The following is a 57179-nucleotide window of genomic DNA, read 5'->3' on the forward strand; positions in this document are numbered from 1 at the left end:
AGGTGGTAGGATAGGCATCAACTCAGTCCTTTGGGTGTGGCTTGTTTTGTTTAGCGACTAATCAGATCGCACAAACTGGACTGAGTTCCCTTCCTCCGGTGATCTACTATTCGGAACAGCTATTTAGATCAACAGGACATCCGCCATGACGAGCAAGGCCAACCAATCCCAGGGCATGTTGCTGTTCCACCTCTCTGCCAGACAATCCTTCGCCATCGGTACCCTCAAGGTGAAGGAGATCGTGCCCTACACCCAGCTCACCGCTCTACCACAATCCCATCCCACCGTGCTCGGTGCCGCCAGCATGCGCGGCACCACCATCCCGGTGATCGACATGGCAATGGCCGTGGGCTACCGCCCCATCACCCGGGAGGAGATGCCCCACTGCTTCATCATCATCACCGATTGCCGCCGCACCCTGGTGGGCTTTCTGGTGCGGGGCATCGACAAGATCACCGAGTGCAACTGGCGTGACATCGAGCCGCCCCCTCCCTCTTTGGGACAGAACGTCTTCGTCACCGGCGTGACCCGGGTGGGAGATCAGTTGATCCAGTTGCTGGATGTGGAACTCATCCTGTCGCGGGTCTATCCGGACGATCCCAGCCATCTCTACCCCGTGCTGACCGACGTGCAGCGCGAGCGGCTCAAGCCGATGCGGATCCTGCTGGTGGACGACTCCTCTGTCGCCCGTCGCCAGCTCATGGCGGCGCTCGATTACATCAACATCCCCTACGAGGTCTGCACCAACGGACGCGACGCCCTCACCCTGATGCAGGCCCGGGTCTCCCAGGGCAAGCGGATCGACATCCTGGTGAGCGATATAGAGATGCCGGGACTGGATGGTTACGAGCTGGCCTTCGAGGTGCAGAGCGATGCCAAGCTGGCGGGAGCCTACATCATCCTGCACACCTCCCTCTCCAGCGAGATCAGCGTGGAGCGGGCCCATCAGGTCGGCGCCCACGAGGCGCTCACCAAGTTTGAAGCCAACGAACTGATCCAGGCCATGCTGCGCGGCGCCGAGCACCACGATCGTCTGATGGCCTGATGTCGCGGCGAGCCAAGGGCTCGCCGCCCCCTTTTCCTCCCTGCTCTTCCGAGTCGTTGCATGTTGACAGAAAGCCACTTCCACGCCCCCTGGTGGGCGCGCAACCCCCATCTGCAAACCATTTTGCCCAAGTGGCTGCGCCGCTCGCCTGCCCGCTTCATCCAGGAGCGCTTCGAACTCCCGGACGGCGATTTCGTCGATCTGGCCTGGAGCGGCGAACCCGGCCAGGATGAACAACCCCTGGTGGTGGTGTTCCACGGACTGGAGGGAAGCATTCACTCCCACTATGCCAAGGGTCTCTTTGCCCACCTGCAGCGGCAAGGGAACGAGGCGGTGCTGATGCACTTTCGGGGGTGCAGTGGCGAGCCGAACCGGCTGCTGCAGGCCTATCACTCCGGCGCTATCGAGGACGCCCAGGCGGTGATTGCCGAGCTGGGGCGGCGTTTTCCAGGCCGGCCCCTGGTCGCCATCGGCTATTCCCTGGGGGGCAACATGCTGGTCAATCTGCTGGCGCGGGCCTGCCCGGCACAATTGAAAGCGGCGGTGGTAGTGTCGGCCCCGCTGCAACTGGCAAGCTGTGCCGATCGGGTCAATCAGGGCTTCTCACGGGTCTATCAGAACTACCTGCTGCGCACCATGCGAACCAACCTGCAAAGCAAGATCCGGCGCCAGAGCGCGGCACGGGCGCGCTGGCAGCCGGCCCAGATCACCCGCATTGCCACACTGAGGGAGTTCGACGAGCTGGTGACGGCACCGCTCCATGGTTTCGAGAGCGCCGATCACTACTACCAGACCTGCTCCGGCCTGAGCCTGCTGGCCCGCATTCCCATCCCGACCCTCGTCATTCACGCCGCCGACGATCCCTTCATGACCGATGCCGTCATTCCGGCGGCAGAGCAGCTCTCCCCTCTGGTGCGCTACGAGCTGAGCAGCCAGGGCGGCCACGTGGGCTTCCTGCACGGCTCTCCCTGGCGCCCCCGCTTCTGGCTGGATGAGCGCATCAGCCAGTGGTTGCGGGAGCAGACTCAAGGTGCGAGCCGATAACCGTTGCGCCCCTCTTCCTTGGCCTGATAGAGGGCGCCATCGACCCGCTCGAGCAGCATGACGAGGCTCTCCCCGGTTCGCCACTGGGCTATCCCCTGGCTCAGGGTGAGGTGGGGGGAAACGTCGGAATCCTCATGGGGCAGAGCCCTGGCCGCCAGAGTGGTGCGAATGCGCTCCGCCACCTCCTGGCCACCGGCCAGCGTCGTCTCCTGCAGCAGCACCACGAACTCCTCTCCCCCGTAGCGCGCCACCAGATCACCGGGTTCCCGCACACTCTCCTCCAGGCACTCGGCCACCAGGATCAGGCACTCATCCCCCGCCTGATGACCATAGCGATCGTTGTAGCGCTTGAAGAAATCCACATCGAGCAGGATTACGGTGAGCGGCACATCCAGGGTCGTGCCTTGCGCAATGGCACGCTTGCACGCCTGATCGAAGTGGCGACGGTTGGCTATGCCGGTCAGGGGATCCCGGTGAGCCATGGCATTCATCTTGTTTGCCAGCATCAGGTTGTCGTGCTCCCTTGACACCGCAAGCTCGAACCAGCCGTTGAGCATGCGCCGCCCCGTCTCCAGCACCACCAGCAAGACCCCGACCACAATGGTGTTGACCAGAACAAAAGGATCAGGGCTCCAGGAGGCTCTCATCAGCAAGAACAGCAGGGGGACCGACACCAGGGCGTAAAACAGCCGCACATCGCAATACGCGGCGACGAGACCGGTCAGCAGCAGGCTGACCATGTTGAAAATGAAGCTGAAGCCCCCCTTCAAGTCGACGATCGAGATGGTGTAACCCACCATGGCCCAGGCCAATCCCCAGGAAAGGACGCAGACGTACAGGGAGCCCTGCCAGATGACATGGGGTTGACGGGAGAGCCAGCCCCACCCGAACGGCAGCAACAGGCCGACTCCTATCATGGTGATCAGCTGCCATTTGTAAGACCAGGGCAGGTTGTCGACCAGTACCAGGTGTGCATCCCGATAGATGTAAAAGCGGGTCAGCAGAAATACGAGGGCGATGAGATTGATGACCCAGTACCAGCGCAAACCGGCGCTCAGGGCGCGGCGGCGGGCATCGAACAGGTGCTGTTCGAATTGACTGGAGGGTCGGCGTGCGTCAATGGATTGCATGGCACCCCTCGTCCAAAACGAGACAAATCCCTTGCGCTTGCCGACCAGACACCGACAATATCCGCAACCCACTGAGTGAAGATGAAATCATGATTATCCCCTGGCAAGAACTGGAGCCGGACACCCTCACCAACCTGCTCGAACACTTTGTGCTGCAAGAAGGCACCGAATACGGTGAACAGGATGTCAGCCTGACCGACAAGGTCGAAGCAGTCAGGCAACAATTGCTACAAGGTAGCGCCGTGCTTGTCTATAGCGAGCTGCACGAAAGTGTCAATGTCGTCCCAAAGACTCATTTAAGCAAGTCACCCACTGACGACTTCCCCCAAGCGTAACGCGGTCACGGCTTATCGGGCGGCTCACCCCGCCCTCCCCCTATCCAACTCGCACCATCAGGCCGCATGGCCAGCTCGCCACCCAGCAGCGCCTATTCCGGCGTCCCCAGCGCACAGGGCAGCCCTCGTTCACCGCTATTGTCGGGAAGCGTGGGGGCAGCGGGAGGATGACGGCGCACTTGACCGCACTTTGGGCCACCCCTTATAACGGAACTCCCAAGGAAGAGAGAATTCTATGTCGGCCAAGCATCCCATCATCGCGGTCACCGGTTCGTCCGGTGCCGGTACTTCCACCTCCACCAACGCCTTCCGCTCCATGTTCCACCAGCTTGGATACAAGGCGGCCGTGGTCGAGGGGGACAGTTTTCACCGCTACACCAGGCCCGAGATGGACGTGGCGATCCGCAAGGCCCGGGAGCAGGGGCGGCATATCAGCTACTTCGGCCCGGAGGCCAACGATTTCGGTCTGCTGGAGTCCTTTTTCCAGGAGTATGGCCAGAGCGGCACCGGCCAGTATCGGCGCTATCTGCACAGCTTCGACGAGGCGGTGCCTTTCAACCAGATGCCGGGCACCTTCACGCCCTGGCAGGATCTGCCCGGCGAGACGGATCTGCTGTTCTACGAAGGACTGCATGGCGGCGTGGTCACAGGGGAGCACAACGTGGCGCGGCACGTGGACTTTCTCATCGGCGTGGTGCCCATCGTCAACCTGGAGTGGATCCAGAAGCTCATTCGCGACACCTCGGAACGCGGCCACTCCCGCGAGGCGGTGACCGACTCCATCGTGCGTTCCATGGACGACTACATCAACTTCATCACGCCGCAGTTCTCCCGCACCCACATCAACTTCCAGCGGGTGCCGACCGTCGATACTTCCAACCCCTTCAGCGCCAAGGTGATACCCAGCCTGGACGAGAGTATGCTGGTGATCAGGTTTCGGGGCATCAAGCAGGTGGACTTCCCCTACCTGCTGTCGATGATAGACGGCGCCTTCATGTCCAGGATGAACACCATCGTCGTGCCGGGTGGCAAGATGGGCTTCGCAATGGAACTGATCCTGCGCCCCCTGATCCAGCAACTGATCGAAACGGGCAAGATCACCTGAGCCAAGGAGCTTAATGATGCGCGCTGCACTTCTCTCATTCACGCTGGCAACCCTGCTGGGGGGTTGCAGCTCCGGCCCCGCCGCACCCACGGTCGAAACGGGCACCATGGTGGTTCGCCCGGCGGAGCATTGGACCTACGGGGCGACACCACGCTATGCGCTGGCCGAACAATTCCAGTATGCGGGCAACAGCGCCGCGCCCTGGCTCGAGCCGGTACAGCAGGCCGTCATCCGGCAGCTGGACGGCAAAGGCTGGCGCAGCGTTCCCCTAGATGAGGCCGACGTCTGGGTCGCCATCGGGGTAGCTGGCAGCCAGGACATGAGCGATGGCGAGATCTTCTCCCGCCTCGGCATGACACCGGGCCTGAACGCCGCCGCCAATGCCCGCAAGGGAACCCTGGCCGTCGTGCTGCTCGACGGGCATAGCCAGAAAACGGTGTGGAGCAGCGCCATCCAGCTCGCCAGCGACGTGCCTGTCGCAGAGGAAGCCCGTGGCCAGCTTAGCCAGCAACTGGCCGCCCAGCTGCTGGGCTCGCTACCGTCAGACTGATGTCTCTTTCAACAAAAACGGCCTGCTTCACGCAGGCCGTTTTCCATGCACGCCGTGACGGCATCAGGGTCACTTCAACTCGCAGGTCAGCTGGGTCACACCGCTCTTGACCAGGGTGGCCTGCTTGTCCTGACGGGAGAAGGTAGTCACCCCGTCGGAATAGCTGGCAGTCTCTTTGGGCGACTCGATGCGCCCCAGCTTGTGATAGACACCGGCATAAGGGAACTGCACCATGTCGGCCTGGGCATCATAGGTGATGGCCAGCAACTCTTCCCCGCACTGATACTGGCTGTATTGATACTGGGTCGGCTGCGGCATGCTGCAGGCGGCCAGACCGAACAGGGGAAGCAACATCATCATTTTTTTCATCGCACTTTCCTTATGTCATGGCGTTATCGACGGGACAAACTATAGCGGTCAACCCTCAAGAATTTGATAACTATGGGTAATTTCTACCGCTTTTTCCAACATCAGGGAAACTGAACAATATTTTTCCATGGACAGATCCACCGCACGGGCGACCTGCTTCTCCGCCAGCCCCTTGCCGGTCACCACGAACTTGAGGTGGATCTGCTCAAATACCCGGGGAACGGTATCGGCGCGGGTCCCTTCCAGTTCGACATGGCAGGCGGTCACGGACTGACGGGCCTTCTCCAGAATGGAGACCACATCGATGGAGCTGCAACCGCCGACAGCCAGCAGGATCATCTCCATCGGGCTGGCACCTTCACCCGGGTTGGCGCCATCCAGGGTCACCTGATGACCGGACTCGCTCTCCCCCACAAACTTCATGCCTTCCACCCAGCTGACCTTGGCTTTCATCTCTCACTTTCCTCTCAATGACGACGGTTCTAACGCCCATAGCATACCTCAAGCCGGGGTCGAGTGGCACATGCGCCAAGATCTTGCCCGTTCCCGACGATAAAGCCCCGTTTGTGGCGACAGCAGCCTCTCCTGCGAAACGGACGACGACCCAAAGGGAAATAGATCGAAATCAACATTCGACCTCCTCTTCTTGCCTAGAATGCCCCGGACGACGCAGCAGATGGCGGCTCACCGGTGGACGGCAAAACCCCAAAGCCTTGTCAGCACAGGCAAAGGCTCTTATTCTACTGCGACCAAAGAGTAAGGAATGGCAAGCTTGGCAACTTGCCTGGACGCACAGTCCATAAAAATGACACTACAGAGGAAGTCTCATGATCATTGGCAAACCGCAAAGCGATCCCACCCTTGAGTGGTTCTTGTCGCATTGCCACATTCATAAGTATCCCGCCAAGAGCACCCTGATCCACGCCGGTGAAAAAGCGGAAACCCTCTACTACATCGTCAAGGGCACCGTCGCCGTCCTGATCAAGGATGACGAAGGCAAGGAGATGATCCTCTCCTACCTGAATCAGGGGGATTTCCTGGGCGAGATGGGGATGTTCGAAGAGAACGAGAATCCGGAGCGTTCCGCCTGGGTACGTGCCAAAGGCGCCTGTGAAGTCGCCGAGATCTCCTACAAGAAGTTCCGCCAGCTGATCCAGGTCAACCCGGACATCCTGATGCGTCTATCCGGTCAAATGGCCAAGCGCCTGCAGCACACCAGCCAGAAGGTCGGCAACCTCGCCTTCCTGGACGTGACCGGCCGCATTGCCCAGACCCTGCTCAACCTGGCCAAACAGCCGGATGCCATGACCCACCCGGATGGCATGCAGATCAAGATCACCCGCCAGGAGATCGGCCAGATCGTCGGCTGCTCCCGTGAAACCGTCGGCCGCATCCTCAAGATGCTGGAAGAGCAGGAGCTCATCTCCGCCCACGGCAAGACCATAGTGGTGTTTGGTACCCGATGACCGGGTTCCGCCGACGGCGCCCGCACAGCGCCGTTGGATAAAAAGGCTGCCCATGGCAGCCTTTTCCGATCCTCTCCCCTATAATCCCGAACGCCCCGCCGTCATGGCCTTCGCCAAGAGAACTCCTATGCACCTTCAATGCCCCCTTTGCCGCAGCCCCCTGCACCTTCATGCCGCCTCCCGCGGGGTCTATTGCGACAACAAGCACCACTTCGATCCCGTACCGGAAGGCTATCTGGACCTCATCCCCGGCAAGAAGAACCCCAAGGACAGCGACAGCCGGGCCCTGCTGCGCGCCAAGCGCCGCTTCCTGGAACAAGGCCACCAGCTGCCTCTGGTAGACGCCATGGCGAACCTGCTCGCTCCTCTTGGCGAGCGCGAGCTTGTCCACCTCGGCTGTGGCGAGGGGTACTACTGCCGCGCCCTGGCTGAGCGGCTGCCCGGCTGGCAGGTCGGCGGTTTCGATCTGGCCAAGAATGCCATCTTCGCCGCCAACAAGGCGCAACCGGAAGGCCAGTTCGTCATCGCCGACCCGGCGCGCGCCCCGCTACTGCCTGGCACGGCCCAGGTGCTGCTGGTCAACGACCTCAAGGTCAAGACGGAACTCCTGGTCAGCTGGCTGGCGTCGGGCGGCTATCTGCTCCACGTGCAGCCAGGCCCTCGCCATCAGTGGCAATTGCGCGTCAGCCTCAATCCGGTGAGCATGGAACATCCCCTGAGCTGGCCCGCCCTCACCGGGCTTGTCAGTGTTGCTCAGCAACGCGCCCAGTTCAGTACGGCGCTGGATCAGGGCCTGCGCGAGCACATTCTGGAGACCAGTCGCCTCGGCTGGCGTGCCAGCGGCGAGCAGCGCCACGCCTTCACCCACCAGGGGCCCGACGCCCTCGAGCAGGATCTGCTGCTCAGCCTGTGGCAAAAACCGCTGTGAACCGGTGACAAACCATGAAAAAAGGCCCTGACGGGCCTTTTTGACAAAGCGAGTGCGCCTTTCCTCTGACAGGGAAGAGACACCCGACCACGCAGCAAGACAAAAATGGGGCCCTCGGCCCCATTTTTCATCACGGCAGATCAGTTGCAGCTCGCCGCGCCCTGATCGACCCAGACGGCGGCCTTGCCGGGCTCATCGCCCTTGGTCCAGTACTGGGCCTTCCACTTGCGGCCGTTGTGGCTGGTGACATCACCGCCGTTGTAGACCACTCCGGCATCCCAACCCAGTTGCACCTGGCTCACCAGTTTCCACTGATCGGCGGTGCGGCTCGGCTCGTTGCCCTGGGTCCAATACTTGGCCTGCCACACCAGTTGCTTGTGGCTCACCTTGTCATTGGTGTTGTAGACGGTACCTGCACTCCAGGCCGGATGGTTGGCCGCATCCGGATCGCTGGCCTCGCAGCCACCACCTGTACTGGCCGGCTTGACGGTCAGGCGGGTAACGGCTGTGGCATCCAGCGCCCCGTCGGTGACCACCAGGGTCAGATCGTAGGCCGTATCACTGGTCACGTTCGAACCCGTTACCACCAGGGTCGCGCTGTCCAGACCGGTGGCGCTGAGCCCGGCCGGCACTGTCCACTGATAGCTCAGGGCATCACCATTGGGATCGGAAGCGGTGGCCTTGATGCTCACCTGCTTGCCGGCCTCGACGGTCGCACTGGCCGGTACGCTGACCACGGGGGGCAGGTTCGGCTGCGGCGCCTTGTTGGTGACCACCACCTGATCCTTGGCCGAGAGCCCCTGATCGTCGGTCACGGTCAGCTCGAACACCAGATTGATGTCGCTGCTGACGGCATCCAGTACCACACGGGCCTTGGCCTGGGTGGCATCCAGCAGGCTGGCCTGGGGTCCGGAGACCTGTTTCCAGCTGTAGGTCAGCGCCCCGTTTTCCGGATCGTGGGAGGCACTGCCGTTGAGGGTCACCTCGGCCGGGCCGGTGGCACTCAGATCGCTGCCGGCATTGGCAACCGGCGGCTTGTTGACCGGCGGCAGCGTACCCTCGCCGTGGCCCAGCCCCTCGTGCATGGCGTTGAGGATGTCGCCGTTGTCCGCATCAATTTCCCAGGCGAACAGACCGCCGAGCTGGTTCGCCAGCACGTACTGCCCCTTGGCCTTGACCGAGCGGTCGTTGTCGAAGGTAATGAGGTCGCCACTGCTGGCCTTGAAGACATAGGGGGCCTCGGCCGACTCGTCATAGCCCTGCTCCCAGCCTGCGCCCATGCGGTTGTTGACGATGTCGCGGTAATCCACTACGCCATTTTCCCAGGTACCGCTCACCGGTCCGGTAGCGGTGCCGGTGAAGGGGTTGCCGGCCTGGTAGTTCTTCACTCCGGTCCAGCCACGGCCATACATGGCCGCCCCCACCACAATCTTGCCCGGTGTCACCCCCTGACCCAGCAGCGCCTTGACGCCCTTGTCGGTGGTGTACTTGGTGGCCGGATCCCAGCTGGAGGCAAAGAGGTTGGTCTGGTGGGCCAGATTCGTCAGGTCGAAGGCGCCGCTGAAGTCGTAGCTCATCAGGAAGATGTGGTCCATGTACTGCTGGGCCGCCTGATAATCCACCTTGGCAATCTTGTCACCGCCGGCGCTGATGGCCGAGGTCAGCTCATACTGGCGGCCGGTCTCGGCTTCCAGTTCATCGAGCATGGCTCGCAACTCCTTCATCAGCACCACATAGGTGGCACCGTCATTCGGGCCGCCCAGGCTGGGGTTGGCCCCCTGTCCGCCCGGGAACTCCCAGTCGATGTCCACGCCGTCGAAGAATTTCCAGGTCTGCAGGAACTCTTTGACCGAGGCGACGAAGGTATCGCGCTTGGTCTTGTCACCCAGGAAATAGAAGGGATCGGAGAGGGTCCATCCGCCGACAGACGGCAGGATCTTAAGGTCCGGGTGGGCCTGTTTGAGAGCCATCAGGTTGCCGAAGTTGCCCTTGTAGGGCTCATCCCAGGCGCTGAGGTTGCCTTGGGACATCTGGATCGCCGCCCAGGGATCATGGATGGAGACCTTGAAGTCTTCGCGGCCCGCACAGGAGCGCTGCAACGCCTCGAAGCTGCCGGAGATCTCTTTGAGGCTGTCGTTGATGCCGTTGCCACCGCAGATGGGGGTGAAGCCGTAGAGGATATGGGTCAGGTTCTGGGCCGGGATCTTGTCCACGGTGAACTTGCGACCATAGACCCCCCACTCCACGTAGTAGGCCCCCACCACCTTGCCGGACTTGTTGGCGTAGGGCTTGTTGTTCTCCTTGAGGGGCGCATTGAGCGGCGCCAGGTGGCTGCCGTCGGTATCGGCGACCATCAGCTCCTTCTTGTCGGAGAGGGTGCAGCCATCGGCGTTGCACAGGGCCACCTGCATCTGGTAACGCCCCCCCTTGGTGACCTTGAAGTTGGCGGTACCCGCGGCGGAGGCCGGGCCTGACCACACCTCCTTGCCGTCGAGCAGTACCTTGGCGGTCTGTCCGACGTCACCGGACCAGAGGTTCCAGGTCACGCTGACGGGAGCGCCATCCTTGTGGACGGTCACCAGCTGGTTGTAGGCCGAAGCGGCCTGATTGACTTCAACGATGGCAAACTTGGTGGGGCCGGAGCCAATGGTGGGTTTGCCCGGGGCAGCGGCGAAGGCGGAGGTAGTGCAAAGCCCCCCGACCAGAAGCGCCAGCAGGGAAAGTTTTGGACTTAACATATTTGAACTTCCTTATTTCGTTATTGGAATTAACAACGAAAAAGGCAACGCAACCTGCCAGGTAACGCAGACAACATCGCAACCATGGCTTGGCCCATGGACGATACAACCTGTGGTGGCCCCGCTATCCTAGGTACGCAGACCCTTAGACCGGAAGCTTTGCGTCCCGGACTTTCATCCGGTTTGCCTTTTTGCACAACTTGATTTGCGACAAAAATAATCGCCGAATGACTATAGAGGAGAGTCGCCCGGGTGCCACCTGCCAAAAGTGACACCCAACAAGACTCAATTATCACCAAATCCGGAAAATGGCGACGAAATAGGCATCATCATCGTCGATCATGGCGCCTGGATGGCATCAAAAAAATGTTCAGCCAATGCTCGATTCTGTGAGACCAGTCACTGAACCGGCATCAGCAGGCTGTTCATCAGGGCGCGCAGCTTGAGAGGTTTGACCGGTTTGCTCACGTAGCCAAAGCCGTGCTCACGGATCTGTGCCTGCAACTCGCTCTTGCGATCCGCACTGATGATGATGCCGCCGATACCGTTGCCGTGGGCCAGCCTGATCATGTGCAGCGCCTGCAACCCGGTCTTGCCGTCATCCAGGTGATAATCCGACAGCACCAGCGCAGGCAGGAAGCCGCCGCCGATGATCTCTTCCGCCTGCTCCTGGCTCTGGGCACAGCGCACCTCGCAGCCCCAGCGTCCCAGCAGCGAGGCCATGGCGATGAGGATATCCTCCTCGTTGTCGATGCAGAGGATCCTGACCCCTTCCAGCTGGCTGTCCCGCAGGGCCGGGGTCGTCACCTGGCTGGGGATGACGGGCCGGGTCGCGAGGTTCAGGGTGATGGCAAAAACGGACCCCGCTCCGGGCCAGCTGCGCAGGGAGAGCTGATGACCCAGCACCAGCGAGATGCCGCGGGCAATGGCGAGCCCGAGGCCAAGCCCCTGCTCCCTGGCGGTGCGGGAGTGATCGAGGCGGGAAAACTCGTCGAAGATCGCCTCCTGCTTGCCCTCCGGGATGCCGGGGCCGTTATCCCACACCTCGATGCGCACCTTCTCCCCCATGCGGCGACAGCCGAGCAGCACCCGACCGCCGGGGTTGTAGCGAAATGCGTTGGTGAGGAAGTTCTGCAACACCCGCCGCAGCAAGCGCACATCGCTGTAGACCGCAAGGCGGCTCTCCACCACGGAGAACTGGATCCCACCGGCCTGGGCCAGCACGCCGAATTCCGCCTTGAGATTGTCCAGCACATCGCTCAGGGCGAAATCGAGCTTCTTCGCCTTGAACTTGCCCGCCTCGAGGCGCGAGATGTCCAGCAGATCCGTGATGAGATCCTCGGTCGCCCCCAGGGCGTCGTCGATGTGGCGAGCGATGCGAGCCGGTTCGTCCTCCGGGGGCAGCATCTCCAGCAAGGAGGAGGTAAAGAGCTTGGCCGCGTTCAGCGGCTGGGTCAGGTCGTGGCTCACCGCCGCAAGGAACCGGCTCTTGGACTGGTTGGCCCGCTCCACCTGCTGGTTTACCAGCAGCAGTTGGCGGTTGAGTTCGGAGAGCTCGTGGGTGCGCTCGGCCACCCGCGCCTCCAGGTGCTCGTTCGCTTCCCGCAGCACCCGCTCCGCCGCCCTGAACGGGGTGATGTCGGTGAAGGTCATGACAAAGCCCCCCGCAGGCATGGGGTTGCCCTGCATCTCGATGACCCGGCCATCGGGACGCTCCCGCGCCGAGACATGGGGGCTGCCACGCTTCATGAAGGCAACCCGCCGCGCTACCTGGGCCTCGATGTCTCCCTGGCCGCACAACCCCTGTCCAGCGTTGTAGCGGATGATCTCCTCGATGGAACGGCCCACCTGAATGAGACCGGGGGGATAGGAGAATAGCTCGATGTAGCGTCGGTTCCAGGCCACCAGCCTGAGCTCCCTGTCCACCACGGAGATCCCCTGCCCCATGTGTTCGATTGCCCCCTGCAACAGGCCGCGGTTGAAGCGGAACATGTCGGAGGCCTCGTCCACTATGGTCGCGATCTCCTCGAGCTGCATGTTGCGTCCCTGCAGGGCAGAGGCTAGCACCAGGCGGGCGGACGAGGTACCGAATACCCCGGCCAGCAGTCGCTCCGTGTGGGCGATGAGCTCGGCGGAGGCCTGCATCTGGGGCGCCAGGGTGCCTCCCCGTTCGCCCGCGAAGCGGCCGAAGGCCCGCTTGACGCGGCTGGAACCGACGAAGCGGGCCGCCAGCATCTCCAGCTCCTTCACCGAGACCCGCGCATGATAAAGCGCCGAGGTATCCCGGCTCGTCTTGCCGACGAAGTTGGCTGCCTGCAGCCGCTCGCTCACCGCCGCCCGTGACAGCAGGGAGCCCGCCACATAGCCGGCGAGGTTGAGCAGAAGACTCAGGAAGAGGCACCAGGCCCCCAGGCTCAGATCCCGCACCGCCGGCCAGTCTGGGGGCGCCAGCAGGGCTTCGAGAGGGGAGCCAGCCAGCAGTCCGCTCTCCGCCAGCAGGGTCACGAACCAGAGGCTGACCCCGAGGGCGAGCCCGAGATAGACGCCCTTGCGATTGCCATGACGCCAGTACAGGCCGAGCAGCAGGGCCGGTGCGAACTGGGCCACGGCCCCGAACGAGAGATAGCCGATGCGCGACAGACTGGTGAGATCCCCGAGCCAGAGATAGAGCGCCCAGGCCGCCAGCAAAATCAGCAAGATGGCACCCCGACGCACCTGCAGCAGCAACCGCATCAGGCGCTCATCCCGCCCCTGTTGCCAGACCCGGCGCAGCAGGACCGGCAACACCAGATCGTTGCTCACCATGATGGCCAGGGCGATGGTGCAGACGATCACCATGCCGGTGGCCGCCGAGGTGCCGCCGAGAAATGCCAGCATCGCCATGCCGTCGAATCCGAGGGACATGGGGAGGCTTATCACATAGGTATCCGAGGCCATGTCTGCCCCGACCCACTGCTTGCCTGCCAGCGCCAGAGGCCAGATGAAGAGCCCCATCAGGAAGAGATAGAGGGGGAAGATCCAGCGGGCCCAGTGCAGATCCTGCCCCTGGTTGTTCTCCACCACGGTCACGTGAAACTGGCGCGGCAGGCAGATGACGGCGCACATGGCGATCAGGGTGTAGATGGCGAGCTCCAGCAGGCCGCCCGGCGTCACCGCCACCACCGCATCGAGGAAGTCGCCCGCCACCAGGGTACGCGCCTCGCTCGGTCTGGCGATGATGAGCCAGAGCGCAAAGCCCCCCACCGCCATGAAGGCGAGCAGCTTGACCACGGACTCGAAGGCGATGGCCACCACCATGCCCCTGTGGTGCTCGGTGGCATCCAGGTTGCGGGTGCCGAACAGAATGCTGAACAGGGCCAGCAGCAGGGTGACCCCCAGCGCCAGCTCCGCCATGTTGCTGGTGGGGCTGACCCCCGTGCTGTTGGCCATCAGCAGATCGAGCCCGGTGACGATCGCCTTGAGCTGCAGCACCAGATAGGGAAGTATCCCCATGACGGCGATGAGGCTGATCACCATGGCCAGGCGCTGGGACTTGCCATAACGGGCGGCAATGAAATCGGCGATGGAGGTGATGTGCTCGCGCTTGGCCACCAGGATGAGGCGGGCCAGCAGGCGCCAGCCAAACAGGAACACCAGCATGGGGCCCAGGTAGATGGGCACCGGCGACCAGGGGGATTCGCTGGCCTGGCCCACGGTGCCGAAGAAGGTCCAGGAGGTGCAATAGACCGCCAGCGACAGGCTGTAGAGCAGAGGCTGCCCCTTGGGGCGACGGCGCTTGTTCTTGTCCGCCACATAGGCGATGAGGAACAGCAAGCCCAGATAGGCGAGCGACAACCCGATCAGCAGCCATCCTTGGTGCATCTCTCTACTTCCCTTTTCCAGATAAGTCGGAGGCCTGCCGCGCCAGAGACCGGCAGACCTGTGTCATCGGCCCTGTTCAGGGCTCTCTTCACGCAGCCGCAACACGAAGACCGGCAGCACTACCAGCACCATGATAAAGAAGATGCCGCCCCCCAGCGGCTCGAACAGCACGCCGCAGATCGCCATCAGGGCCGCCACCGTCATGCCAAGGCCCAGGGCCGCATAGAGCGCCTGGGTGGGGATCTGCTGCTCCGCGGGCAACTGGCGGGTCATGAAGCGGATGGCGCCGAGGTGGCTGACGCAGAAGGTGACCCCGTGCAGCAGCTGGCCGAGCACCAGCACCGCCAGGTCGGTAGAACTGCCGAGCAGCACCCAGCGCACCACGCAGCCAAGGGCCCCCACCAGAAACAGCGTCTGGGCGCCGAAGCGCTGGAGGAAGCGCTTGTCCGCGGCGAACATGGCGATCTCCGCCACCACTCCCAGAGCCCAGAGATACCCGATCAGGGTGCCGCTGTAGCCGGCGCTCTTCCAGTAGATGGCGCTGAAACCGTAGTAGGCCGCGTGGCTCCCCTGCAGCAGGGCGGTGATGAGCAGGAAGCGGCGCACCGGGGCCGACCTGAGCGTGACGAGCAGCGAGGCCTTGGCCCGCTCCCCTTGCAGCTCCCGGGGGGCGGGTCGCAGCGGCAGCAGGCTGAGCCCCAGCATGATCAGCAGCCCGGCCACCATGGTGTGCAGCACCCAGTCGCTGCCAAAGTTGCCCACCAGGGCCCCCACCAGGGTGGAGGCGACGATAAAGGCAAAGGAGCCGCACAGCCGCACCTTGCCGTAGTCGAGGTGGGTCTGCACCACCATACGGGTGGCAAGCGCCTCTCCCATGGGCATCAGGGTCGGGTAGATGAAGTTGGCCGCCAGGGTCAGCACCACCAGCCACCAGAGGCTGTGGCCCAGATAGAAACCGAGGAAGGCCAGCAGACTCAGCAGACAGAGCAGCCGGGTGACGGGCAGCAACTGGCCGGCTCCCTTGACTCGCCCCATCACCATCAGGTTGCCGGCAAAGCGGATGGCCATGCCCACCCCTAGCAATAGCCCTATCTGTTCAGTACTCACCCCGATGCCTTCCAGCCAGAGCGACCAGAACGGCAGGTAGGCGCCATAAACGAAGTAGAAGGCACCAAAAAACAGGGCTAACCAGGAGAACGCGGGCATAGAGGCTCGGGCTGCATGACAAGGGGCACAAATGATAACCGATTTCGGGGCGGGGATCCCCAGGCGGCATGACAGATAAAAACCATAAATATCAATAAAGTTGAACCTTTGTCACATCCCCCTGTCTATTGGGTAACACCGCTTCCTGATGAGTGTTGCAATCCTTCCACCCGCCCCTGGCGGGTTTCTTTTTTGCAGACGCCGACCTTCATGACAAAAGGGGCCTGAGGGCCCCTTTTCCTTCATGCTGGTCCACGACCATCAGAACACGTACTTGACCCGTGCACTGAGGTTGCGGCCAGGCTTGGTCTGCTTGCTGGTATCTGCGGTGGCGGCAAGGCCGGTGATGCTCTCGTAGCTCACGTACTCCTTGTCAAACAGGTTGAACACCCCCACGTTGAGCTGCAGGTCCTGCACCGGCTTGAACTGGGCATAGAGATCCACCACGCCCCAGCCTGCGCTCTTGATGTTGTCGTTGCCTCGCGCATCCTTGCCCACCTTGTCCATGTCGTCGGCAAAGCGCAATGCGGTGTTGATGTTCCAGTTCGGCTGCTCCAGACGCACTCCGACGCTGCCGTTCAGGGGGCTCAGGCTGTTGATGTAGTTGCCCTCGCCATCCTTGCCCTCGATGTAGGCCAGGTTGCCCCAGACGTTGACCAGCTCGTTCAACCAGTAGTCCGCCTTGGCCTCGGCCCCCTTGGTGGTCGCCTTGTCCAGGTTCTGGTACTGATAGAGGGCGGTACGGCCTTCGGTGCCCACGGCCGTCAGTTCGATGAAGTCGTCGAACTTGTTGTAGAAGGTGGCCACTTCATAGCTGAACCCGCCACGGCTGCCGCGCACCCCCAGATCGATGCCGTCGCTGCTCTCTGGCTTGAGGTTCGGGTTGGGCTCGATGCGATAGCCATACGCCTGGTGGTTCAGGGTGGAGAAGGCGTTGTCATACATGGGCGCCTTGAAGCCGTGGCTGTACTGGGCGAACAGGTTCGCCGCCTCGTGCGCCTTGAACACCAGCCCCAGCTTGGGAGAGAACTCCCCTTCGGAGATCTTCTTCATGTTCTCGCCCGTGTAGGCGGGATCCTCGTCCGGGGTCATCTTGTAGTAGTCGTAACGCACGCCCGGGGTCAGCACCCAACGCTCGCCGAACTTGATCTCGTCAAAGGCCCAGAGCGCACTGCGCTCGCTGGTGGTGGAGGGGAAGCTCAGCTCGTTGTAGCCGACGAAGTCACCCGGAACGGTCGGCCCCTTGAAGCGGGTGCGCTCGTTGTCGGTGTGCTCGTATTCCAGGCCCCAGGCCAGACGCTGGCTGGCGAGCGCCTTGTTGAACTTCACCTGGGCGCCCAGGCTCTCCTGCTCGAAACCGTTGTGATCCAGGGAGTTCTTGGTCACATAGGGGTTGCCCGGCATGACCGGATACTTGGACGAAGCGTACTGATCCAGGGTCTGCTTGGCGCGGCTGTAGTAGATCTTGCTGTCCACGCGATCCGCCCAGGGGGCGTTCAGGGCGAGGCCATGATCCAGTACCAGGGAGAGGTTGTCGGTCTCCTTGTCGGTAATGGGCTGGTTGAAGACGGAGCCCGCCTTGGTCAGATCGATGGCATCCGGATCCTGCCCCTCGGTGAAGTAATCCACCGTCAGTTTCAGGAACTGCTCATCGGAGAGATTCCACTTGCTCTTGAACAGCACGGCCTGGCTGACGATGTCGAACTCGTTCTTGTCGCCGTCATAATTCTGGGTGACACCGCCATCGCGCCAGGTGTAGCGCAGCAGGTTCTCGACTTCCCCGGTGCGCAGCGCCCCCGTGATGCCGGCCATTCTCTGGTGGCTGCTGGAGGCATAACCCGTGGTCGCATCCAGATAGCTGTCGCGGCCCTTGAGGAAGTCGCCTGCATCCTTGGTGGTGATGGCAATGACGCCTCCCAGAGCATCGGAACCGTAAGCGGCCGAGGCCGGCCCTTTGGCCACTTCCACCTGCTTGATCATGTCGGTGTCGAAGTAGGTCTGACCCACGCCGCCATTCTTGTAGGCATCGTTCTGGCGCACACCGTCCTGCACCACCTTGACCCGGTTTTCGCTCATGCCGCGAATGGTGAAGGTTTGGGCATCTCCTGCTCCTCCCTGCACGCTCACCCCGGGCTCATAGCGGAACAGATCGGCGACGTTGCTGACGACCTGCTCTTCAATCTGCTCCGAGGTAATGACGGCGATGGGACCGGAAACATCTTCCAGCTTCTGTTCCATCCGGGAGCCGCTGACGACCATGACTTCATCGGCTTTCTTGTCTGCGGCGAAAGTGGGGGAGATCAGCCCGGCCGCCACGGCGAGGGCTATCAGGGAGGGGGTGTTGTTGTGCGCCACTGCAAAGTCCTTATTGAGAATTATTATCAAGCGGAAGGCATATTACCCCGCCAGAGACAAAGATCAATAATAAAGTGAATCATTCTCATTTCACTTTATCGTCATTCCCCCTTACACTGGCGCCACTTTTTCGCTCGCCATGCCGCCATCCCATGGTGCAGCCTTTTCCCATCCCCTGTTTCTTGAGTGAGTAACCATGATCCGACGACTCCCCCTACTCGCCCTGCCCCTGCTGCTGGCCGCCTGCGCCACCACGTCGCAGAACACCCCACCCGAGACCCTCTATGACGCACGGCTCGATACGGCCCAGGGGCAGGCGTTGACCTTCGAGCAGGCGGTGGCGCGGGTGGCGGATGCCGACATCGTGCTGGTGGGGGAGCTTCACACTCACCCGGCCATCCATCTGTTGCAGGCACGTCTGCTGGCGGGGCTTGACGAGATGTCGCAAGCCGATGGCCGGGCCCTGGTACTCTCCATGGAGCAGTTCAGCCGCGCCGATCAGCCGGTGCTGGATGCCTACCTGGCCGGACGCATCGGCGAATCGGCCCTCATTCGAGATGGCCATGCCTGGCCCAACTACCAGAGTGATTACCGCCCTCTGGTGGAGTTTGCCAAGGCGCAGCACCTGCCAGTGATCGCCGCCAATGCCCCCAAACCCCTGGTGAGCTGCGTCGGTCAGGAGGGACCGGCCTGGCTCGACAAACTGCCGGCCAATCGCCGCAGCCAGCTTGCCCGCGAGCTGACTCTGGGGGATGACGGCTACCGCCAGAAGTTCATGGCTTCCATGCACCATGGGGATGCGGACGGCAACGCCCGTCGCTTCGCCGCCCAGACCAGCTGGGACGACACCATGGCCGAAAGCATGGTGGATTATCTGGGCAAGCATCCCGGCAGGCGCATCATGCATATCGCAGGCAACTTCCACGTGGAGGGGGGACTCGGGATCGCCAGTCGCATCGCCAGCCGCAATCCGGCACTCAAGGTGGCACTCATCGTGCCGCAAACCAGTGACGAGACAGCCCCCGGGAGAGACGCAGACGTCAGGGTCCACATCGCTCCCCTGCCGGAACGCTGGCTAAATGCAAAGGAAATGAAGCAAGATATGGGCGCACTGCATCAATCCCGAAGCCGTGACTGCAGCCAATGGTTGCAACCCTCAAAATAGCCCAAGGATTTCATATGGATGTGTTACTCGTCATCGACATGCAACAGGGGTTGTTCGATAACCCCCGCCATCAGGATGCCCAGGTCATCGCCAACATCAATCGTCTGGCCGATCGCGTGCGGGGCCAACACGGACGGGTCATCTATGTGCAACACGACGAACCGGGTTCCGAGCTGGAACCTGGCAGTGCGGGCTGGCAACTGCACGCCGATCTGGCCCCGTCTCCCCACGACAGCCGGGTGCGCAAGACCGCCTGTGACAGCTTCCTCGACACCGAGCTCGGCTTCCTGCTGGCAGAGCAGTCGGTAGACAGACTGCTCATCTGCGGCTGTGCCACCGACTTTTGCGTCGATACCACGTTGCGCAGCGCCGCCGCCAGGGGCTTTGACGCCTTTGCGGTGACCGACGCCCATACCACGGCGGACAGGCCGCACCTGAGTGCGGAGCAGATCATCCAGCACCACCACTTCATGTGGCGGCATCTGAGCCTGCCTCAAGGCAGAAGCGTGACCCTGCTCACGACGGATGAGCTGCTGGCCACCATTCAACCCGAGCGGGCGTGTTAAGCTGCCCGTCCTGATGTGAACACCCGATTGGAGTCTTGTGTGCGTCTACTCTCTGCCGTTGCCCTCACGCTGCTGTTACCGGCGCTCACCGCCTGCTCCGGCTTGCCGGGGGCAGCACCCGATGGCCCGGCCCCCCTGTTCCACACCCATATCAGCGACGACGGGAGCAAGCGCTTCACCTTCGAGGCCGCCCCTCTCGACGTCCTGCCCACCCGGTTGCAGGAGGGAGATGACAACCGGCTGAGCCGCCGCGACAAGAGCCTGCTGGAACGCCGGGAAGCCCTGCAGGACGAGCAGCTCACCCAGATGCTGGCCACGCGCAAGTATTGCCGAAGCGGCTATATCGTCCTCAGCCAGACCTCCTGGAAGATCCGCGGGGAATGCAACGAGAGCGCCACCCAGGCCGATCGCGATGCCTTCCCCAACCAGGCAGGCTGGCAAGAGTAACCCGGGACATAACAACAAAATGGGCAGCCCAGGCTGCCCGTTTTCTCATCTCGCTAATTGTTCCCTCAAACGGGTTCATCCGCCGGGCTGGTCAGCTCGGCGCCATTGTCGATGCGTTTGTGCCCTTCCACCAGGTGAACGAAGTCCACCAGTTCGTCGCCGGAGACACGGAACGCCTGACCGAATCCCTTGACGAACAGTCCCTGCTCGGGCTTGAGCCTAAACAGCACGAAGTCCTTGAGGTTGGAGAGCCCTTTGACTATCTCGCCGAAGCGCCCTTCCAGCGCCGCAACGGCCTTCTCCCAGCGTGCGTCGTCGCGGGCCACCACCTCGGCGACCGCATCGAAGGTCAGACGCTTGCGGGCAAACAGCTCGCGGGCACCGGTTTCGTCCTCGATCAGCATCAGCGATACCTTGGGCACCTGTTGCAGGTTGCGGGCGTGGCGAGCTATCTCGGAGATGAGCACATAGTATCCATCTTCCTGCAGCACGAAGGGGGCATAGCTGGCATTGGGGTTGCCTTCGCCATCCACAGTGGCGAGCTGCAGGGTACGGCAACCGTCGCGGAACTCGCGGATCTCCGGTTGCAGGCGGTTTTGCAGGCGCTCCTGACGTTCACTCATGCTTTCACTTCCTCTTGATACTGACGGCGCAGGGCCATGAAACGCTCCACCTGCTCAGGCAGCAGATGACGCTGCTCGTCCCGGCCCAGGTAGATCTTGAAAATGCAGCGGCCACTGTGGCCGAAGAACTGGAAGGAGTGCCCCTCCTTGCCCATGAAGAGCTTGCTGACCAGGGCGATGCCCGCCACGTTGTCGAGCTTGAGGTGGCCGTGCAGTTCGCCGTCCCGCCCCATCAGGTTGTAGTAGCCGCGCGCGTTCTTGCCCTTGGGGAAGGGAGCCTTCACCTCGAAGATGGAGCCATCGGATTCGACGATGGTGGTCACCTGACCCCAGCTGGACAGGTCCGCCAGCAGGGCTTCGGCCTCCCCGGCCGGCACTGACGTCATCAGGGCGGCAGGCAGATGGCGTACCACCTCCCACTCGCTGACGGCCAGCTCGGTGGCGATAGTGGACGGGTGGGCACTGGGGTCTTGCTCCAGCAGCGCCTGAATGCGTTGTGCAATGCTCATCGGTTCTCCCTGGATGATCTGGCGATGGTGCTCGGTGTCGCGACGGATACTGTAATAAAGCGCCCCAAGTAACGCAATTGATAATCGCTTTCATTCTCAGTGCATTTTGGTGGGCGACTTGATATTCTCGGCGGCAACCTTATTTCATTCACCCTTCGGAGGTTCGCATGGGCCGTCGTTTTGCCCTCGCATTCAGCCTGCTCGGCTGTGCCCTTTCCCTCTCTTCCCCATCCGTCATGGCGGTGGAGCGTATCGTCAGCATAGGCCCGGCCACCACGGAACTCATCCTGGCGCTGGGGGGCGAGCAGAGCCTGGTCGCTACCGATGTCAGCAGTCCGGAGCCCAGAGGCGTGCCCAAGGTCGGCTATCACCGTGCCCTCGCCGCCGAAGGGATCCTGAGCCTCTCTCCGACCCTGGTGGTCGGCAGCGACGAGATGGGCCCGAACAGCACGCTTGATCAGTTGCGCCGTGCCAACGTCAAGGTCGAGGTCATGGCCACAGCCCCTACGCTGGCCAACCTCAACGAGCGTATCGACACCCTGGCCCATCTCCTGGGTGACCAGACGGCAGGGAGCAAGCTCAAGGAGGAAATTGCCGCCCAAAGCGACACCCTGGCGGCGCAGGCGAAGCAGAACAAGCCCCTCAAGGTCGCCTTCCTGCTGCTGCACAAGGGTCAGCCCACCAGCATCGCTGGCGGCAACACCACCGCCAGCGCCCTCGTCACCCTGGCGGGCGGCGTCAATCCGGTGGCTGGGCTCCACGACTACAAGCCCGTTTCCACCGAATCCCTCATCGAGCTGCAGCCTGATCTGGTGCTGGTGAGCGGCCGCGACTGGCAGCAGTATCAGGATCCCGACGCCGTCCTGAGCCAGGTGCCGGCCCTGTCAGCCACCCCGGCAGGCAAGAACAAGGCTATCCACGCCATCGACGGACATGCCCTGCAAGGGGGCCTCAGCCTTCGTTCCCTGCAACAGGCGAACCAGATCGCCCAGTGGATCAAGCAGGGTTCCTGATGCGCCTGCCTCTGCCCTGGCTACTCGCCCTGACCGGCTGCGCGCTGGCGTTGCTGCTGGTCGGGTCCCTCGCGACCGGCCCCATGTCCCTCTCCCTTGGTGAGAGCCTGCGCGCCCTGTTTGCCGGACCACAGAGCGGGATTGAGGCTCACAAATTATTGATCGTGCAGGAGATCCGTCTGCCACGAACCCTGCTCTGCATCGCCGTGGGGGGCATTCTCGGCCTCTGCGGCGCCGTCATGCAGGGACTGTTTCGCAACCCCCTGGCAGACCCCGGCATCATAGGGGTGTCGGGTGGGGCGGCACTCGGCGCGGCCCTGGCCATCGTGCTGCTCGCCCCGTTGGACTCGCACCTGCAGAGCCTGCTCGGCCTGGGGTTGCTGCCCCTGCTCGCCTTTCTCGGCGGAGCCCTCACCACCACCCTCGTCTATCTGCTGGGTACCCGAGAAGGGGGCACCTCGGTCACCGTGATGCTGCTGGCCGGGGTGGCCATCACGGCGCTCTCCGGCGCCGTCATCGGACTGCTCACCTATCTCGCCGACGATCAGATGCTGCGCAACTTGAGTCTGTGGCAGATGGGCTCCCTGGCGGCAGGCAAGCCGGTCGATGTGACGCTGGCGCTGCTGACCCTGGCCGCTTTGCTGCTGCTGTTCATGCGCGATGCCAATCCCCTCAACGCCCTGCTGCTGGGAGAGGGAGAGGCACGGCATCTGGGGGTGAACGTGCAGACGCTGAAGCGTCGCCTCATCCTGCTCACCGCTGCCGGTGTCGGCGTGGCGGTGGCCGTGGCGGGCATGATCGGCTTTGTCGGCCTGGTGGTTCCCCATCTGGTACGGCTGCTGGCCGGCCCCAACCATGTCCGCCTGCTCCCGCTGTCTGCCCTGCTGGGGGCTGGCCTGCTGCTGGGGGCCGACATGCTGGCACGCACCCTGCTCGCTCCGGCCGAGCTGCCCGTCGGCATTATCACCGCCCTGCTGGGGGCCCCCTTCTTCATCTGGCTCTTGGTCAAGAGCCGCCAAGCCCTGTAACAGGAGATCGCCACCTTGCCCGGATCCCCCTCCCCCCTGCTCAGTTGCCGGGGTCTTCGCCTCAGTCGTGGCAACCGGCTTATCCTGGACAGCCTGGATCTCGACCTGCATGCCGGCAGTCTGACCGCCCTGCTCGGCCCGAATGGCGCCGGAAAAAGCTCGCTGCTCAAATGCCTGACCGGCGAGCTGGCACATGAGGGAACCATCGCCCTGTTCGGCCAGAAACGCCAGGAGTGGGCCGGCAACGCGCTGGCCCACAGGCTCGGGGTGCTGCCGCAAAGCTCCTCCTTGAGCTTCCCCTTCCTGTGCGAGGAGGTGGTGGCCATGGGGCGACTGCCCCACAGCGAGCCCGCCAGCCGACGCGACGAGATTGTGCGTGCCGCCATGACCCACGCCGGGGTGGATCACCTGACGGGCCGCCTCTACCCCGGCCTCTCCGGCGGGGAGCGCCAGCGGGTGCAGTTCGCCCGGGTGCTGGCCCAGATCTGGCAGGCCCCGGACGAACCGCAGCAAGCGCGGCTGCTGCTGCTCGACGAACCCACCTCGGCCCTCGACCTCAAGTACCAGCACCAGCTGCTCACCATGGCCCGCGCCCTGGCCGGTCGCAACACCGCCGTGCTGGTGGTGCTGCACGACCTCAATCTGGCGGCCCGTTACGCCGATCGGCTGGTGATGCTGGAGCGCGGTCGCCTGATGGCGGACGGCCCCCCGGCCGAGGTGCTCACCCCGGCGCTCATCGCTCGGCTCTACGACTACCCGGCCGAGGTGATCCACCACCCCGAGACCGGACAACCCATGGTGGTGTGACACCCCGGGACAGATAGCAACAGAGCGCCATCAGGCGCTCTGTTTTTTTGCGGTATCCAGCCTTGGGCTGACCTGCAGGGCAACTTCCCTGGGCACATCAGGCTATCTGGTAGCGCCCCGGCTTGTGATTGAGTGTCAACACCAGGTTACAGATGATGGCAGCCACCACGGAAAGCGCCAGCAGCCAGGGGGAGACCACGAAGAATGAGGCAACCACGATGGCGCAATCCAGCCCCATTTGCAGCTTGCCTGCCCGCACACCCCATCTGTCCTGAATGAAGAGCGCCAGGATGTTGAAGCCCCCCAGGCTCGCCTTGTGGCGGAACATGATGAGCAGCCCCATGCCGATCAGGGTGCCGCCGATCAGCGCCGCATAGACGGGTTCGATCTTGCCGATTTGCAGCACGGCGTTGAGGTGATCCGTCATGAAGGAGACGGTGGCCACGGCGGCAAAGGTATTGAGGGTGAAGCGCGGCCCCATTCTGAGCCAGGCCAAGACATAGAAAGGCAGGTTCATGGCGAAGAACAGCAGGCCGAAGCTGATGCCGGTCACCTGCTGCAGCAGCAGCGCCAGCCCGGCGGTGCCGCCGGTGAGCAGGCCGACCTGATGGAACAGGAAGATGCCGAGGGAGACGAAGCCTGCCGCGGTCAGCAGGGCGAGCACATCCTCATAGAGCGGGTGTGCAGAGCGGGGGGTGTTGTCCATAACCGGGTGTCCATGCGAAGTGAAAAGAGTGTCTGCCGCCAGCACTGGCGGTGGCGAGCCCCGTGGATCGGGACTTCGTTTATGACCACAGTGTCCGATTTCAGTGAGCCGGATCACAAGACGGTGGCAGTACGCACCAAAATGGTGCTCGTCAGCCCTGCGTTACAACCCCTGCACCAAGATCAGCCACTCTCCCCCGCGCCACCCTGGCCCCAGGCTGAAAAACCGGACGGATCCCGCTGTTACCAACAATGAATCGTTCTAGAATGGGGCCTCGCAAATCTCTGCCCCCAAGGAGTCGCCGCAGATGAGAGTCGCCGTATTCGGAATAGGTTATGTGGGTCTGGTCCAGGCCGCCGTGCTGGCCGAGATGGGCCACCAGGTGACCTGTGTGGATGTGGATGCCGCTAAGGTCGGCCGGCTGAAAGAAGGCATCATCCCCATCTTCGAACCCGGCCTGGCCCCCATGGTACAGGCCAACCACCAGGCCGGTCGCCTGCACTTCACCACGGACGTGGCCGAGGGGGTGGGCTTCGCCGAGCTCATCTTCATCGCGGTCGGCACCCCGCCGGACGAGGACGGGTCTGCCGACCTCCATCAGGTAATGACGGTGGCGGACACCATAGGCCGCCTGATGCAAGGGGGCAAGGTGGTGGTCAACAAGAGCACTGTCCCTGTCGGCACCGCCAGCCGGGTACGGCGACACATTGCGGCGCGCCTCGCCGACCGTGGTCTCGATCTTCCGCTCGACGTGGTCTCCAACCCCGAATTTCTCAAGGAGGGCGCCGCCGTCGCCGACTGCCTGCGGCCGGATCGCATCATCATCGGCACCGACTCCGATCACGCCTTCTCCCTGCTGGAGGAGCTCTACGCCCCCTTCAACCGCAAGCGAGACCGCATCCTGCGGATGGATGCACGCAGCGCCGAACTGACCAAGTACGCCGCCAACGCCATGCTGGCGACCCGCATCTCCTTCATGAACGAGATGGCCACCCTGGCCGAAGCCCTGGGCGCCGATATCGAGGAGGTGCGCAAGGGTATCGGTGCCGATCCGCGCATCGGCCACCACTTCATCTACCCAGGCTGCGGTTATGGCGGATCCTGCTTCCCCAAGGATGTCAGGGCGCTGATCCACACCGCGAAGGAGGCGGGGTGCGAGACCCCCCTGCTGCGCTCGGTGGAGCAGGTCAACGAGGCGCAGAAGCACAGGCTCATGACCCGGCTGCACCACCATTTTGGTGCCAGTCTGTCGGGGCGCACCTTCGCGTTATGGGGACTCGCCTTCAAACCCAATACCGACGACATGCGCGAAGCCCCGAGCAGGGTGCTGATGGAGGCGATCTGGGCGGCAGGAGGCAAGGTGCAGGCGTTCGACCCCGAGGCCATGACCGAGGCCGCCCGCCTCTATAGCCAGCGGGCAGATTTGCTCCTGTGCGACACCCAGGAAACCGCCCTTCAGGGGGCCGATGCCCTGCTCGTCTGCACCGAGTGGCAACAGTTCCGCGCACCGGATTTCGACCTGCTTCGCCAGACCCTGAAGCAGGCCATCATCTTCGACGGCCGCAACCTCTATGATCCGGCCCGTCTACGCCAGCGCGGTTTCACCTACTATGCCATCGGCCGTGGCGACAGCCTGGCTCATCAGGAGGAGCGATGAAGTACCTCGTCACCGGCGCCGCCGGGTTTATCGGATTTCATGTGGCGCGCAGGCTCTGTGGCGACGGCCATCAGGTGGTGGGGATAGACAACCTCAACGACTACTACGCGGTGAGTCTCAAGGAGGCGCGCCTCGCCCTGCTCACGCCTCTACCCGGCTTTCGCTTCGAACACCTCGATCTCGCGGACCGCGCGGCCATGGCCTCGCTCTTTGCCCACGAGCAGTTTGACCGGGTGATCCATCTGGGGGCCCAGGCCGGGGTGCGCTACTCCCTGGACAACCCCTTCGCCTACGCCGACAGCAACCTCACCGGCCACCTTACCGTGCTGGAGGGGTGTCGCCAGACCCGGGTGCAACATCTGGTCTATGCCTCCTCCAGCTCGGTCTACGGGCTGAACGAACAGATGCCGTTCAAGCCGTCCGATGGGGCGGATCATCCCGTCTCCCTCTATGCGGCGAGCAAGAAGGCCGGGGAGCTGATGACCCACTCCTACTCCCATCTCTACGGCCTGCCCACCACCGGGCTGCGCTTTTTCACCGTCTACGGCCCCTGGGGCCGGCCCGACATGGCCCTGTTCAAGTTCGTGCACGCCATCCTGAACGGCGACCCCATCGACCTCTACAACCAGGGCCAGCTCAGCCGGGATTTCACCCATGTCGACGACATCGTCGAGGGGATAGTGCGCATCGCAGACATCCCCCCTGCGGGCGATGCCCACTGGCAGGGGGCCCCGGACGCCAGCCCGGCCCCCTATCGCCTCTTCAACATCGGCAACGGCAGCCCGGTCAGGCTGCTGGACTTCGTGGATGCCATCGAGTCGGCCCTCGGCAAACGGGCCATCCGCAACATGCTGCCCATGCAGCCCGGCGACGTGCTCGCCACCTGGGCCGACACCCGCTCGCTGTTCGACGCCACGGGCTATCGCCCCCGTGTCGGGCTCAAGGAAGGGGTAGACAGCTTTGTCCGCTGGTATCGGGACTACTACCGGGTCTGAGCCAAACGAGGTGGCAGGGTCCCCTGGCTCGCGACCCTGCGCTCAGGATGAAGGGGGATAGCTGAAGGGCACCATGGTGGGGGAGAGCCCACGACAGGCGGGTTTGAGGGCCTGCGGGCCTGCCAGCAGCCAGTCGGTGCGGTGACGGTTGCCGAGGTTTTCCATCTTCGCGGAGTCAAAACACCTCACCATCAGGTCGGCGCTCCCCAGTACCCAGCGCCCGGGGGCAGCCCCTATCCAGGCGGCAGCTTCCCGGGCCTGCTCCCCGTCTCCCATCAGATAAGGGTAATGTTTCACTGGTTGCAGGCTAAACAGCAGATGTTGCTCTTTGAAGCCCGCCAGCAGCAGTTCATCCCCCACAGGCACCTTCTGCGCCGCCAATGCCATGACTGCCTGAGGGGTGCGCACCTCGTTGAGGCGCACGCTGATCCAGCAGGAGTAGATCAGCCACCCCACTGCCAGGGAGCTGAGAATGGCGGTCAGTGGCGCCCGGCGCAGCAGGGCGTTGACCAGCAGCAGCCCCCCTCCCATCGCCAGCAGGGGCAACCAAGGGGCCGGGCCCAGATCCTCCAGTCTGCTCGCCAGCCTGGTGCTGAAGGCCAGCGCCCCCGCCCCGCCCACACAGATGATCCCCAGCAGCCAGCCGAGTCCACCCAACAGGCGTGCGGGCCAGACCCTCGCCAGCAGCTCGGCGACGAAGGGAGCCGTCAGCAGGGCCAGCGCCGGCGTCCCCGGCGTGACATAGACGCCGCGCTTGCCCGGCGAGGCCGAGAAGAAGAGGATCACCAGCACCAGGTAACCGAGCAGCAATATGATGCGCCTATCCTGCCCCTGGATGGCCTTGCGCCAGGCCATCACCAGCCAGGGCAGCAGCAGGGAGAGCGGCAGCCAGAATGGCGGGATCACCGAGGTGAGGTAGTACCAGAAGGGTTTGACGTGATGCCAGGCGTTGGCATAGCGGGTCACCGTCTGACGCAGCAGTATGTTGTCCCGGTAGGCCTGCAGCACGGGATCCCCGCTCTGGGCCACGGCGAGCAACATGGGCACCAGCCAGAGAGCGATGGCCAGCACCATGAACAGCGGCCCCGCCAGCCCCTTGAGCCAATCGCCCCTGGTGGCGGCGCGGATCTTCTCCCTGTGGGTCCAGACGGCCGGGATCAGGATCAGCAGGGCCAGCAGCCCCACCCCCTTGGTGATGATGCCGAGCCCGGCGGCGAACCAGCCGAGCCAGTACCAGCGCCAACCGCCACCACAGAGCAGGAAGCGGACGAAGCCATAGACCCCCAAGGTGATGAAGAAGGTGACCAGCGCATCGATCTGCGCCGTCTTGGCCTGCAGGGTGAACTGGACCGTAAAGAGCAGCAGCAGACCGGCCATGAAACCGACCTGTGCGCTCCACAGCCGGCGCCCCAGATCCCACACCAGCGCGATGGTCAGCAGGCCCGCCAGCAGGGAGGGCAGCAGAAAGGCCACCTTGATGGAGCCGGTCAGCAGATACCCTATCGCTATCCCCCACATAAACAGGGGGGGCTTGTCCGGGTAGATCTCGCCACCGCGCATGGGGAAGAGCCACTGGCCGCTCTCCACCATCTCCTTGGCGATCAGGGCGAAGCGCGGCTCGTCGGCGGGCCAGGGATCCCGCAGGCCGAGGCCCGCCCCCAGCACCACCAGGGCGATCAGCAGCAGCCAGCCCAGCGACTCCTGCCTGAGCAGATAACGATCATTTACCATGACGAACCTCATAGTCGTCGACGACCTTGTCCCGCTTCCACCCTCTGTGCTGGATGTCCAGATAGAGGCTGTAGAGGGCGGTAAAGGTGGGGAAGAGGTTCTGCAGCACGCCGACGGAGTCCTGCTTGGGGGAGAAGATGAAGTAGCTGAGCGTCATCAGGCTGCCGAGCACGCTCATGTACCAGAACAGGCGGGGAATGACGGGCCGGCCGGCCCGCCTGGACGCCAGAAACTGCACCAGCCAGCGCCCGCCGAACATGAGCGCCCCCGTGTAGCCGATGAGCTTCCAACCGGTGACATGCAGACCCGTCCAGTCAAACCAGGTCAGCTCCATGGAAAGCAGGGCATCGATCATCGCCGCCCTCCCCGGTTCAAACCGCCGACATGGGGGGCGACCTCATCCCGGTCCGGCCAGACCGATGACAACGAAAGCAGGGTGTCCATCACTCCAGCATCTCCCGGATCTCGACCACCTTGGAGCGACGCTGCAACCACCAGACGCCGACCACGTCCACCAGCCCGACCCAGAGCCGGTTCCAGACGCCGTACTTGGAAACGCCCGCCTGCCGCGGCCTGTGGTTGACCGGCCAGGGGGACATGCGGCCCCCCTGGGCCTGGATCAGGGCCGGGATGTAGCGGTGCATGTGGTTGAAGCCGGGCAGGCGCAGATACCAGTCGCGGCGCACCACCTTGAGGCCGCAGCCGGTATCCGGAATGCCGTCGCGCAGCAGCAGATCGCGAAAACCGTTCGCCAGTCTGGACGAGAGGCGTTTCACCCAGTCATCCCGGCGAGTAACCCGGTGGCCGATGAGCCCGACCTGATTCCTGTCCGCCGCGAAACGGTGCTTGGCCTCCTCCAGCATGGCGGGAATGTCCGCCGGATCGTTCTGGCCGTCGCCGTCCAGCACCACCAGCCAGTCGCCGCGCCCCTGGCGCACCCCGCTCAGCACCGCCATGCTCTGGCCGACGGCCCTGGCGTGGCGCACCACCCGCAGCCTGGTGAAGCGGGACTTCAGCTCGCACAGCAGGGCATAACTGTCATCCTCGCTGCCATCATCCACGTAGATCAATTCGTACTCGTATCCGCCCCCCAGAGCGGCGTCTATTTCACTGATGAGGGGAGCCAGATTGTCCCGTTCATCCTTGGCTGGTACTACGACTGACACATCGACTGAATCACCCATATGAGCTTCCCGACAATGAAAATAATCCAAGGGATCCTGTTGCGCACATCATGAAGAAGGTGGACTCAGCGCCAGAACCCGCACAAATACAAGGTATTACATCATGATGATCGCCGTCTATCACCCGACAACTAACTATCGCATCAACTAAGAGGGGCAGCACAACAGCGCGGCCCTGCCCGCACCTCAGGTCGTCACCACCAGCAGGATCTTCTCCCGCCTAAAAGTTCCATACCGTTTTCGTCTCTGATGACCTGACACATAACCACATGTTCCATCGTCTGGCTGGCAGCCACCCCGTGGAGAACCTATATCTTCCGGACAAGCCAACGAGGTAACCATCATGCAGAGACTCTGCGCCTGGGGCTGGGGGCTGCTCCTGCTGTTGACCACGGCATCGGCCCATGCCGATGCATTTCGCCAGGCCCCCAAAGCGATGAGCGCCCTGCGCCAGGGCGCCGCCATGGAGCGCGGCAACCCGAGGCAGGCCATCGCCCACTACTGCACCGCCGCCAGCCTGGGCAACCCGGAAGCCTACTACCGCATCGGTCGCCTGCTGGCTCGCGGCCCCCAGGGGATACGCAACGCGCGCCACGCGAACGCCTACCTGGCCATGGCCATGCGCCTCGGCAATCAGCAGGCCGCCCGCTACTACAACGAGCGGGTCGGCAACGCCCCCCTCGGCACCTGTGGCGTCGGTGGCAGCGGAGGCGGCGCCCCCTGGGTGCGGCCCAGCACCCCCTTCGATCAGGACAGCTACCTAGCCCGGCAATCCACGAGCAAGCAGCAGCTGGCCAGCATGATCCGCCAGGCGGCCAAGCGCCACAGAGTCAACCCCCAGCTGGCGCTGGCCATCGCCATCGCCGAGTCCAATCTGAACAGTGCCGCCGTCTCCCCCAAGCAGGCGCAAGGGGTCATGCAGCTCATCCCCGAAACCCAGGCCCGTTTCGGCGTGACCCGGCCGTTCGACGCCCGGCAGAACATCCGTGGCGCCATGATCTACCTGAAGTGGCTGGAGAAGCAGTTTGGCCCCGACTGGGTCAGGATCAGCGCCGCCTACAACGCCGGGGAGCAGGCCGTCCTGCGCCACGGCGGCGTGCCGCCCTATCAGGAAACCCAGGAGTATGTGCAGCGGGTGCTCTACTACTCGGGGCAGGATCCGGCCAAGGAGCGCCGGCTGCCACGCTGAGCGCCACCCGCCGGCCGTCTCATCCGCACGAATCCTATCGGGCCAGGCTTAAGGAAATCTTAAGACAGGGCCCCGCACGCTCCTGTCCGCTGCCGCCTCTCGGCCGCTCGCCAGCCCCCTGGCTCCCCGGCTTTGCCGCCCCTCTCCCATTGGTTTACAATCGACGGGTTTTTTGGAACCGGGTTGACGGCCCGTCAACCCGGCCCCACCACGACATCAGTTTGTTAATGCCAAGACATTAAACTGCTGAAAGGAAGAGAATTAGCCAATGGCTCAATTTATTTACACCATGAACAGGGTTGGCAAGGTCGTGCCGCCCAAGCGTCATATTCTCAAGAACATCTCCCTCTCCTTCTTCCCGGGGGCCAAGATAGGCGTGCTGGGTCTGAACGGCGCCGGGAAATCGACCCTGCTGCGCATCATGGCGGGCATCGACACCGAGATCGAAGGGGAAGCCCGTCCGCAGCCCGGCATCAAGATCGGCTACCTGCCCCAGGAGCCGAAGCTGGATCCGGAGCAGACCGTACGCGAAGCGGTCGAAGAAGCGGTCGGCGACGTCAAACGCGCCATGGCGCGCCTCGACGAGGTCTATGCAGCCTACGCCGACCCGGATGCGGATTTTGACAAGCTGGCCCGCGAACAGGGCGAGCTGGAAGCCATCATCGCCGCCCAGGGCGGTCACAACATGGAAAACCAGCTGGAGCGCGCGGCCGATGCCCTGCGCCTGCCGGCCTGGGATGCCCAGATCAAGCACCTCTCCGGTGGTGAGCGCCGCCGCGTGGCCCTGTGCCGCCTGCTGCTGGAAAAGCCGGACATGCTGCTGCTGGACGAACCGACCAACCACCTGGATGCGGAATCCGTGGCCTGGCTGGAGCGCTTCCTGCACGACTACGAAGGCACCGTCGTGGCCATCACCCACGACCGCTACTTCCTCGACAACGTGGCGGGCTGGATCCTGGAGCTGGACCGCGGCGAAGGCATCCCCTGGGAGGGCAACTACTCCTCCTGGCTGGAGCAAAAAGATGCCCGTCTGGCCCAGGAAGCGAGTTCCGAAGCCGCCCGTCGCAAGTCCATCGAGAAGGAACTGGAGTGGGTTCGTCAGAACCCGAAAGGCCGTCAGGCCAAATCCAAGGCTCGTATGGCTCGCTTCGAAGAGCTCAACACCAACGACTACCAGAAGCGCAACGAGACCAACGAGCTGTTCATTCCGCCCGGACCGCGCCTCGGCGACAAGGTGGTGGAGGTGGCCAACCTGCGCAAATCCTACGGTGATCGAGTGCTGATCGACGATCTCTCCTTCTCCATTCCGAAGGGTGCCATCGTCGGCATCATCGGTCCGAACGGTGCCGGTAAATCGACCCTGTTCCGCATGATGTCGGGTCAGGAACAACCGGATTCCGGTTCCATCACCCTGGGTGACACCGTGGTGCTGGCCTCCGTGGATCAGTTCCGCGACAGCATGAACGACAAGAAGACGGTGTTCGAGGAAGTCGCCGACGGCCAGGACATCCTGCGCATCGGCAACTACGAGTTCCCGAGCCGCGCCTACATCGGCCGCTTCAACTTCAAGGGTTCCGACCAGCAGAAGCGGGTCGGCGAGCTCTCCGGTGGTGAACGTGGCCGTCTGCACCTGGCCAAGCTGCTGCAGACCGGCGGCAACGTGCTGCTGCTGGATGAACCGACCAACGATCTGGACATCGAAACCCTGCGCGCCCTCGAGAACGCCCTGCTGGAGTTCCCGGGTTGCGCCATGGTCATCTCCCACGACCGCTGGTTCCTCGACCGCATCGCCACCCACATCCTGGACTACCAGGACGAGGGCAAGATCGCATTCTTTGAAGGCAACTTCACCGAATACGAAGAGTGGAAGAAGAAGACCTACGGTGCCGAGGCTATCCAGCCGCGCCGCGCCAAGTACAAGCGCATTGCCAAGTAAGGCGAGGCAACAGCTGCGCCGCCAGGTATGACGTCACAAGGGGAGCCGGGGCTCCCCTTTTTTGCCTCTTCTGACTTACAATCTCCACCTATTCCCCACCGATAGCGACCCATGACCCAAGCCTCCACCACCAGACTCACCATCCAGATCCGGCTCGAACCCGGCTGCCTGGGGCCGGATGGCAAGCAGCACATCGATACCTTCTGCGCGGCCGCCAACCGGATCCTCGCCGCCATCGAACCCCGACGGGTGCACTGGGTGCTGCTGCCCCGCCATGACAAGCAACTTGCCGAGCAGGCCTACTTCCTTGATGGCCGCCCCTTGAGCGAAACCCAGGCCACCCTGCTGCTGCAACGCATGGGGTTGACCCTCGATCCCTTGCTGGAGCAGAGCGATGCCGTGCTGAGCCAGCTTATCGAACGCTACCAGAAAAACCGTTGATCCCGATGTGGAAACGGGGCTCTATTGGTCCCCTTTCTCCTGCCTCCGGGGGAAAACGTTTGAATTTTTACTCTATTCATTGATCCGCCTCGCACATCCGGGGTTTGTAAACCTGGCCGCCTGTGTGAAAATGTGCGCGCTGTCACGGTATCAGGACGAGTCTGGTCACTTCACCGCCAGAATCAGGGTCCGTCGCCCCGCATGGATGGGCCGGGCCCCCTGCTGCCTATTTCACGTCACCCATTGGAATCCAATATGAATCAACCACATCACGCTACCGGGCAGACCGCCAGCCCGGCTGCCGGGCATGGATTGCTCGAGCGCCTGTTTGCCCTGCGCGGTCATGGCACCACGGCCCGCACCGAGGTGATCGCCGGCATCACCACCTTCCTGACCATGGTCTACATCGTCTTCGTCAACCCGCAGATCCTCTCTGCGGCAGGCATGGACACCCAGGCCGTGTTCGTTACCACCTGCCTCATCGCCGGCATCGGCAGCATCCTGATGGGTCTGCTGGCCAACCTGCCCATCGCCCTGGCTCCCGCCATGGGCCTCAACGCCTTCTTCGCCTTCGTGGTGGTGGCCGGCATGGGCTACTCCTGGCAAGTGGGCATGGGCACCATCTTCTGGGGTGCGCTGGGCCTGCTGATCCTGACCCTGCTGCGGGTACGCTACTGGCTCATCGCCAACATTCCCCTGACACTTCGGGTCGGCATCACCGCCGGCATCGGTCTGCTCATCGCCCTGCTCGGCCTGCACAATGCCGGCATCGTGGTCGCGAGCCCCGCCACCATGGTGACCGTGGGCAACCTCACCTCCCTGCCCTGCCTGCTGGGGCTGCTCGGCTTCTTCCTCATCTGCATCTTCTCCGCCCGCGGCGTCCACTCCGCCGTGCTCATCGCCATCGTGGTGACCACCACCCTGGGCTGGCTGTTCGGCGACGTCACCTTCAAGGGCTTCGTCTCCGTGCCGCCGAGCATTGCCCCGGTCTTCGGCCAGCTGGATCTGATGGGATCGCTGGACATCAGCCTCGCCGGGATCATCTTCTCCTTCATGCTGGTCAACCTGTTCGACTCTTCCGGCACCCTGATCGGCGTGACCAATCGCGCCAAGCTGGCCGATGACAAGGGGCACTTCCCGCGCATGAAGCAGGCCCTGGTGGTGGACAGCGTCAGCTCCGTCGGCGGCGCTTTCATGGGGACCTCGTCCGTGACGGCCTACATCGAGAGCAGCTCCGGCGTCGCCGTCGGCGGTCGCACCGGCCTGACCGCCATCGTGGTGGGCATCCTGTTCCTGCTGGCCATCTTCTTCTCTCCGGTCGCCGCCATGGTACCGGCGTATGCCGCAGCGGGGGCTCTCATCTACGTGGGCGTGCTGATGTGCTCCGAGCTGACCCGGGTAAAGTGGGAAGACCTGACCGAAGCGGTGCCGGCCTTCATGACCGCGGTGATGATGCCGTTCAGCTTCTCCATCACCGAGGGGATCGCCGTGGGCTTCATCTCCTATTGCGTGATGAAGGCGGGCACCGGCCGCTGGCGCGAGATCAACCCCTGCGTGCTGGTGGTGGCCCTGCTCTTCGTCCTCAAGTTTGTCTGGGTCGATGCCCACTGATTTTTCTTCCATGAAAAGAAAAACCAGACTCTAAAAACAAAAATGCCCGTCATCGACGGGCATTTTTTTATGGCGGGATCAGGGCTCAGCGAATGCCACGGGCCTCACGGATCCACTCCCAGGCCTGCTGGATCTCCTGGGTCTTCTCCTTGGCCATCTCCATCATCTCAGGGGGCAATCCCTTGGCGGCCAGCTTGTCAGGGTGATGCTTGCTCATCTCCTTGCGATAGGCACGCTTGATCTCCTGATCGCTGTCGCTCTCGTTCACCCCAAGCAACTGATAGGCATCCTTGAGGCGATCCCGGGAGGGGGGCTCCTGGCGGTATTGCTGCCCCTGGCCACTGCCCTGCTGTTGCTGGCGGTGGAAGAAGTTCATCTGCGCCTCGGCCATCGCCAGAATGCGGGCCAGCTCGATGCGACTGAACCCCAGCTCGTCGGCGATGGTTTGCAGGATGGCCCGCTCGTTCGCCTCCACCTGACCGTCGGCGAAGGCGGCCTGCAGCTGGACCTCGAGGAAGAAGCGCAGGATGTCGCGCTGCCCCAGGCTCGCCTGGCGAAACTCCGCCAGGGTCTCGCGCAGGGGGAAGTCACTCTCCTTGCCAAGGCGGAACGACTCCTGAGCCCGTACCCGCTGCTCTCCGGCCAGCCGCATCCTGTCCATCAGGTTGGACGCGACCCGTATTTCGTGCTCGGTGACCTGGCCGCTCGCCTTGGCGATGTGGCCCATGACGGCGAAGGTGGCATGGAAAAAGACGGCCTGTTGCTGCTGGCTGGGTGCCCGCTGGAAGGCCCCGCGGATCCCCATGCCCCGATCGAAGCGATGGCCGATCCACAGGCCCAGCAGGGCGCCGAAGATGTTGCCGAGCAGAAAACCGAAGAAGGTGCCAAGCACCTTGCCCCAAATACGCATGGTTCAAGACCTCGTGATGTTAATGGGTGCCGGCGAGCAGTTGCTCGTCCAGCTCGCGCAGCCGATCCACTGTGCCGATGTCGCGCCACTCGCCAGCCAGCAGGCTGCCACCCACCCGTCCCTGCGCCATCCAGTCGCGCAGCAGGGGGGCCAGCTTGCGCGCCCCGCAGGGCAAGCCAGCAAAGGCAGCGGGGTGATAGAGGCCGACGCCGCTGAAGGTGAGGGCCGGGGTGTCCAGCACCCGACCCGCTTGCAGGGAGAAGTCACCTTGTGGGTGCTGGGGAGGGTTGGGCACCAGCCAGAGGTGGGCGAGATCCTCCCCAAGCGGCTGGCTCACCAGAGCGCGATAATCCAGGTCGAGCCAGGTATCGCCGTTGATCACCAGAAAGGGTTCGCTGCCCAGCAGGGGCAGCGCCTGCACGATGCCGCCGGCGGTCTCGAGCGCGCTCTCTTCGGCCGACCAGTGGATGGATACCCCGAGCGCACTGCCATCGCCGAGGGCCGCCACCAGCTTGTGTCCGAGCCAGGCGTGGTTGATGACAAGTGTGGTCACGCCGGCTGCCTTGAGTTTTTCGATATGGTGCACGATGAGGGGCTTGCCCCCCGCCGCCAGCAGCGGCTTGGGCAGCAGATCGGTGAGCGGACGCATCCGCTCGCCGCGCCCGGCGGCCAGGATCATCGCCTTCATGGTGTCACCCCGGTGCGCGCCAATCCGGGCAGCACCACCTGCTCCAGCCACTGGCCGAAGCGGGCCAGCACCGGATAGGCGGCGCCATGGCTGCGACAGACATCGACCACATAGCCCAGGGTGCGGGGAATGTCCTTGAGGTAGCCGGCCTTGCCATCGCGGTGATAGAGGCGGGTGAAGAGACCCGCCGCCTTGAGATGGCGCTGCATGCCGGTGAGATCGGCTGCGCGACGAAACGCGGCATAGTCCAGATTGCCGAGCAGGCCGGCCCCTTGCAGGGTGTCGAAGCCAAGTCGCATGCCCTGCTCGATCACCGCGTCCGGCCAGCGCACGTAGCAGTCTTTCAGCAGCGAGACCAGGTCATAGCTCAGCGGCCCGATGACCATGTCCTGGAAGTCGATAAGGGCGAGGTCGCTCTCCTTCGGGTTCATCCCGCCGCACACCATCAGGTTGCGGCTGTGGAAGTCCCGGTGCATCACTCCTTGTGGCTGGGCCTGGTTGCTCGCCGTGAGGCAGGCGAAGGTCTCCGCCAGCAACTGCAGCTCTTCATCGCTCAGGGTCAGTTGTAGGTGATGTCCCAGCAACCACTCGGGGAAGATGGCATTTTCGCGGGCCATGAAGGCCTCATCGAAGGGCTCGAGCTCGAGCGCCACAGTGCCGAGCCTTGGCAGCAGGGCGATAGCCTTGCCATACCAGGCCAGTACGCTCGCTTCGTTCAGGCAGCCGATAAGCTGGGTATCCCCCAGGTCCGTCACCGCCAGCAATCCCTGCTCGTAGTCGACCCCCTTTACCTCGGGGGCCAGCAGCCCCGCATCGTGCAGGGCGGTGGCATTGCGAACGAATTCATGATTTTTTTCGGTTTTCGGATTAGCATCCACCCACACCAGACCGCCGCCCCGGAAGTAGCGGCGGAAACTGGCGTCACCGGAAATAAGCGTCAACGAGAGGTTGGCGTCACCGGAAATCCGGCGAGCCCATTGCAAAAGCAGGGAAGCGCGATCGTGCATGAGTCGGGAACCAAATTGGAAAGCAGCACTTGGCTGTTAGCCCTGGCCGCAATAATGCTTTATCATTGCCGGCTAACATAAAGCAATGACATGCAATGTCAACTCGATGGATCCTGACATAAAATGCATGCCCTGAATCCACCGTTTTTACTACGGATTGCGCGAGCCTTTCACATGACAAAATGGACACTGGGATACTCCTGTCCCATCGCCCTGACCATCAGCCTTGTTCCTGCCCTGAGCCCGCTCATGGCCCAGGCAGCGCCACTCAATGCGCCACCCGCTACCGGGATCCTCGACAGCCTCTGCTATGACTATGTCCCCAAGATAGAGAAGCCCAGTGCGGGCCAGGACGCCAATGCCCAGCCCGTCGAGGTGGATGCCGATCGCCTGGAGGCCAAGCAGGGCGGTACCGCCGTCTACGAGGGTGACGTCAAGGTGCGCCAGGGCGTGCGCAAGTTCGACTCCGACTATGCCCAGCTCGACCAGAAGAGCCGGGATGTCATCGCCATCGGCAACATCTATTACAACGATGGCCAGATCACGGTCACCAGCGACAAGACCCTGAAATCCAACCTGGACACCAAGAACTCCGAACTGGAAGAGGGCAAATATCAGGTCCATGGCTCACCGGTGCGCGGCTTCGCCGAAAAGGTGACCATGACCAACAACAACCAGAACATCACTCTGGAAGGGGCCCAGTACACCACCTGCCCACCGGGCCAGGAGGCCTGGACCCTGAAGGCCGGCAGCATCGACATCGATCAGTCCGAGGTATTCGGGGAGGCCTGGAACGCCAGCCTCTGGCTCTATGACTATCCGGTCTTCTACTTCCCATATATCAACTTCCCCATCAAGGATGAGCGCAAGACCGGTCTGCTCTACCCGGGCTATACCCAAAGCTCCAAGAACGGCATGGACATCACCCAGCCGTTCTACTGGAACATCGCCCCCAACTACGATGCCACCATCACCTCCCGCTTCATGGACAGACGGGGCCTGATGGAACAGGTCGAGTTCCGCTACATGCCGGACCCGGCCCACGTGGGGAGCCTTTACTTCGAGAACCTGGCGGACGACAAGCAGTACGACGAGACGGCCAGCCTCAATCAGCATCTCTCTGACGGTCACCGCTACCTGCTCAGCGCCCGCCACACCTCCATGTTCATGGACAACGCCATGCGGGTGTCGGTGGACTACACCAAGGTACGGGACCAGGACTACAACTACTTCAACGACTTCACCCCCAAGGTGGGGACCCAGGTCGACAACCAGTTGCAGCAATCCCTGAAGGCGGGTTACTTCCAGCAGAACTGGAACCTCGATGCCGAGGTACGGACCTACCAGATCCTGCTGGCCAGCGCCCAGCAGCCCCATGAGCTGATGCCGCGCATCAACCACAACTACTACCAGCAGGGCAGCTGGTACGATCTGGCCTGGAATACCGAGCTGACCAACTTCGGCTACAACAACGATCAGGCCATCGAGCAGAACAAGGGTGAAGCCTACACCGGCACCCGGGTCTACACGGCCCCCACCCTGACCATCCCCCTCGTTGACGAGGCGGGTTACTTCCTCGACAGCCAGTACAAGCTGATGTACACCCGTTACGACCAGACGGTGCCTGACCAGATGAGCAGCACCTTCACCAATCGTTTCACCCCGAGAGAGGGCGGCGACGTCACCCTGGAAGAAGGGACCATCACACGGGTACTGCCCTCGTTCCGTCTCAAGGGCGGCATGACCTTCGAGCGGGATCAGCAGTGGTTTGGCGAGGGCGCCAACCAGACCTTGGAGCCTGAATTCCAGTACCTCTATGTGCCCTACAAGGATCAGGACAACATTGGCGTCTATGACTCCACCACCATGCGCCAGGACTACTACAGCCTGTTCAGCGATCGCCGCTTCGCCGGTCTGGACCGCATCAGCGACTCCAACCGGCTCTCCTTGGGGGTCACCACCCGCATTTATGATCCGGCCGGGGATGAACGAATCCGGTTGGCCGTTGCCCAAGCCTTCGACTTCGTTGCGCCCAGGGTCAAGCTTTACAGCAGCGATGAGCTGAGCACCAATACCCGCTCCCCGCTGTCGTTCGAGGGTGACGCCAAGATCAACGAGCAGTGGTATGCCCATGCGGGGGCACAATATGATATGGAACAGCGCCAGATAAGCTCTGCCAACAGCGCCCTGGAATACCGTCACGAGAAGTTGATCAGCCAGTTGAACCACCGCTTCGTGCGGGATGCCAACTACGACCTCGACCACAAGGGGCAGGTGACGGATCTCAACCAGATCGGCCTGCTGCTGACCACCCCGCTGGACGATCGCTGGCACCTTTATGGCGGCTACTATCAGGAGCTCAATCAGAACGTCAAAGTGGACCGCAAGGTGGGTCTGAAATACGACTCCTGCTGCTGGAGCATCAACTTCAACCTGGAATGGGTCAACACGCCAGATAACGTGAACAATACATCCACTGCCGAGCGCAGTTTCGGCATTCAATTTGAAATGAAAGGATTGGGTAGCGTGGGTACCGGCTCCAAGGGCACTTCCCTGGACACCGAAGCACTGCCTTACATTCGTCCGTTTAACCTGCGAGACCAGTAACCGGTCTGGCAAACGCCTTGAGAGATGGATATGAAGAAGACGTTGATTTCCCTGCTGACCGCAGGCCTGTTCGGAGTCATGAGCCAGGGAGCCCTCGCCGCCCCCGAGCTGATGGACAAGGTGCTGGCCGTGGTCAACAAGGATGTGGTGCTGGCCAGTCAGCAGGAGGCCCTGGTGCAAAAGGTCAAGGCCTCTGCCCAGGAGAGCGGCCAGTCCCTGCCCGATGACGTCACCCTGCGCAAGCAGGCACTGGATCGCCTGATCCAGGAGAGCCTGCAACTGCAACTGGCGGAGCGCCAGGGGCTCAAGATCAGTGACACCCAGCTGGAACAGGCCATTCAGAGCATCGCCGCCGACAACAAGATGAACCTGGAGCAACTGCGCGCCCAACTGGAGCGGGAAGGCCTGACCTACGCCCAGTACCGTGAGGAGGTGCGCCGCGAGATCCTGATGAACGAGGTGCGCCGCAGCCAGGTCCGCCGTCGCATCAACATCTCCGATCAGGAGGTCAAGCAGGTGGTCGAGGCCCTGAGCAAACAGGGCCAGCAGCAGACGTCATATCATATCGGCCATATCCAGGTCGCGCTGCCGGACAACCCGAATGCCGAGCAGCTCAACGCAGCCAAGGCCAAGATCGAGCGCATTCTGGCGTCCCTGAAAGAGGGGGCCGACTTCCGCAAGCTGGCCATTGCCGAGAGTAACGGTCCCAAGGCGCTGGAAGGGGGTGACTGGGGCTGGTTGAGCCCGCAGGAGATGCCCACCCTGATGGCGGAAGCCGTGCAAGGGGCCGGCAAGGGTGACATCGTCGGCCCGCTGCGCTCCGGCGCCGGTCTGCACATCATCAAGATCTTCGACACCAAGGGTCAGCAACAGGTCATGCAGACCGAGGTCAAGGCGCGCCACATCCTGATCAAGCCCTCCATCATCCTGAGCGAGGAGAAGGCCAAGGGCACCCTGGACGGCATCCTGCACGACATCAAGAGCGGCAAGGCGAGCTTCGCCAGCATGGCGGAGAAGTACTCCGAGGATCCGGGCTCCGCGGTGCAGGGCGGCGAACTGGGCTGGTCCGATCCCAACGTCTATGTGCCGGAGTTCCGCGACATGGTCAATCGCCTGCAGCCCGGCCAGATCAGCGAACCCTTCCGCACCACCCACGGCTGGCACATAGTGCAGCTCGAGGATCGTCGCAGCCAGGATGCCACCGGCAAGGCCCAGGAGCAGCGCGCCTACCAGCTCATCTTCAACCGCCGCTTCACCGAAGAGTCCCAGGCCTGGCTGGATGAACTGCGCGACGAAGCCTACATCCAGATCGAACCCAATTGATGGGCGACAAGCAGATGAACAAGGTGCATCCAGGGCACGCCGAGGCACAACTGAGCTGCCACCGGCTTGCTATCACCCCGGGTGAACCGGCTGGCATAGGCCCGGATCTGGTCCTGCAGATTGCCCAGCGGACCTGGCCCCATCAGCTGGTTGTGATCGCCGATCCCGCCCTGTTGCGCGAACGGGCCGCCCTGCTAGGGCTGTCCGTCGAGCTTGAACCCTATGACGAAAGCGCCCCCACCCGTCCGCAGCGGGCGGGGACTCTGACCGTCTGCCCCGTGCCGCTCGGCGCCCCCGTGGTGCCAGGCAAGCTGGATGAGGGCAACGGCGCCTATGTGCTGGCTACCTTGCAGCGCGCCTGCGACGGCAACCTGAGCGGCGAATTCGCCGCCGTGGTAACCGGGCCTGTGCACAAGGGGATCATCAACCAGGCGGGCGTCTCGTTCAGCGGTCACACCGAGTTCTTCGCCCAGCAGTCCGACACCGCCGATGTGGTGATGCTGCTGGCCACCGAAGGGCTGAGAGTGGCCCTCGCGACCACCCATATTCCCCTTGCCTATGTTGCCAAGGCCATCACCGAGGATCGCCTTGGCAAGGTGATCCGCATCCTGGATGCGGATCTCAAGCGCAAGTTCGGCATCGAACACCCCCGGATCTATGTCTGCGGCCTCAATCCCCATGCCGGGGAAGGGGGTCATCTGGGCCGTGAAGAGATCGATGTCATCGAACCCGCCCTGGCCGCCCTGCGCCAGGAAGGGATCGATCTGGTCGGCCCGCTGCCAGCCGATACCCTGTTCCAGGACAAATACCTCAAGGATGCGGATGCGGTACTCGCCATGTACCACGATCAGGGGCTGCCCGTGCTCAAGTACAAGGGCTTTGGCAACTCGGTCAACATCACCCTCGGACTTCCCTTCATCCGTACCTCGGTGGACCACGGCACAGCGCTGGATCTGGCAGGCAAGAACCTGGCAGACCCCGGCAGCCTCACCACCGCGATCAACCACGCCATCCAGATGGTAGAGAAAAAAAGATATGAGCAGTAAGGTGCACATGGGCCACACGGCCCGTAAGCGTTTCGGTCAGAACTTCTTGCACGACCGGTATGTGATCGACCAGATAGTGGCCGCCATCAACCCGCAACCGGGTCAGAATCTGGTGGAGATCGGCCCGGGTCTGGCTGCGCTCACCGAGCCGGTCGCCGCCCAGATGGACAAGATGACCGTGGTCGAGCTGGACCGGGATCTTGCCGCACGTCTGCGCGAACACCCGACCCTCAAGGAGAAGCTGACCGTCATCGAAGCCGATGCCATGCGCTTTGACTTCAGTACCCTGATGGGGGAAGGCAAGGGGCCGCTGCGCATCTTCGGCAACCTGCCCTACAACATCTCCACCCCCCTCATCTTCCACCTGTGCGAATTTGCCGACCGGGTGGAGGACATGCACTTCATGCTGCAAAAGGAAGTGGTGCTGCGTCTGGCCGCCGGCCCGGGCAGCAAGGCCTATGGCCGTCTGAGCGTGATGACCCAGTACTACTGTCAGGTAGTGCCGGTGCTGGAAGTGGGCCCGGGCGCCTTCAAGCCGGCGCCGAAGGTGGATTCCGCCGTGGTGCGTCTGATCCCGCACAAGAACCCGACTATCGTCGCGAAAGACATTCGTTGCCTGAACCGGGTCTGCACCGAAGGCTTCGGCCAGCGTCGCAAGACCATTCGCAACAGCTTCTCCAACTTCATCACCGACGCCCAGCTGACCGAGCTTGGCATCGATGGCAACCTGCGCCCGGAGAATCTCTCCCTCGAGCAGTTCGTCACGATCGCCAACTGGCTGGCCGACCAGCAACAGGCCTGATCCCATGACCCAAGCCCGGATAGTGGTCCGCCCCCACCCCAGCTATGTGGCGGGAACCGCAGATCCCTACCATTTTCTCTATCGCATCGAGATTGAGAACCTGGGTCCGGGCACGGTGCAACTGCTGCATCGACGCTGGCTCATTACGGATGCCAATGGCAAGATGCTGGAAGTGGAAGGTCCCGGCGTGGTCGGTGAACAACCCCTGATCGCCCCCGGCGAGACCTTTTCCTACCAGAGTGGCGTTCCCCTCGCCACACCGCTTGGCGTGATGGAAGGCAGCTACATCCTGCAGGATGAATCGGGGCAACAATTCGAAGCCCCCATCGCCCCCTTCACGCTGGCCGTCCCCAACATAATCAACTGAGGTTTCATGGCGAACTGTTTCGTCGGTGATATCCAGGGCTGCTACGACGATTTGCGCCGTCTGCTGGATCTTGCCGAGTTCGACTTCGATAACGACACGCTCTGGCTGTGCGGCGATCTCGTCGCCCGGGGGCCGGACTCCCTCAACACCCTGCGTTTCGTCAAATCACTGGGGCAGCAGGCCGTCACCGTGCTCGGCAACCACGACCTGCACCTGCTGGCGGTGGCCCACGGAGTCGCCCCGCTCAAGAAGAAAGACAAGCTGCAGGCGCTGATGGAGGCGCCGGATCGGGACGAGCTGCTGGAGTGGCTGCGTCACCGTCCCCTGCTGGCAGAACACCCCGACCTGCCCATCATGATGGTGCATGCGGGCCTCTCCCCCGCCTGGGACGCCCACACCGCCCGCAGTTGTGCCCGGGAGGTGGAGAGCCTGCTGCGCGGGGATCAGTACAGCTGGCTGCTGCACAACATGTATGGCGATCAGCCCGACAGCTGGAACGACAACCTGCTGGGCATAGAGCGTTACCGCTACATCATCAACAGCTTCACCCGGATGCGCTTTTGCTACTTCGACGGGCGCCTCGACTTCAAATGCAAGAAGGGCCCCACCGAATCGCCCCCGGGCCTGCGCCCCTGGTTCGAGCAGCGCGAGCACCATGTGGATGACCCCATCCTGGTCTTCGGCCACTGGGCGGCCCTGATGGGCAACACCGGCAAATCCGATATCAAGGGACTCGACACCGGGTGCGTCTGGGGCAACAGCCTCACCCTGTGGCGCTACGAGGACGACGCCCTGATCGCCACCCCCTGCCCGGCCTATGCCAAGTAGAGCGGCTCTTTGCGGAACAAGGGAATGATCCGCCGTTGAGAGGAGAGCAATGCCCTCTCCTGCGAAATGGAGCTGAAAACAGAACGGGCCCGGCAATGCCGGGCCCGTTTTTTCATGATGAGCGGATCAGAGCCTGCGCCCCAGCCGTTTCTCGACCTGGCGCCGCTCCCATTCCGGGCCAAACAGCTTGAAGGGCTGGAACAGGTTGATGGCGTGAGAAGCCAATCCCAACCCCCAGCCCAGCATGGGCCACCAGGCCCAGATATAATCCGGGTTGCTCAGGTAGTTGATGACAAACAGCCCCCCTATCACCAGCACATAGCTCATGAGGTGGCCGTAGAAGCCCCTGAGCCCCTCCACGAACTTCATCGCCTCCCGCTCATCCCGCGCCACCTGCACGCGTCCCCGATCTTCGCCCTCATTCCCTTTCATCTCGCTCTCCTGCAGTTGGGTCACATCGAGCTCGAAGACGGCGGCCAGGGCCTTGAGGGATTCCAGTCCAGGTTGCTGGCCCTGCTCTATTCGCTGAATGGTGCGAACGCTCAGGCCAGTGAGGGTCGCCAGCTGTTCCTGGGACCATCCCCGTTGCAATCTCAACTTCCTGACGATCATCTTGCGCTCCTTGTGGTGATTGACAGGGCCAGCATAGGGAAAGGGGATGAGAGGGGACACGACAGATGGCCGACACTCACCTGACTTCCTTTAAAAATCATAAACTTACCACCACGCAATCGTGGCTTTTGCACCCCGAGCAGCCAGGCTTGGCGTGCCGCTGGCGGCCAGGCGTCGCGGGGGGTTACAACCCCTGCATCAGCTCGGCACCAATCTCGAAGGAGCGCAGGCGCGCCTGATGATCGACGATGGGGCCGTTGAACATCAACTCGTCCGCTCCGGTCTCTGCCAGCAGAGCCTTGAGGCCGTGGCGTACCCGATCCGGCTCCCCCACCAGGGAGCGAGCCAGAGTCTGCTCCATCGCCATCAATTCGCGGGGAGACCACTCATCCCCCAGCGTCTGCACCGGCAGTGGCAGCTTGCCGGCATCCCCCCGGTAGAGACGCAGGAACTGCTGCTGCAGGGTGGTGAACAGGAAGCGGGCCTCACGGTCGGTGTCGGCGGCGATCAGATTGACGCACACCACCGCATGGGGTTTTGGCCAGCGGGCAGAGGGACGGTATTGGGTACGGTAGATCTCCAGCGCCTGCAGCAACATGGCGGGAGCGAAGTGGGAGGCAAAGCCGAACGGCAACCCCATGGCCGCAGCCAGTTGGGCACTGTAGAGGCTGGAGCCCAGCAGCCAGATGGGCACATGGAGTCCCTGACCCGGCACCGCCTGCACGGCACCGACCTCGTCGCCAAAATAACTCATCAGTTCGCGTACATCCGCCGGGAAATCATCCACCTCGCCGCTGCGCTGGCGGCGCAGCGCCTGCATGGTGCGCTGATCGCTGCCAGGGGCGCGGCCCAGGCCGAGATCGATGCGATCCGGATAGAGGGAACTCAGCGTGCCGAACTGCTCCGCAATGACCAGGGGGGAGTGGTTCGGCAACATGATGCCGCCAGCCCCGAGCCGCAACGTCGTGGTGCCCCCGGCCAGGTGGCCAATCAGCACCGCTGTGGCGGCGCTGGCAATGCCCGGCATGTTGTGGTGCTCCGCCAGCCAGTAGCGATGGTAACCCCAGCGCTCCGCATGGCGAGCCAGATCCAGCGAGTGGCGAAACGACTCGGCCGGCAGACCACCTTCGGGAACGGGCACCAGATCCAGCACGGAATAGGGGACGACAGACATGGGACACTCCATTGGTTCACAGGGCGTTTATCAGGGGAGCAATGTAGCACGAGATATCTGGACGAATCATCTCACCACAGGGCAAGGGCGCAGCGCGAAGGCTGGCTGTTGATTTGGGGCCGAAGAGCGCAAGATCGAGTCCTAGGCTTTTTGTCATCCAGCAAGCACACTGTTAGGTGACCAATACGGCGATCGCCAGGGGACAAGGATCCGTCCATGACAAACGCAAGTCTCAGTCGCAGACCCTTTTACGTACACATTGCCACCCTTTTCATCCTGCTCTTCTCCTTGCTGGGGGGCGCCCTCATCGTGCTGCAGTTCCAGCAGGGCATGCAGCAGGGGCTGGAGCACGAACGTCAGAGCTTCCAGCAATACCGGGAGCAGCTTGCCCTCGCCATCAAGCTGAACCAGCGACCGGCCCGCATGTCCCTGAATCTGCTGCGCAGCGGCCAGCTGTCCGCCATGACAGGGCTGGAGACGCGGCTAGCCTTCCTGCCCCAGCTGGCGGAAGTGCTGGCCAACAGCACCAGTTACGGTGCCATCTATGCCGGTTACGAGGACGGCGATTTCTTTCTGGTGCGCAAGCTGACCGAACGGGCGAGAGGGGCGCTGGAGGCGCCTCCGCCCGAGAGCCGCCTGCTGGTCCAGAGCCTGCATCAGGGACAGGGAGAGTTCCTCTATTTCGACCAGCGGCTGCGGCTGCTGGAGCGGCGCCCCATGCCGGATTACCGTTTCGATCCGCGAGATCGGGGCTGGTACAAGGAGGCGCGCTGGAGCACGGGCATCATAGTGACCCACCCCTACCTCTTCTTCACTACCCGGGAGCCAGGCATGACACTGGCGGTGGAGAGCGACGATCGCCGGGCGGTGATCGGGCTCGATGCGGGCGTGGAGGGACTCTCTTCCCTCATCGGCGAGTTGCCCCTGCCCGGTCACAGCCAGCTGGTGCTGTTTGACGAGGTCGGGACCCTGCTGGCCACGGATCCCGAGCGCCTTCCAAGCTTCGAGCAACTGAGCCGCCTGCCCATGCTGTCGGCCCTCAATCACCCCATTCTCACCAAGCTGCAACAGGAGATGGCCGCGCGGCCTGCCCTGCTGCATCACCCCGCCGAGCTGACCCTGGCAACGGTTCAGGGTCAGGAGTGGCTGGTCAATCTCTCCTCCCTCGGGGAAGAGTCCCCGTTTTATCTCGCCCTCCTGGTGCCCACCGAGGTACTCACCGCCCCGGCGCGCCAGGATGCGCTGCACAATCTCGCCTGGGCCCTTGCCGGTCTGCTGCTCCTGCTGCCCGTCATCTGGCTGGCAGCCCGGCGCACTGCCGCCCCCTTGCTGGTATTGACCGGGGAGGCTGAGCGGATCCAGCACTTCGACTTTGGCGAAAGCCCGGGGCCGGATTCGGCGATCCGCGAAATTGACGACCTCGCCCGCGCCATGTCCAGCATGCGCCTGACCCTCGGCAATTTCATGAACATGGGCCGGGCGCTGGCGGCAGAGCATCGCTTCGATTCATTGCTCAGCCGCATCCTGCACGAGACGGTGGCGGCTGCCCAGGCCGAGGGCGGCTGCCTCTTCCTGGCCCAGGAGAGCGAGATGCAGGCCGTTCACGCCATCTGGCAGGGGCAGCCGCTGGCGTGCGAACAGGTACAGTGGCAGGCGGCGCTGCTCGGCGGTCTCTACCACACGGAGCGCCTCTGCCTGCCCCTCGACGAGGCACAGTGGGCCCGCTACCTCACCGACTGGGGCCCCTTCCCCGGTGCCTGCCAACTGCTGGTCGAGCCCCTTCACAACCACCGTCAGGAGCTGATCGGCTGCCTGCTGCTGATCCTGCCAGACTGCTCGGCCCGCGAACTGGCCTCGCGCATCAGCCTCATCGAGGCACTGGCGGGCACCTCCTCCTCCGCCATCGAAAACCAGCGCCTGCTGGAGGAGCAGAAGCAACTACTGGAAGCCTTCATCGAGCTCATCGCCGGTGCCATCGATGCCAAGAGCCCCTACACCGGCGGCCACTGCCAGCGGGTGCCGGAACTGGCCAGGATGCTGACCCAGGCTGCCTGCTCACAGCAGACGGGGCCCTTTGCCGATTTCCGGCTCAACGAAGAGGAGTGGGAGGCCATCCATATCGCGAGCTGGCTGCACGATTGCGGCAAGGTCACCACCCCGGAGTTCGTGGTGGACAAGGCGACCAAACTCGAGACCATTTACGACAGGATCCACGAGATCCGCACCCGCTTCGAGGTGCTCAAGCGGGATGCTCACATCGAGGCGCTCTGCGCCCTGCTGCCTCCATCCGGGCAGCAGGCCGCCCTCGAGGCTGTAACCCCCCTCTGGCACACCCTGGATCAGGAGTTCGCCTTCGTGGCCGAGTGCAATCTGGGGGGCGAGTGGATGGCGCCGGAGAAGCTCGCCAGGCTGGATACCATTGCCAGCCGCACCTGGTTGCGCACTCTGGACGATCGGCTCGGCATCAGTCAGGAGGAGCGCAAGCGCCACCAGGAGACACCCTCTCCCCTCCCCTGCCGAGAGTCGCTGCTCGCCGACAAGGCGGTGCATCTCGTCCCTCGCCCCGAGCACGACAATCTCGCCCGACACAACCCATGGGGCTTCAAGGTGCGGGTGCCCACCCACCTCTACAACCGGGGGGAGCGCTACAATCTCGCCATCGGCCGTGGCACCCTCACCGAAGAGGAGCGCTACAAGATCAACGATCACATCATCCAGACCATACGCATGCTGGAGAAGCTCCCCTTCCCCCGCCATTTGCGCAAGGTGCCGGAGATTGCGGGGGGCCATCACGAGCGGATGGACGGCACGGGCTATCCGCGCCAGTTGCAAGGGGGGCAGATGAGCATTCCAGCCCGCATCATGGCCATTGCAGACATCTTCGAGGCGCTGACGGCGAGCGATCGCCCCTACAAGTCTGGCAAAACGGTCTCCCAGTCCCTGGCCATCATGGTGAAGATGGTGCAGGAACAGCACATAGACCCGGCCCTGTTTGCCCTCTTCATCGAGAGCGGCATCTGGCGGGACTACGCCAGACGCTTCCTCGCCCCCGCGCAGCTGGACGAGGTCGAATGCCAGGCCCTGCTGGCAGGATCACACTGACCTTCCGCTGACACTCGCCCATAAAAAAACGGTCAACCCAGGTTGACCGTTTTTCGTTCCACTTCGCCCCTTAGAACAGCAGGTGCGCCACACCGGCAATCACCGGCAGGGTGACCAGGGTGCGCAGCAGGAAGATGACGAACAGCTCCCACAACTTGACCGGGATCTTGCTGCCCAGCAACAGAGCGCCCACTTCCGACATGTAGATGAGCTGGGTGACCGACATGGCGGCGATCACAAAGCGGGTGATGTCGCTCTCGATAGTGGAGGCCAGCACCGCCGGGATGAACATGTCGGCGAAGCCCACCATGATGGTCTTGGAAGCAGCTTCCGCCTCCGGCAGTTGCAGCAACTCGAGCAAAGGCACGAAGGGCGCCCCCAGCCAGTTGAACACCGGGGTGTGCTCCGCCAGCATCAGGGCACAGGTCCCGACGGCCATCACCACCGGCAGCACGCCAAATACCATGTCCAGGGCGTTTTTCACCCCTTCACGCGCCACGGCGCCGAGATCCGTCATGCTGTCGGCCTTGGTCAGGGCACGATGATAGCCGTAGCTCAGCACGCTGTGCTGATGGGGGATGGCCTCCTGCTTGCGGCACAGGGGAGTACCGTCGCTGTAGACATCCTTCTTCCAGGAGAGCGGCGGCAGGCGCGGTACCACGATGGCGGCCACCACACCGGCCAGGCAGACGGTCAGGTAGAAGGGGACGAACATGTGCTCCAGCTTCACCTGGGAGATCACCACCAGACAGAAGGTGATGGAGACGGCGGAGAAGGTGGTACCGATGACGGCCGCTTCCCGCTGGGTGTAGAACTTGCCTTCATACTGCTTGCTGGTCAGCAGGATCCCGACGCTGCCATCACCGAGCCAGGAGGCGAAGCAGTCCACCGCAGAACGACCCGGCAGACGGAACACCGGACGCATGATGCGGGTCATCATGGTACCGACAAACTCCAGCAGACCAAAATCCAGCAGCAAGGGCAGCAGCAGGCCCGCAAAGATGAAGACGGAGAACAGTACCGGCAGCAGATCGTGCAGCACCAGGCCGCCGGTCGCCCCTGAGCGCAGCACCTCGGGACCGGCTTCAAAGAAGGTCAACAGCACAAAGACCCCGCCCAGCACCCGCACGCACGCCCAGAAGGGGGAGACGTTGAACAGGCTGTTGAGGAAGGGGCGTTTTACCAGGATCGCCGGTTTGAACAGCCAGGCGATCAGGGTCATCAGCATGGTGGTGGTGATGATGGCGCTGACCATGGCCACCAGATGATCGGCAAACACCGTTTGAACCAGCTTCGCCAACACGGCGACGGGAATGGTGACATTGCCGTCATAGATGACCGGGGTCATGAACAGCAGGATCCCGATCAGTGACGGGATCAAAAACATCAGCACGTTGCGGCGAGTACGGATTGCCGGTGCTTCCAGGGTCTTTTCCAACATATAAACAGCCTTAAATGTGACTTTTCCTTCAGCCGGGCCGCCTGCATACTCATGCCCTCGCCCGGAAAACGGGCGCAAGAATAACCCAAAAAACTGCACAAACAAGCCGTTAATTGATCATTTCAAGCATAAATATTTTATCAGGCGAACCATCCATAAGAACAAACCAAAACAGTCATGCATATCGATTCAATTTGAATGGTTAGCATAATGTTTCATACAGGTTACATTCAGGTGCGCAGTATAATCCGCAGCCACTGTCAGGCAATAAGAGACATGAAAAATATATCTATAGGGTGACCCCGTCGATCCTCCCATAAAAAAACCGGAGCCTGTCTGGCTCCGGTCTTGTCACGAACATGATGCTCAATCGCGAACGTAAATGACTTCGACGCCGTCGTCGTCCTCATCGTCCCAGTCGTCATCGTCCAAGCCATCATCGAAGGCCTTGGACGCCGCCAGGGCATCGGCTTCCGCCTTGGCCAGCTGGTTCTTGTGATAGTCGTCCCACTTGAACTCCACCTTCTCGATGGCGTCTCTGGCATCTTCCGCCAGCTGACGGGGCATGGTGTCCAGCAGATCCAGGATGTCGTAGCACACCTTCTTGGTGCCTTCCTTGCTGATGGCGGTGATGGCGTAGACCGGACCTTCGTGGTTGAGGGCTGCCTTGACTCTGTCCATCACTTCCTGAGCCTCTTCTTCCAGGATCAGGTCCATCTTGTTGAACACCAGCCAGCGCGGCTTGCCCGCCAGCTCGGGGCTGTATTTTTCCAGCTCCCGGACGATGGTCACGGCATTCTCGGCAGGATCGGAGCCATCCACCGGGCAGATGTCCACCAGGTGGATCAGGACGCGGCAACGCTCCAGGTGCTTGAGGAAGCGGATACCCAGGCCTGCTCCCTCGGCAGCCCCTTCGATGAGGCCGGGAATGTCGGCAATGACGAAGGAGCGGGAGTTTTCACCGCGTACCACACCCAGATTCGGTACCAGGGTGGTGAAGGGGTAGTCTGCCACTTTCGGACGGGCCGCAGAAACGGCGCGAATGAAGGTGGACTTGCCTGCGTTGGGCAGACCCAGCATGCCGACATCTGCCAGCAGCAGCAGCTCCAGCCTCAGGGTACGCACTTCACCCGGGGTGCCGTTGCTCTTCTGGCGCGGCGCCCGGTTGACCGAGCTCTTGAAGCGGGTGTTGCCAAGGCCGTGGAAGCCGCCCTTGGCAACCAGCAGCTTCTGATCGTGACTGGTCAAATCCCCCAGCAGTTCGCCGGTGTCTTCATCGGTGGCGCGGGTGCCGACCGGTACTCGCAGGATCTTGTCCTTGCCGCGACGACCGGTACAGTTGGCACTCTGGCCGTTCTCGCCACGCTCGGCGGCGTGGAAGCGCTCGAAACGGTAGTCGATCAGGGTGTTCAGGTTTTCATCGGCCACCAGATACACGTCGCCACCATCACCGCCGTCACCGCCGTCCGGGCCGCCGTTCGGGATGTACTTCTCGCGGCGGAAGCTCACACAACCGTTACCACCGTCACCGGCATCGACTCGAATCTGGACTTCATCAACAAACTTCATAGGTAACCGTCACCTTAATTCGAAAAACCGATACGCAATTATAGTGATACGGGCCCCTTCGGGCGAGGCGCATCTGGCCGATGAGGGCTGTCAGCGCCGGCTCATCCGCGTGCCGTTTTTTCGTCAAACTCATCAGAAAAACAAAAGCCCCGCCAGGTTGGCGGGGCTTCGGATCCTTGCGGTCCGTAATTACTCAGCAACGATGCTGACGTACTTACGATTCTGCGGACCTTTAACTTCGAACTGCACTTTACCGTTCGCGGTAGCGAACAGAGTGTGGTCCTTGCCCAGACCAACGTTCTCACCAGCGTGGAACTTGGTGCCGCGCTGACGAACGATGATGCTGCCAGCCAGAACTGTTTCGCCGCCGAAACGCTTCACGCCCAGGCGTTTAGCTTCAGAATCGCGACCGTTGCGGGATGAACCGCCAGCTTTTTTGTGTGCCATCTATCGGACTCCTCTAATTAAGCGCTGATGCCAGTGATTTTGACTTCAGTGAACCACTGACGGTGGCCCGCTTGCTTACGGTGGTGCTTACGACGACGGAACTTGACGATAGTCACTTTCTCGCCACGGCCGTGAGCCACAACTTCAGCCACAACCTTGCCACCTTCAACGAAAGGAGCACCTACTTTGAAAGTGTCGCCTGCAGCAACCATCAGCACTTCGTTGAAGTCGATGGTAGCGCCAGTCTCAACGTTCAGCTTTTCCAGACGAACGATTTGACCTTCGGCCACACGGTGTTGTTTTCCGCCGCTTTGGAATACCGCGTACATTTGATTAACTCCGTAAAGGCGTGTCTTTTGCTCAAGGCCAGACACGCACAAAAACCTATAACAATGGGCGGGCATTCTACGCAGAACGATTTGCCGAGGCAAGGCCAATTTAGCAAAAAGTTTATTTTGTGCGCATATCTGCCCCCGTGAATAAACGCCTAACTGTAACCCATTGTGAAATCGTGTAGAATCCCCGCCATTGCTAAAAACGCAGTAAATGCTGCCGTCACGTTACGAGACTTATGGACCAACAGACTATCCGTGCGCTCTGTGCCGCCGACATGACGGCGGTCAATGAACTGATCCTGGCGAGACTCCAGTCCGATGTCAGCCTGATCAACCAGCTGGGTTTCTATATTGTCAGTGCAGGCGGAAAACGGATGCGCCCCATGCTGACCGTGATGGCCGCACGCGCACTGGGCTATGAGGGTGAAGATCACCTGAAACTGGCCGCCATCATCGAATTCATTCACACCTCCACCCTGCTGCACGACGACGTGGTCGACGAATCCGACCTGCGCCGCGGCCGGGAAACCGCCAACGCCCTGTTTGGCAACGCCGCCAGCGTCCTGGTGGGTGACTACCTCTACAGCCGCTCCTTCCAGATGATGAGCGAACTCTCCAACCTGAAGGTGATGGAGATCCTCTCCGATGCCACCAATACCATCGCCGAAGGAGAAGTGCTGCAGCTGATGAACTGCAACGATCCGGATACCACGGAAGAGAGCTACATGACGGTCATCTACTGCAAGACCGCCAAGCTGTTTGAAGCCGCGACCCGACTCGCCGCCGTGCTGACCCATCAGCCCGAGCCCGTCGAGCAGGCCATGACCGACTACGGCAAGTACCTGGGTACCGCGTTCCAGATCATCGACGACGTGATGGACTACTGCTCCCAGAGCGAGGAGATGGGCAAGAACGTGGGTGACGATCTGGCCGAAGGCAAGCCGACCCTGCCACTGTTGCGTGCCATGGAAGTGGGTACCCCGGAAGAGCGTCAACTGGTGCGCGATGCCATCGAGCACCGCAACGGGATGGATCACCTGGAGCGTATTCTGGGCATCCTGGATCGCACCGGAGCTCTCGAATACTCCCGCCAGCGAGCTCGGGAAGAGGCTGACAAGGCCATCGACGCCCTCGCCATCCTGCCGGACTCCCGGCACAAGCAAGCGCTGGAGACCCTGGCCCACATGGCGGTGCAGCGCAGCGCCTGATGCCAGCCGGCGGACAATAAAAAAGAGGCCCTCTGGCCTCTTTTTTATTGTCTGAATTCGCCGTGCCACTGTCGTATCAACACAGGTTATAACGGGCCAACGCCCACAAGATGACACCACCGGCCACCACCAGACAGCCGCCGATGCGGCGCAGCTGTTCCGGCGGCAACTCCCCGAGCAGGCGCAGCATCTGCTGCCATGCCCTGGGAGCAAGCAAGGGCCCCAATCCTTCAAAGAGCAGCAGCAACCCCAGCCCCATCAACATGGATGTCAGCATCACCTCTCCTTGTCCCTGTTCCCCTGCCGGTCTGTGGCCGGCAAACAAAAGGGCCTGAATCATCAGGCCCTTGGGTCATATCAACACATGTTTACTGCTTGTTGCCGTGCGGCGACTTGAGGTAGCGGAAGAACTCGCTGTCCGGTTTCAGGACCATGAGGTCGTTGCCACCGGCGAAGCTCTTGCGATAGGCCTCCATGCTGCGCACGAAACTGAAGAACTCCGGGTCCTTCTTGTAGCTGTCGGCATAGATCCTGGCGGCTTCGGCATCCCCTTCACCACGCAGTTGACGGGCATTACTCTCGGCATCGGCGATCATCACGGTCACCTTGCGGTCGATGTCGGCACGCAGGATCTCGGCCTGCTCGCGGCCCTGTGAACGGTGTTCACGGGCAACCGCGGTCCGCTCGGCACGCATCCGCTGATAGATGGAGCTGGAAACTTCCACCGGCAGGTTGATCTGCTTGATGCGCACATCCACCACCTTGATGCCGAGCTCGGAGGAGCGCGCCATCTTCATCAGGGCATCTTCCATCACGGTACTGCGCTCGCCGGAGACGATGTCCTTGATGGTGCGGTTACCGATCTCGGAACGCAGGCCGTTGTTGATCTTGCGCTTGAGCAGGTCTTCAGCCTGGATCTTGTTGCCACCACCGGTCGCCAGGTAGTACTTGGAGAAGTCCTCGATCTTCCACTTCACGTAGGAGTCGATGATGAGGTCCTTCTTCTCGGACGTAACGAAGCGATCCGCCTGGCCTTCCAGAGTCTGGATGCGGGCATCCATCTTGCGTACCTGGTCGATGAGCGGCACCTTGAAGTGCAGACCCGGCTCGTACAGGCGCGGTTCACCAGAGTCGACCCGTTTCACCTTGCCAAACTGCACCACGATCCCCTTCTGTCCTTCATCGACGATGAAGATGGAAGAGAAGCACACCATGGCCGCCACAGCGATGACACCAATAGCTAGCTTTTTCATCTATCAGTTTCTCCCTGTGCTGAAACGATCACCGCCACGCAGCGGGGTCGGAGTGGAGTTGGCCCCTTCGTTGGACGGCTGGGCCGCCTCGACTGCCGGGGTGCCCGCAGGACGTGCCGGTTGCACGGCATTCGCCTTGCCAGAGAGCTTGTCGAGCGGCAGGTAGATCATGCTGTTGTTGCCAGCCGGCATGTCGACCACCACCTTATTGGCCTGCTGATAGAGCTCTTCCATGGTTTCCAGGTAGATACGATCACGGGTCAGCTCGGGCGCGGCCTGATACTGGGGCAGCAGCTCGTTGAAGCGAGCGACTTCACCCTTGGCCTTCAACACGATCTGGGACTTGTAGGCTTCGGCCTCCTGCTCCAGACGTTTGACCTGGCCACGAGCCTTGGGCTCCACTTCACGGGCATAGGCTTCCGCTTCACGGATGAAACGCTGCTCATCTTCCTGGGCGGAGATGGCGTCATCAAACGCATCCTTCACCTCTTCCGGCGGACGCGCCGGCAGGAAGTTGACGTCCACGATCTGCAGACCCATCTGATAGGGCTCGATGATGCTGTCGATCACCTGCCAGGTTTCCTGACGCACCTTCTCACGACCCGTGGTCAGCACATCATCCATCCGGGTGTGACCCACCACGTAGCGCAGGGCGCTGTCGGTGGCCTGGCTCAGGCTCTCGTCGGCGTTGGTCACGCTGAACAGGTACTGCTCGGGATC

Annotated in this window: 52 protein-coding genes and 1 riboswitch (1 of these 53 running past the window's edge); of the genes, 27 read left to right on the forward strand and 25 right to left on the reverse strand. The window is 62.5% G+C overall.

Features of this window, described 5'->3' with window-relative positions; all coding sequences use genetic code 11:
* Positions 1-145: 145 nt before the first annotated feature.
* Both HKD46_RS06895 and HKD46_RS06900 read left to right on the forward strand, forming a co-directional pair.
* The gene (locus tag HKD46_RS06895; protein ID WP_171865060.1) at positions 146-1045 is read left to right on the forward strand and encodes a chemotaxis protein; all 900 of its coding nucleotides are present in this window, start codon (positions 146-148) and stop codon (positions 1043-1045) included.
* Positions 1046-1105: 60 nt separating this feature from the next.
* Entirely contained in the window at positions 1106-2089 is a 984-nt protein-coding gene (locus tag HKD46_RS06900; protein WP_171865061.1) for a hydrolase, read from the forward strand.
* Here the strand turns inward: HKD46_RS06900 and HKD46_RS06905 are convergent.
* On the reverse strand, positions 2071-3219 hold the full coding sequence (locus HKD46_RS06905; protein WP_043152622.1) for a GGDEF domain-containing protein: 1149 nt from the start codon (positions 3217-3219) through the stop codon (positions 2071-2073). The genes HKD46_RS06900 and HKD46_RS06905 overlap by 19 nt on opposite strands.
* Positions 3220-3308: 89 nt before the next feature.
* Here HKD46_RS06905 and HKD46_RS06910 point away from each other — a divergent pair, with 89 nt between their 5' ends.
* From HKD46_RS06910 to HKD46_RS06920, 3 genes are all read left to right on the forward strand, one after another.
* Complete coding sequence (locus HKD46_RS06910) at positions 3309-3554, forward strand: YheU family protein (protein WP_010673242.1); 246 nt, start codon at positions 3309-3311, stop codon at positions 3552-3554.
* Positions 3555-3789: 235 nt separating this feature from the next.
* Positions 3790-4659 carry a phosphoribulokinase gene (locus HKD46_RS06915; RefSeq protein WP_010673241.1) on the forward strand — a complete coding sequence of 290 codons (870 nt, stop codon included), beginning with the start codon at positions 3790-3792 and terminating at the stop codon, positions 4657-4659.
* Between the two features lie 16 nt (positions 4660-4675).
* Complete coding sequence (locus HKD46_RS06920) at positions 4676-5209, forward strand: DUF4136 domain-containing protein (RefSeq protein WP_124813075.1); 534 nt, start codon at positions 4676-4678, stop codon at positions 5207-5209.
* 69 nt (positions 5210-5278) lie between these two features.
* Here the strand turns inward: HKD46_RS06920 and HKD46_RS06925 are convergent, their stop codons facing one another.
* Entirely contained in the window at positions 5279-5578 is a 300-nt protein-coding gene (locus tag HKD46_RS06925; protein WP_010673239.1) for a hypothetical protein, read from the reverse strand.
* Positions 5579-5626: 48 nt separating this feature from the next.
* Positions 5627-6031 carry an OsmC family protein gene (locus HKD46_RS06930; protein WP_010673238.1) on the reverse strand — a complete coding sequence of 135 codons (405 nt, stop codon included), beginning with the start codon at positions 6029-6031 and terminating at the stop codon, positions 5627-5629.
* A 374-nt stretch (positions 6032-6405) separates the two neighbouring features.
* Between HKD46_RS06930 and crp the strand changes: the two genes are divergently transcribed.
* Positions 6406-7044, forward strand: coding sequence for a cAMP-activated global transcriptional regulator CRP (gene crp, locus HKD46_RS06935; protein WP_010673237.1), 639 nt, complete (start codon positions 6406-6408; stop codon positions 7042-7044).
* 127 nt (positions 7045-7171) lie between these two features.
* Positions 7172-7972, forward strand: a complete 801-nt coding sequence (locus tag HKD46_RS06940; RefSeq protein ID WP_043152618.1) for a putative RNA methyltransferase — start codon at positions 7172-7174, stop codon at positions 7970-7972.
* A gap of 140 nt (positions 7973-8112) precedes the next feature.
* On the opposite strand, the gene HKD46_RS06945 is transcribed toward HKD46_RS06940, so the two are convergent.
* The 4 genes from HKD46_RS06945 to HKD46_RS06960 all read right to left on the reverse strand — a co-directional run bounded on the left by HKD46_RS06945 (position 8113) and on the right by HKD46_RS06960 (position 18132).
* Positions 8113-10710: a glycosyl hydrolase family 18 protein gene (locus HKD46_RS06945; RefSeq protein WP_043152616.1), complete on the reverse strand. Its 2598-nt coding sequence runs from the start codon at positions 10708-10710 to the stop codon at positions 8113-8115.
* Between the two features lie 111 nt (positions 10711-10821).
* Positions 10822-10908, reverse strand: a riboswitch (cyclic di-GMP riboswitch).
* Positions 10909-11109: 201 nt separating this feature from the next.
* Entirely contained in the window at positions 11110-14571 is a 3462-nt protein-coding gene (locus HKD46_RS06950) for a PAS domain-containing hybrid sensor histidine kinase/response regulator (protein WP_043152611.1), read from the reverse strand.
* 63 nt (positions 14572-14634) lie between these two features.
* Positions 14635-15777 (reverse strand): 3-phenylpropionate MFS transporter, encoded by a 1143-nt coding sequence (locus HKD46_RS06955; protein ID WP_010673233.1) that lies wholly within the window; start codon positions 15775-15777, stop codon positions 14635-14637.
* Between the two features lie 261 nt (positions 15778-16038).
* Positions 16039-18132: a TonB-dependent hemoglobin/transferrin/lactoferrin family receptor gene (locus HKD46_RS06960; RefSeq protein WP_171865062.1), complete on the reverse strand. Its 2094-nt coding sequence runs from the start codon at positions 18130-18132 to the stop codon at positions 16039-16041.
* A gap of 196 nt (positions 18133-18328) precedes the next feature.
* Here HKD46_RS06960 and HKD46_RS06965 point away from each other — a divergent pair, with 196 nt between their 5' ends.
* Genes HKD46_RS06965 through HKD46_RS06975 form a run of 3 tightly spaced genes read left to right on the forward strand, consistent with a single transcriptional unit; the run spans position 18329 to position 20310 of the window.
* On the forward strand, positions 18329-19297 hold the full coding sequence (locus HKD46_RS06965) for a ChaN family lipoprotein (RefSeq protein WP_113978651.1): 969 nt from the start codon (positions 18329-18331) through the stop codon (positions 19295-19297).
* 14 nt (positions 19298-19311) lie between these two features.
* On the forward strand, positions 19312-19863 hold the full coding sequence (locus HKD46_RS06970; RefSeq protein WP_039040040.1) for a cysteine hydrolase family protein: 552 nt from the start codon (positions 19312-19314) through the stop codon (positions 19861-19863).
* Between the two features lie 39 nt (positions 19864-19902).
* A complete protein-coding gene (locus tag HKD46_RS06975; RefSeq protein WP_041211184.1) occupies positions 19903-20310 on the forward strand; it encodes a hypothetical protein in 408 nt (135 codons plus the stop codon).
* Positions 20311-20375: 65 nt separating this feature from the next.
* Here HKD46_RS06975 and hutZ read toward each other — a convergent pair whose 3' ends face one another.
* Both hutZ and hutX read right to left on the reverse strand, forming a co-directional pair.
* Entirely contained in the window at positions 20376-20933 is a 558-nt protein-coding gene (gene hutZ, locus HKD46_RS06980) for a heme utilization protein HutZ (protein ID WP_010673228.1), read from the reverse strand.
* The gene (gene hutX, locus HKD46_RS06985; protein ID WP_171865063.1) at positions 20930-21442 is read right to left on the reverse strand and encodes a heme utilization cystosolic carrier protein HutX; all 513 of its coding nucleotides are present in this window, start codon (positions 21440-21442) and stop codon (positions 20930-20932) included. The genes hutZ and hutX overlap by 4 nt, the downstream gene beginning before the upstream one ends.
* A gap of 167 nt (positions 21443-21609) precedes the next feature.
* Between hutX and HKD46_RS06990 the strand changes: the two genes are divergently transcribed.
* The 3 genes from HKD46_RS06990 to HKD46_RS07000 are packed head-to-tail and all read left to right on the forward strand — an operon-like array spanning position 21610 to position 24290.
* On the forward strand, positions 21610-22455 hold the full coding sequence (locus tag HKD46_RS06990; RefSeq protein ID WP_010673226.1) for a hemin ABC transporter substrate-binding protein: 846 nt from the start codon (positions 21610-21612) through the stop codon (positions 22453-22455).
* Entirely contained in the window at positions 22452-23483 is a 1032-nt protein-coding gene (locus tag HKD46_RS06995) for an iron ABC transporter permease (protein ID WP_161470489.1), read from the forward strand. Before HKD46_RS06990 ends, HKD46_RS06995 begins: the two co-directional genes overlap by 4 nt.
* A gap of 15 nt (positions 23484-23498) precedes the next feature.
* Entirely contained in the window at positions 23499-24290 is a 792-nt protein-coding gene (locus HKD46_RS07000) for a heme ABC transporter ATP-binding protein (protein WP_171865064.1), read from the forward strand.
* Between the two features lie 97 nt (positions 24291-24387).
* Here the strand turns inward: HKD46_RS07000 and HKD46_RS07005 are convergent, their stop codons facing one another.
* On the reverse strand, positions 24388-24996 hold the full coding sequence (locus tag HKD46_RS07005; protein ID WP_171865065.1) for a YitT family protein: 609 nt from the start codon (positions 24994-24996) through the stop codon (positions 24388-24390).
* A 307-nt stretch (positions 24997-25303) separates the two neighbouring features.
* Between HKD46_RS07005 and HKD46_RS07010 the strand changes: the two genes are divergently transcribed.
* Positions 25304-26653, forward strand: a complete 1350-nt coding sequence (locus HKD46_RS07010; protein WP_171865066.1) for a UDP-glucose/GDP-mannose dehydrogenase family protein — start codon at positions 25304-25306, stop codon at positions 26651-26653.
* Positions 26650-27648, forward strand: a complete 999-nt coding sequence (locus HKD46_RS07015; RefSeq protein WP_171865067.1) for an NAD-dependent epimerase — start codon at positions 26650-26652, stop codon at positions 27646-27648. Before HKD46_RS07010 ends, HKD46_RS07015 begins: the two co-directional genes overlap by 4 nt.
* Before the next feature lie 42 nt (positions 27649-27690).
* On the opposite strand, the gene HKD46_RS07020 is transcribed toward HKD46_RS07015, so the two are convergent.
* The 3 genes from HKD46_RS07020 to HKD46_RS07030 form a co-directional block, all read right to left on the reverse strand.
* Positions 27691-29379, reverse strand: a complete 1689-nt coding sequence (locus HKD46_RS07020) for a glycosyltransferase family 39 protein (RefSeq protein ID WP_233735864.1) — start codon at positions 29377-29379, stop codon at positions 27691-27693.
* The gene (locus HKD46_RS07025; protein ID WP_171865068.1) at positions 29369-29734 is read right to left on the reverse strand and encodes a lipid-A-disaccharide synthase N-terminal domain-containing protein; all 366 of its coding nucleotides are present in this window, start codon (positions 29732-29734) and stop codon (positions 29369-29371) included. The genes HKD46_RS07020 and HKD46_RS07025 overlap by 11 nt, the downstream gene beginning before the upstream one ends.
* A gap of 88 nt (positions 29735-29822) precedes the next feature.
* Positions 29823-30563, reverse strand: a complete 741-nt coding sequence (locus HKD46_RS07030; RefSeq protein WP_103261486.1) for a glycosyltransferase — start codon at positions 30561-30563, stop codon at positions 29823-29825.
* Positions 30564-30906: 343 nt separating this feature from the next.
* On the opposite strand from HKD46_RS07030, the gene HKD46_RS07035 reads away from it, so the two are divergent.
* The 4 genes from HKD46_RS07035 to HKD46_RS07050 all read left to right on the forward strand — a co-directional run bounded on the left by HKD46_RS07035 (position 30907) and on the right by HKD46_RS07050 (position 35740).
* Entirely contained in the window at positions 30907-31752 is an 846-nt protein-coding gene (locus HKD46_RS07035) for a lytic transglycosylase domain-containing protein (protein WP_171865069.1), read from the forward strand.
* A gap of 268 nt (positions 31753-32020) precedes the next feature.
* Positions 32021-33688, forward strand: coding sequence for an energy-dependent translational throttle protein EttA (ettA, locus tag HKD46_RS07040; RefSeq protein ID WP_171865070.1), 1668 nt, complete (start codon positions 32021-32023; stop codon positions 33686-33688).
* A gap of 111 nt (positions 33689-33799) precedes the next feature.
* On the forward strand, positions 33800-34129 hold the full coding sequence (locus HKD46_RS07045) for a hypothetical protein (protein WP_045523765.1): 330 nt from the start codon (positions 33800-33802) through the stop codon (positions 34127-34129).
* Positions 34130-34384: 255 nt separating this feature from the next.
* The gene (locus HKD46_RS07050) at positions 34385-35740 is read left to right on the forward strand and encodes an NCS2 family permease (RefSeq protein WP_103244310.1); all 1356 of its coding nucleotides are present in this window, start codon (positions 34385-34387) and stop codon (positions 35738-35740) included.
* A gap of 85 nt (positions 35741-35825) precedes the next feature.
* On the opposite strand, the gene djlA is transcribed toward HKD46_RS07050, so the two are convergent.
* The 3 genes from djlA to HKD46_RS07065 are packed head-to-tail and all read right to left on the reverse strand — an operon-like array spanning position 35826 to position 38345.
* Positions 35826-36650 carry a co-chaperone DjlA gene (gene djlA / locus HKD46_RS07055; RefSeq protein ID WP_103260750.1) on the reverse strand — a complete coding sequence of 275 codons (825 nt, stop codon included), beginning with the start codon at positions 36648-36650 and terminating at the stop codon, positions 35826-35828.
* Positions 36651-36669: 19 nt separating this feature from the next.
* Positions 36670-37338, reverse strand: coding sequence for an N-acetylmuramate alpha-1-phosphate uridylyltransferase MurU (murU, locus tag HKD46_RS07060; protein WP_171865071.1), 669 nt, complete (start codon positions 37336-37338; stop codon positions 36670-36672).
* The gene (locus HKD46_RS07065) at positions 37335-38345 is read right to left on the reverse strand and encodes an aminoglycoside phosphotransferase family protein (RefSeq protein ID WP_052816415.1); all 1011 of its coding nucleotides are present in this window, start codon (positions 38343-38345) and stop codon (positions 37335-37337) included. Before HKD46_RS07065 ends, murU begins: the two co-directional genes overlap by 4 nt.
* A 174-nt stretch (positions 38346-38519) precedes the next feature.
* Between HKD46_RS07065 and lptD the strand changes: the two genes are divergently transcribed.
* The 6 genes from lptD to HKD46_RS07095 are packed head-to-tail and all read left to right on the forward strand — an operon-like array spanning position 38520 to position 45318.
* Positions 38520-40952, forward strand: a complete 2433-nt coding sequence (gene lptD, locus HKD46_RS07070) for an LPS assembly protein LptD (protein WP_171865072.1) — start codon at positions 38520-38522, stop codon at positions 40950-40952.
* Positions 40953-40982: 30 nt separating this feature from the next.
* Complete coding sequence (gene surA / locus HKD46_RS07075) at positions 40983-42275, forward strand: peptidylprolyl isomerase SurA (RefSeq protein ID WP_171865073.1); 1293 nt, start codon at positions 40983-40985, stop codon at positions 42273-42275.
* Positions 42276-42325: 50 nt separating this feature from the next.
* Positions 42326-43321, forward strand: a complete 996-nt coding sequence (gene pdxA / locus HKD46_RS07080; RefSeq protein ID WP_081331990.1) for a 4-hydroxythreonine-4-phosphate dehydrogenase PdxA — start codon at positions 42326-42328, stop codon at positions 43319-43321.
* Positions 43311-44123 carry a 16S rRNA (adenine(1518)-N(6)/adenine(1519)-N(6))-dimethyltransferase RsmA gene (gene rsmA / locus HKD46_RS07085; RefSeq protein WP_010673207.1) on the forward strand — a complete coding sequence of 271 codons (813 nt, stop codon included), beginning with the start codon at positions 43311-43313 and terminating at the stop codon, positions 44121-44123. Before pdxA ends, rsmA begins: the two co-directional genes overlap by 11 nt.
* Positions 44124-44127: 4 nt before the next feature.
* Complete coding sequence (apaG, locus tag HKD46_RS07090) at positions 44128-44490, forward strand: Co2+/Mg2+ efflux protein ApaG (RefSeq protein ID WP_010673206.1); 363 nt, start codon at positions 44128-44130, stop codon at positions 44488-44490.
* A gap of 6 nt (positions 44491-44496) precedes the next feature.
* On the forward strand, positions 44497-45318 hold the full coding sequence (locus HKD46_RS07095; RefSeq protein WP_113724987.1) for a symmetrical bis(5'-nucleosyl)-tetraphosphatase: 822 nt from the start codon (positions 44497-44499) through the stop codon (positions 45316-45318).
* A gap of 126 nt (positions 45319-45444) precedes the next feature.
* On the opposite strand, the gene HKD46_RS07100 is transcribed toward HKD46_RS07095, so the two are convergent.
* Together HKD46_RS07100 and HKD46_RS07105 are read right to left on the reverse strand one after the other, a co-directional pair.
* Positions 45445-45930: a 2TM domain-containing protein gene (locus HKD46_RS07100; protein ID WP_041211140.1), complete on the reverse strand. Its 486-nt coding sequence runs from the start codon at positions 45928-45930 to the stop codon at positions 45445-45447.
* Positions 45931-46114: 184 nt separating this feature from the next.
* Positions 46115-47104: a luciferase-like monooxygenase gene (locus HKD46_RS07105; protein ID WP_010673203.1), complete on the reverse strand. Its 990-nt coding sequence runs from the start codon at positions 47102-47104 to the stop codon at positions 46115-46117.
* Between the two features lie 216 nt (positions 47105-47320).
* Here HKD46_RS07105 and HKD46_RS07110 point away from each other — a divergent pair, with 216 nt between their 5' ends.
* Complete coding sequence (locus HKD46_RS07110; RefSeq protein WP_043152568.1) at positions 47321-50206, forward strand: HD domain-containing phosphohydrolase; 2886 nt, start codon at positions 47321-47323, stop codon at positions 50204-50206.
* Between the two features lie 70 nt (positions 50207-50276).
* Here the strand turns inward: HKD46_RS07110 and HKD46_RS07115 are convergent, their stop codons facing one another.
* The 4 genes from HKD46_RS07115 to rplU all read right to left on the reverse strand — a co-directional run bounded on the left by HKD46_RS07115 (position 50277) and on the right by rplU (position 53992).
* Complete coding sequence (locus HKD46_RS07115) at positions 50277-51647, reverse strand: YjiH family protein (protein ID WP_010673201.1); 1371 nt, start codon at positions 51645-51647, stop codon at positions 50277-50279.
* A 366-nt stretch (positions 51648-52013) separates the two neighbouring features.
* Positions 52014-53216, reverse strand: coding sequence for an Obg family GTPase CgtA (gene cgtA, locus HKD46_RS07120; RefSeq protein ID WP_010673200.1), 1203 nt, complete (start codon positions 53214-53216; stop codon positions 52014-52016).
* Between the two features lie 189 nt (positions 53217-53405).
* Positions 53406-53663 carry a 50S ribosomal protein L27 gene (gene rpmA / locus HKD46_RS07125; RefSeq protein ID WP_010673199.1) on the reverse strand — a complete coding sequence of 86 codons (258 nt, stop codon included), beginning with the start codon at positions 53661-53663 and terminating at the stop codon, positions 53406-53408.
* A gap of 17 nt (positions 53664-53680) precedes the next feature.
* Complete coding sequence (rplU, locus tag HKD46_RS07130; protein ID WP_005304210.1) at positions 53681-53992, reverse strand: 50S ribosomal protein L21; 312 nt, start codon at positions 53990-53992, stop codon at positions 53681-53683.
* Positions 53993-54234: 242 nt separating this feature from the next.
* Here rplU and ispB point away from each other — a divergent pair, with 242 nt between their 5' ends.
* Entirely contained in the window at positions 54235-55206 is a 972-nt protein-coding gene (ispB, locus tag HKD46_RS07135) for an octaprenyl diphosphate synthase (RefSeq protein ID WP_043152564.1), read from the forward strand.
* A 76-nt stretch (positions 55207-55282) separates the two neighbouring features.
* Here ispB and HKD46_RS07140 read toward each other — a convergent pair whose 3' ends face one another.
* From HKD46_RS07140 to hflK, 3 genes are all read right to left on the reverse strand, one after another.
* Positions 55283-55483: a DUF2065 family protein gene (locus tag HKD46_RS07140; protein ID WP_043152561.1), complete on the reverse strand. Its 201-nt coding sequence runs from the start codon at positions 55481-55483 to the stop codon at positions 55283-55285.
* A gap of 91 nt (positions 55484-55574) precedes the next feature.
* Positions 55575-56459 (reverse strand): protease modulator HflC, encoded by an 885-nt coding sequence (hflC, locus tag HKD46_RS07145; RefSeq protein WP_010673196.1) that lies wholly within the window; start codon positions 56457-56459, stop codon positions 55575-55577.
* A gap of 3 nt (positions 56460-56462) precedes the next feature.
* A protein-coding gene (gene hflK, locus HKD46_RS07150; protein WP_010673195.1) for an FtsH protease activity modulator HflK crosses the window boundary here: on the reverse strand, positions 56463-57179 show its 3' portion. The gene runs 435 nt beyond the window's last position; the window shows 717 of its 1152 coding nt (coding positions 436-1152); the start codon falls outside the window, past its right edge — the gene reads right to left on this strand; the stop codon is at positions 56463-56465.

This window comes from Aeromonas sp. TW 6 (genome assembly GCF_013168745.1).
Taxonomy (GTDB): domain Bacteria; phylum Pseudomonadota; class Gammaproteobacteria; order Enterobacterales; family Aeromonadaceae; genus Aeromonas; species Aeromonas caviae.

Bases quoted from the DNA above. Each gene is read 5' to 3' on its own strand.
- cgtA (WP_010673200.1), bottom strand. From the start codon at position 53,216: ATGAAGTTTGTTGATGAAGTCCAGATTCGAGTCGATGCCGGTGACGGT.
- HKD46_RS06925 (WP_010673239.1), bottom strand. From the start codon at position 5,578: ATGAAAAAAATGATGATGTTGCTTCCCCTGTTCGGTCTGGCCGCCTGC.
- rpmA (WP_010673199.1), bottom strand. From the start codon at position 53,663: ATGGCACACAAAAAAGCTGGCGGTTCATCCCGCAACGGTCGCGATTCT.
- hflC (WP_010673196.1), bottom strand. From the start codon at position 56,459: ATGAAAAAGCTAGCTATTGGTGTCATCGCTGTGGCGGCCATGGTGTGC.
- HKD46_RS07035 (WP_171865069.1), top strand. From the start codon at position 30,907: ATGCAGAGACTCTGCGCCTGGGGCTGGGGGCTGCTCCTGCTGTTGACC.
- HKD46_RS06955 (WP_010673233.1), bottom strand. From the start codon at position 15,777: ATGCCCGCGTTCTCCTGGTTAGCCCTGTTTTTTGGTGCCTTCTACTTC.
- crp (WP_010673237.1), top strand. From the start codon at position 6,406: ATGATCATTGGCAAACCGCAAAGCGATCCCACCCTTGAGTGGTTCTTG.
- hutZ (WP_010673228.1), bottom strand. From the start codon at position 20,933: ATGAGTGAACGTCAGGAGCGCCTGCAAAACCGCCTGCAACCGGAGATC.
- HKD46_RS07100 (WP_041211140.1), bottom strand. From the start codon at position 45,930: ATGATCGTCAGGAAGTTGAGATTGCAACGGGGATGGTCCCAGGAACAG.
- HKD46_RS06905 (WP_043152622.1), bottom strand. From the start codon at position 3,219: ATGCAATCCATTGACGCACGCCGACCCTCCAGTCAATTCGAACAGCAC.
- HKD46_RS07115 (WP_010673201.1), bottom strand. From the start codon at position 51,647: ATGTTGGAAAAGACCCTGGAAGCACCGGCAATCCGTACTCGCCGCAAC.
- apaG (WP_010673206.1), top strand. From the start codon at position 44,128: ATGACCCAAGCCCGGATAGTGGTCCGCCCCCACCCCAGCTATGTGGCG.
- HKD46_RS07020 (WP_233735864.1), bottom strand. From the start codon at position 29,379: ATGGTAAATGATCGTTATCTGCTCAGGCAGGAGTCGCTGGGCTGGCTG.
- lptD (WP_171865072.1), top strand. From the start codon at position 38,520: ATGACAAAATGGACACTGGGATACTCCTGTCCCATCGCCCTGACCATC.
- HKD46_RS06950 (WP_043152611.1), bottom strand. From the start codon at position 14,571: ATGCACCAAGGATGGCTGCTGATCGGGTTGTCGCTCGCCTATCTGGGC.
- HKD46_RS06915 (WP_010673241.1), top strand. From the start codon at position 3,790: ATGTCGGCCAAGCATCCCATCATCGCGGTCACCGGTTCGTCCGGTGCC.
- HKD46_RS06965 (WP_113978651.1), top strand. From the start codon at position 18,329: ATGATCCGACGACTCCCCCTACTCGCCCTGCCCCTGCTGCTGGCCGCC.
- HKD46_RS06940 (WP_043152618.1), top strand. From the start codon at position 7,172: ATGCACCTTCAATGCCCCCTTTGCCGCAGCCCCCTGCACCTTCATGCC.
- surA (WP_171865073.1), top strand. From the start codon at position 40,983: ATGAAGAAGACGTTGATTTCCCTGCTGACCGCAGGCCTGTTCGGAGTC.
- HKD46_RS06920 (WP_124813075.1), top strand. From the start codon at position 4,676: ATGCGCGCTGCACTTCTCTCATTCACGCTGGCAACCCTGCTGGGGGGT.
- HKD46_RS07140 (WP_043152561.1), bottom strand. From the start codon at position 55,483: ATGCTGACATCCATGTTGATGGGGCTGGGGTTGCTGCTGCTCTTTGAA.
- HKD46_RS07025 (WP_171865068.1), bottom strand. From the start codon at position 29,734: ATGATCGATGCCCTGCTTTCCATGGAGCTGACCTGGTTTGACTGGACG.
- HKD46_RS06900 (WP_171865061.1), top strand. From the start codon at position 1,106: ATGTTGACAGAAAGCCACTTCCACGCCCCCTGGTGGGCGCGCAACCCC.
- HKD46_RS07105 (WP_010673203.1), bottom strand. From the start codon at position 47,104: ATGTCTGTCGTCCCCTATTCCGTGCTGGATCTGGTGCCCGTTCCCGAA.
- HKD46_RS07050 (WP_103244310.1), top strand. From the start codon at position 34,385: ATGAATCAACCACATCACGCTACCGGGCAGACCGCCAGCCCGGCTGCC.
- HKD46_RS06970 (WP_039040040.1), top strand. From the start codon at position 19,312: ATGGATGTGTTACTCGTCATCGACATGCAACAGGGGTTGTTCGATAAC.
- hutX (WP_171865063.1), bottom strand. From the start codon at position 21,442: ATGAGCATTGCACAACGCATTCAGGCGCTGCTGGAGCAAGACCCCAGT.
- murU (WP_171865071.1), bottom strand. From the start codon at position 37,338: ATGAAGGCGATGATCCTGGCCGCCGGGCGCGGCGAGCGGATGCGTCCG.
- HKD46_RS07030 (WP_103261486.1), bottom strand. From the start codon at position 30,563: ATGGGTGATTCAGTCGATGTGTCAGTCGTAGTACCAGCCAAGGATGAA.
- HKD46_RS07045 (WP_045523765.1), top strand. From the start codon at position 33,800: ATGACCCAAGCCTCCACCACCAGACTCACCATCCAGATCCGGCTCGAA.
- HKD46_RS07010 (WP_171865066.1), top strand. From the start codon at position 25,304: ATGAGAGTCGCCGTATTCGGAATAGGTTATGTGGGTCTGGTCCAGGCC.
- HKD46_RS07110 (WP_043152568.1), top strand. From the start codon at position 47,321: ATGACAAACGCAAGTCTCAGTCGCAGACCCTTTTACGTACACATTGCC.
- HKD46_RS06930 (WP_010673238.1), bottom strand. From the start codon at position 6,031: ATGAAAGCCAAGGTCAGCTGGGTGGAAGGCATGAAGTTTGTGGGGGAG.
- HKD46_RS06895 (WP_171865060.1), top strand. From the start codon at position 146: ATGACGAGCAAGGCCAACCAATCCCAGGGCATGTTGCTGTTCCACCTC.
- HKD46_RS07095 (WP_113724987.1), top strand. From the start codon at position 44,497: ATGGCGAACTGTTTCGTCGGTGATATCCAGGGCTGCTACGACGATTTG.
- HKD46_RS07005 (WP_171865065.1), bottom strand. From the start codon at position 24,996: ATGGACAACACCCCCCGCTCTGCACACCCGCTCTATGAGGATGTGCTC.
- rplU (WP_005304210.1), bottom strand. From the start codon at position 53,992: ATGTACGCGGTATTCCAAAGCGGCGGAAAACAACACCGTGTGGCCGAA.
- HKD46_RS06990 (WP_010673226.1), top strand. From the start codon at position 21,610: ATGGGCCGTCGTTTTGCCCTCGCATTCAGCCTGCTCGGCTGTGCCCTT.
- djlA (WP_103260750.1), bottom strand. From the start codon at position 36,650: ATGCGTATTTGGGGCAAGGTGCTTGGCACCTTCTTCGGTTTTCTGCTC.
- ispB (WP_043152564.1), top strand. From the start codon at position 54,235: ATGGACCAACAGACTATCCGTGCGCTCTGTGCCGCCGACATGACGGCG.
- HKD46_RS07065 (WP_052816415.1), bottom strand. From the start codon at position 38,345: ATGCACGATCGCGCTTCCCTGCTTTTGCAATGGGCTCGCCGGATTTCC.
- HKD46_RS06945 (WP_043152616.1), bottom strand. From the start codon at position 10,710: ATGTTAAGTCCAAAACTTTCCCTGCTGGCGCTTCTGGTCGGGGGGCTT.
- HKD46_RS07015 (WP_171865067.1), top strand. From the start codon at position 26,650: ATGAAGTACCTCGTCACCGGCGCCGCCGGGTTTATCGGATTTCATGTG.
- HKD46_RS06910 (WP_010673242.1), top strand. From the start codon at position 3,309: ATGATTATCCCCTGGCAAGAACTGGAGCCGGACACCCTCACCAACCTG.
- ettA (WP_171865070.1), top strand. From the start codon at position 32,021: ATGGCTCAATTTATTTACACCATGAACAGGGTTGGCAAGGTCGTGCCG.
- rsmA (WP_010673207.1), top strand. From the start codon at position 43,311: ATGAGCAGTAAGGTGCACATGGGCCACACGGCCCGTAAGCGTTTCGGT.